44 protein-coding genes (1 of these 44 cut by a window edge) are annotated in these 48,912 nt (G+C 71.8%); 20 read left to right on the top strand and 24 right to left on the bottom strand.

Annotated elements, in window-relative coordinates:
* Both ppdK and ACFT4A_RS08325 read left to right on the top strand, forming a co-directional pair.
* Positions 1-1,649: the 3' portion of a pyruvate, phosphate dikinase gene (ppdK, locus tag ACFT4A_RS08320; protein ID WP_382827067.1), read on the top strand. The gene continues 1,099 nt to the left of window position 1, outside the view; the window shows 1,649 of its 2,748 coding nt (coding positions 1,100-2,748); its start codon lies off the left edge, out of view; its stop codon occupies positions 1,647-1,649.
* 494 nt (positions 1,650-2,143) lie between these two features.
* Positions 2,144-3,475 (top strand): erythromycin esterase family protein, encoded by a 1,332-nt coding sequence (locus ACFT4A_RS08325; protein WP_382827069.1) that lies wholly within the window; start codon positions 2,144-2,146, stop codon positions 3,473-3,475.
* Positions 3,476-3,482: 7 nt separating this feature from the next.
* On the opposite strand, the gene ACFT4A_RS08330 is transcribed toward ACFT4A_RS08325, so the two are convergent.
* From ACFT4A_RS08330 to ACFT4A_RS08365, 8 genes are all read right to left on the bottom strand, one after another.
* Complete coding sequence (locus ACFT4A_RS08330; RefSeq protein WP_382827071.1) at positions 3,483-4,673, bottom strand: serine hydrolase domain-containing protein; 1,191 nt, start codon at positions 4,671-4,673, stop codon at positions 3,483-3,485.
* Positions 4,670-5,188 (bottom strand): NUDIX hydrolase, encoded by a 519-nt coding sequence (locus ACFT4A_RS08335; RefSeq protein WP_382827073.1) that lies wholly within the window; start codon positions 5,186-5,188, stop codon positions 4,670-4,672. The genes ACFT4A_RS08330 and ACFT4A_RS08335 overlap by 4 nt, the downstream gene beginning before the upstream one ends.
* A 91-nt stretch (positions 5,189-5,279) precedes the next feature.
* Positions 5,280-5,789, bottom strand: coding sequence for an excalibur calcium-binding domain-containing protein (locus ACFT4A_RS08340; RefSeq protein ID WP_382827075.1), 510 nt, complete (start codon positions 5,787-5,789; stop codon positions 5,280-5,282).
* Positions 5,790-6,416: 627 nt separating this feature from the next.
* Positions 6,417-7,160: an SDR family oxidoreductase gene (locus ACFT4A_RS08345; protein ID WP_382827077.1), complete on the bottom strand. Its 744-nt coding sequence runs from the start codon at positions 7,158-7,160 to the stop codon at positions 6,417-6,419.
* Positions 7,161-7,238: 78 nt separating this feature from the next.
* Positions 7,239-8,348 (bottom strand): NADH:flavin oxidoreductase/NADH oxidase, encoded by a 1,110-nt coding sequence (locus ACFT4A_RS08350; RefSeq protein ID WP_382827079.1) that lies wholly within the window; start codon positions 8,346-8,348, stop codon positions 7,239-7,241.
* 172 nt (positions 8,349-8,520) lie between these two features.
* Positions 8,521-8,922, bottom strand: coding sequence for a RidA family protein (locus ACFT4A_RS08355; RefSeq protein WP_382827081.1), 402 nt, complete (start codon positions 8,920-8,922; stop codon positions 8,521-8,523).
* A gap of 46 nt (positions 8,923-8,968) precedes the next feature.
* Positions 8,969-9,622, bottom strand: a complete 654-nt coding sequence (locus ACFT4A_RS08360; RefSeq protein ID WP_382827083.1) for an NAD(P)H-binding protein — start codon at positions 9,620-9,622, stop codon at positions 8,969-8,971.
* A 52-nt stretch (positions 9,623-9,674) separates the two neighbouring features.
* The gene (locus tag ACFT4A_RS08365) at positions 9,675-10,106 is read right to left on the bottom strand and encodes a VOC family protein (protein WP_382827085.1); all 432 of its coding nucleotides are present in this window, start codon (positions 10,104-10,106) and stop codon (positions 9,675-9,677) included.
* Between the two features lie 116 nt (positions 10,107-10,222).
* Between ACFT4A_RS08365 and ACFT4A_RS08370 the strand changes: the two genes are divergently transcribed.
* On the top strand, positions 10,223-10,891 hold the full coding sequence (locus ACFT4A_RS08370) for a GntR family transcriptional regulator (RefSeq protein WP_382827087.1): 669 nt from the start codon (positions 10,223-10,225) through the stop codon (positions 10,889-10,891).
* 154 nt (positions 10,892-11,045) lie between these two features.
* Here ACFT4A_RS08370 and ACFT4A_RS08375 read toward each other — a convergent pair whose 3' ends face one another.
* Positions 11,046-12,533 carry a sensor histidine kinase gene (locus ACFT4A_RS08375; protein ID WP_382827089.1) on the bottom strand — a complete coding sequence of 496 codons (1,488 nt, stop codon included), beginning with the start codon at positions 12,531-12,533 and terminating at the stop codon, positions 11,046-11,048.
* Positions 12,530-13,405: a response regulator transcription factor gene (locus ACFT4A_RS08380; RefSeq protein WP_382827091.1), complete on the bottom strand. Its 876-nt coding sequence runs from the start codon at positions 13,403-13,405 to the stop codon at positions 12,530-12,532. The genes ACFT4A_RS08375 and ACFT4A_RS08380 overlap by 4 nt, the downstream gene beginning before the upstream one ends.
* Before the next feature lie 217 nt (positions 13,406-13,622).
* On the opposite strand from ACFT4A_RS08380, the gene ACFT4A_RS08385 reads away from it, so the two are divergent.
* Both ACFT4A_RS08385 and ACFT4A_RS08390 read left to right on the top strand, forming a co-directional pair.
* A complete protein-coding gene (locus ACFT4A_RS08385) occupies positions 13,623-14,228 on the top strand; it encodes a carbonic anhydrase (RefSeq protein WP_382827093.1) in 606 nt (201 codons plus the stop codon).
* 893 nt (positions 14,229-15,121) lie between these two features.
* Positions 15,122-16,819, top strand: a complete 1,698-nt coding sequence (locus ACFT4A_RS08390; protein ID WP_382827095.1) for a SulP family inorganic anion transporter — start codon at positions 15,122-15,124, stop codon at positions 16,817-16,819.
* A 180-nt stretch (positions 16,820-16,999) separates the two neighbouring features.
* Here the strand turns inward: ACFT4A_RS08390 and ACFT4A_RS08395 are convergent, their stop codons facing one another.
* The 4 genes from ACFT4A_RS08395 to ACFT4A_RS08410 all read right to left on the bottom strand — a co-directional run bounded on the left by ACFT4A_RS08395 (position 17,000) and on the right by ACFT4A_RS08410 (position 22,237).
* Positions 17,000-17,956, bottom strand: a complete 957-nt coding sequence (locus ACFT4A_RS08395) for an SMP-30/gluconolactonase/LRE family protein (RefSeq protein WP_382827097.1) — start codon at positions 17,954-17,956, stop codon at positions 17,000-17,002.
* A 113-nt stretch (positions 17,957-18,069) separates the two neighbouring features.
* The gene (nirD, locus tag ACFT4A_RS08400) at positions 18,070-18,420 is read right to left on the bottom strand and encodes a nitrite reductase small subunit NirD (RefSeq protein WP_382827099.1); all 351 of its coding nucleotides are present in this window, start codon (positions 18,418-18,420) and stop codon (positions 18,070-18,072) included.
* The gene (gene nirB / locus ACFT4A_RS08405; RefSeq protein ID WP_382827101.1) at positions 18,417-21,020 is read right to left on the bottom strand and encodes a nitrite reductase large subunit NirB; all 2,604 of its coding nucleotides are present in this window, start codon (positions 21,018-21,020) and stop codon (positions 18,417-18,419) included. Before nirB ends, nirD begins: the two co-directional genes overlap by 4 nt.
* Positions 21,020-22,237, bottom strand: a complete 1,218-nt coding sequence (locus ACFT4A_RS08410; RefSeq protein ID WP_382827103.1) for an NAD(P)/FAD-dependent oxidoreductase — start codon at positions 22,235-22,237, stop codon at positions 21,020-21,022. Before ACFT4A_RS08410 ends, nirB begins: the two co-directional genes overlap by 1 nt.
* Before the next feature lie 160 nt (positions 22,238-22,397).
* On the opposite strand from ACFT4A_RS08410, the gene ACFT4A_RS08415 reads away from it, so the two are divergent.
* Positions 22,398-23,180: a sulfite exporter TauE/SafE family protein gene (locus tag ACFT4A_RS08415; protein WP_382827105.1), complete on the top strand. Its 783-nt coding sequence runs from the start codon at positions 22,398-22,400 to the stop codon at positions 23,178-23,180.
* A gap of 171 nt (positions 23,181-23,351) precedes the next feature.
* On the opposite strand, the gene ACFT4A_RS08420 is transcribed toward ACFT4A_RS08415, so the two are convergent.
* Positions 23,352-24,047, bottom strand: coding sequence for a TetR/AcrR family transcriptional regulator (locus ACFT4A_RS08420; protein ID WP_382827107.1), 696 nt, complete (start codon positions 24,045-24,047; stop codon positions 23,352-23,354).
* A 114-nt stretch (positions 24,048-24,161) separates the two neighbouring features.
* On the opposite strand from ACFT4A_RS08420, the gene ACFT4A_RS08425 reads away from it, so the two are divergent.
* Positions 24,162-25,538: a serine hydrolase domain-containing protein gene (locus tag ACFT4A_RS08425; protein ID WP_382827109.1), complete on the top strand. Its 1,377-nt coding sequence runs from the start codon at positions 24,162-24,164 to the stop codon at positions 25,536-25,538.
* A gap of 367 nt (positions 25,539-25,905) precedes the next feature.
* Here ACFT4A_RS08425 and ACFT4A_RS08430 read toward each other — a convergent pair whose 3' ends face one another.
* Positions 25,906-26,808 (bottom strand): NAD(P)-dependent oxidoreductase, encoded by a 903-nt coding sequence (locus ACFT4A_RS08430; RefSeq protein WP_382827111.1) that lies wholly within the window; start codon positions 26,806-26,808, stop codon positions 25,906-25,908.
* Positions 26,809-26,915: 107 nt separating this feature from the next.
* Here ACFT4A_RS08430 and ACFT4A_RS08435 point away from each other — a divergent pair, with 107 nt between their 5' ends.
* Entirely contained in the window at positions 26,916-27,308 is a 393-nt protein-coding gene (locus ACFT4A_RS08435) for a winged helix-turn-helix transcriptional regulator (protein WP_382827113.1), read from the top strand.
* Here the strand turns inward: ACFT4A_RS08435 and ACFT4A_RS08440 are convergent.
* A complete protein-coding gene (locus ACFT4A_RS08440; protein ID WP_382827115.1) occupies positions 27,246-27,968 on the bottom strand; it encodes a class F sortase in 723 nt (240 codons plus the stop codon). The genes ACFT4A_RS08435 and ACFT4A_RS08440 overlap by 63 nt on opposite strands.
* A 135-nt stretch (positions 27,969-28,103) precedes the next feature.
* Positions 28,104-28,622, bottom strand: coding sequence for a hypothetical protein (locus tag ACFT4A_RS08445; protein ID WP_382827117.1), 519 nt, complete (start codon positions 28,620-28,622; stop codon positions 28,104-28,106).
* Positions 28,623-28,895: 273 nt separating this feature from the next.
* Between ACFT4A_RS08445 and ACFT4A_RS08450 the strand changes: the two genes are divergently transcribed.
* Positions 28,896-29,513 carry an NADPH-dependent FMN reductase gene (locus ACFT4A_RS08450; RefSeq protein ID WP_382827119.1) on the top strand — a complete coding sequence of 206 codons (618 nt, stop codon included), beginning with the start codon at positions 28,896-28,898 and terminating at the stop codon, positions 29,511-29,513.
* Between the two features lie 82 nt (positions 29,514-29,595).
* Here the strand turns inward: ACFT4A_RS08450 and ACFT4A_RS08455 are convergent, their stop codons facing one another.
* Positions 29,596-30,015: a gamma-glutamylcyclotransferase family protein gene (locus ACFT4A_RS08455; RefSeq protein WP_382827121.1), complete on the bottom strand. Its 420-nt coding sequence runs from the start codon at positions 30,013-30,015 to the stop codon at positions 29,596-29,598.
* Between the two features lie 139 nt (positions 30,016-30,154).
* Here ACFT4A_RS08455 and ACFT4A_RS08460 point away from each other — a divergent pair, with 139 nt between their 5' ends.
* Both ACFT4A_RS08460 and ACFT4A_RS08465 read left to right on the top strand, forming a co-directional pair.
* On the top strand, positions 30,155-31,801 hold the full coding sequence (locus ACFT4A_RS08460; RefSeq protein ID WP_382827123.1) for a M4 family metallopeptidase: 1,647 nt from the start codon (positions 30,155-30,157) through the stop codon (positions 31,799-31,801).
* A 262-nt stretch (positions 31,802-32,063) separates the two neighbouring features.
* Positions 32,064-32,312, top strand: a complete 249-nt coding sequence (locus tag ACFT4A_RS08465) for a PfkB family carbohydrate kinase (protein WP_382827125.1) — start codon at positions 32,064-32,066, stop codon at positions 32,310-32,312.
* Positions 32,313-32,322: 10 nt separating this feature from the next.
* Here ACFT4A_RS08465 and ACFT4A_RS08470 read toward each other — a convergent pair whose 3' ends face one another.
* Positions 32,323-34,440, bottom strand: a complete 2,118-nt coding sequence (locus ACFT4A_RS08470) for a molybdopterin oxidoreductase family protein (RefSeq protein ID WP_382827127.1) — start codon at positions 34,438-34,440, stop codon at positions 32,323-32,325.
* A gap of 394 nt (positions 34,441-34,834) precedes the next feature.
* On the opposite strand from ACFT4A_RS08470, the gene ACFT4A_RS08475 reads away from it, so the two are divergent.
* Genes ACFT4A_RS08475 through ACFT4A_RS08485 form a run of 3 tightly spaced genes read left to right on the top strand, consistent with a single transcriptional unit; the run spans position 34,835 to position 38,407 of the window.
* A complete protein-coding gene (locus ACFT4A_RS08475; protein ID WP_382827129.1) occupies positions 34,835-36,352 on the top strand; it encodes an amino acid adenylation domain-containing protein in 1,518 nt (505 codons plus the stop codon).
* Positions 36,349-37,605 (top strand): hypothetical protein, encoded by a 1,257-nt coding sequence (locus ACFT4A_RS08480; protein WP_382827130.1) that lies wholly within the window; start codon positions 36,349-36,351, stop codon positions 37,603-37,605. Before ACFT4A_RS08475 ends, ACFT4A_RS08480 begins: the two co-directional genes overlap by 4 nt.
* 34 nt (positions 37,606-37,639) lie before the next feature.
* On the top strand, positions 37,640-38,407 hold the full coding sequence (locus tag ACFT4A_RS08485) for an enoyl-CoA hydratase-related protein (protein ID WP_382827132.1): 768 nt from the start codon (positions 37,640-37,642) through the stop codon (positions 38,405-38,407).
* A 94-nt stretch (positions 38,408-38,501) separates the two neighbouring features.
* Here the strand turns inward: ACFT4A_RS08485 and ACFT4A_RS08490 are convergent, their stop codons facing one another.
* The gene (locus ACFT4A_RS08490) at positions 38,502-38,810 is read right to left on the bottom strand and encodes a hypothetical protein (protein ID WP_382827134.1); all 309 of its coding nucleotides are present in this window, start codon (positions 38,808-38,810) and stop codon (positions 38,502-38,504) included.
* A 170-nt stretch (positions 38,811-38,980) separates the two neighbouring features.
* Positions 38,981-39,667 carry a vancomycin high temperature exclusion protein gene (locus tag ACFT4A_RS08495; RefSeq protein ID WP_382827136.1) on the bottom strand — a complete coding sequence of 229 codons (687 nt, stop codon included), beginning with the start codon at positions 39,665-39,667 and terminating at the stop codon, positions 38,981-38,983.
* A gap of 152 nt (positions 39,668-39,819) precedes the next feature.
* On the opposite strand from ACFT4A_RS08495, the gene ACFT4A_RS08500 reads away from it, so the two are divergent.
* The 5 genes from ACFT4A_RS08500 (at position 39,820) to dnaG (ending at position 45,798) form a co-directional block, all read left to right on the top strand.
* Positions 39,820-40,590 carry a sirohydrochlorin chelatase gene (locus tag ACFT4A_RS08500; protein ID WP_382827137.1) on the top strand — a complete coding sequence of 257 codons (771 nt, stop codon included), beginning with the start codon at positions 39,820-39,822 and terminating at the stop codon, positions 40,588-40,590.
* A 181-nt stretch (positions 40,591-40,771) separates the two neighbouring features.
* Positions 40,772-41,122: a hypothetical protein gene (locus ACFT4A_RS08505; protein WP_382827139.1), complete on the top strand. Its 351-nt coding sequence runs from the start codon at positions 40,772-40,774 to the stop codon at positions 41,120-41,122.
* Between the two features lie 46 nt (positions 41,123-41,168).
* Positions 41,169-42,446, top strand: coding sequence for a deoxyguanosinetriphosphate triphosphohydrolase (locus ACFT4A_RS08510; RefSeq protein WP_382827141.1), 1,278 nt, complete (start codon positions 41,169-41,171; stop codon positions 42,444-42,446).
* 134 nt (positions 42,447-42,580) lie between these two features.
* Positions 42,581-43,846, top strand: coding sequence for an NAD(P)/FAD-dependent oxidoreductase (locus ACFT4A_RS08515; RefSeq protein ID WP_382827143.1), 1,266 nt, complete (start codon positions 42,581-42,583; stop codon positions 43,844-43,846).
* Positions 43,847-43,875: 29 nt separating this feature from the next.
* Positions 43,876-45,798 carry a DNA primase gene (gene dnaG / locus ACFT4A_RS08520; RefSeq protein WP_382827145.1) on the top strand — a complete coding sequence of 641 codons (1,923 nt, stop codon included), beginning with the start codon at positions 43,876-43,878 and terminating at the stop codon, positions 45,796-45,798.
* A gap of 6 nt (positions 45,799-45,804) precedes the next feature.
* On the opposite strand, the gene ACFT4A_RS08525 is transcribed toward dnaG, so the two are convergent.
* Both ACFT4A_RS08525 and ACFT4A_RS08530 read right to left on the bottom strand, forming a co-directional pair.
* Positions 45,805-46,800, bottom strand: a complete 996-nt coding sequence (locus tag ACFT4A_RS08525) for a nucleotidyl transferase AbiEii/AbiGii toxin family protein (RefSeq protein WP_382827147.1) — start codon at positions 46,798-46,800, stop codon at positions 45,805-45,807.
* On the bottom strand, positions 46,797-47,417 hold the full coding sequence (locus ACFT4A_RS08530; protein ID WP_382827148.1) for a hypothetical protein: 621 nt from the start codon (positions 47,415-47,417) through the stop codon (positions 46,797-46,799). Before ACFT4A_RS08530 ends, ACFT4A_RS08525 begins: the two co-directional genes overlap by 4 nt.
* 138 nt (positions 47,418-47,555) lie before the next feature.
* On the opposite strand from ACFT4A_RS08530, the gene ACFT4A_RS08535 reads away from it, so the two are divergent.
* A complete protein-coding gene (locus ACFT4A_RS08535; protein WP_382827149.1) occupies positions 47,556-48,833 on the top strand; it encodes an RNA polymerase sigma factor in 1,278 nt (425 codons plus the stop codon).
* Positions 48,834-48,912: the final 79 nt, after the last annotated feature.

Genomic DNA, 48,912 nt, shown 5'->3' on the forward strand with positions numbered 1-48,912 from the left:
AGCTGGTGGACCAGGGCCTGATCGACGAGGCCGAGGCGCTCACCCGCGTCAACGGCGCCCAGCTCGCGCAGCTGATGTTCCCGCGCTTCGACGAGGACGCGAAGGTCTCGCAGGTCGGCCGGGGCATCGCGGCCTCGCCGGGCGCGGCGGTCGGCAAGGCGGTCTTCGACTCGTACACGGCTGTGAAGTGGTCGCGTTCCGGCGAGAAGGTCATCCTGATCCGCCGTGAGACCAACCCCGACGACCTGGACGGCATGATCGCCGCCGAGGGCATCCTGACCTCGCGCGGCGGCAAGACCTCCCACGCGGCCGTCGTCGCGCGCGGCATGGGCAAGACCTGTGTCTGCGGCGCCGAGGAGCTGGAGGTCGACACCAAGCGCCGCCGGATGACCGTCCCGGGCGGGCACGTCGTCGAGGAAGGCGACGTCGTCTCCATCGACGGCTCCTCCGGCAAGGTCTACCTCGGTGAGGTGCCGGTCGTGCCCTCGCCGGTCGTGGAGTACTTCGAGGGCCGGATGCACCCGGGTGCCGACGACGCCGACGAGCTGGTCGAGGCCGTCCACCGCATGATGGCCTTCGCCGACCGCAAGCGTCGGCTGCGCGTGCGCGCCAACGCGGACAACGCCGAGGACGCGCTGCGCGCCCGCCGCTTCGGCGCCCAGGGCATCGGCCTGTGCCGCACCGAGCACATGTTCCTCGGCGACCGGCGCGAGCTGGTGGAGCGGCTGATCCTGGCCGACACCCAGGCCGAGCGCGAGGAGTCCCTCAAGGAGCTGCTCCCGCTCCAGAAGCAGGACTTCGTCCAGCTCTTCGAGTCGATGGACGGCCTCCCGGTCACCGTCCGCCTCCTGGACCCGCCGCTGCACGAGTTCCTGCCCGACATCACGGAACTCTCCGTCCGCGTGGCCCTCGCCGAGTCCCGCCAGGAGCCGCACGAGAACGAACTCCGCCTGCTCCAGGCGGTCCACCGCCTGCACGAGCAGAACCCGATGCTGGGTCTGCGCGGAGTCCGTCTCGGCCTGGTCATCCCCGGCCTGTTCACCATGCAGGTCCGGGCGATCGCCGAGGCCGCGGCCGAGCGCAAGGCCGCCAAGGGCGACCCGCGCGCCGAGATCATGATCCCGCTCGTCGGCACGGTGCAGGAGCTGGAGATCGTGCGCGAGGAGGCCGACAAGGTCATCGCCGAGGTGGAGGCGGCCTCGGGCGCGCAGCTCAAGCTGTCCATCGGCACGATGATCGAGCTGCCGCGCGCCGCCCTGACCGCCGGTCAGATCGCCGAGGCCGCGCAGTTCTTCTCCTTCGGCACGAACGACCTGACCCAGACGGTGTGGGGCTTCAGCCGGGACGACGTGGAGGCCTCGTTCTTCACGGCGTACCTGGAGAAGGGCATCTTCGGCGTCTCCCCGTTCGAGACGATCGACAAGGACGGCGTCGGCTCCCTGGTCAAGCTCGCCGCCAAGGCCGGCCGCGAGACCCGCCCCGACCTCAAGCTCGGCGTCTGCGGCGAGCACGGCGGTGACCCGGAGTCGGTCCACTTCTTCCACGAGGTCGGACTCGACTACGTCTCCTGCTCCCCGTTCCGCATCCCGGTGGCCCGCCTGGAGGCCGGCCGCGCGGCGGTCCAGTCCCAGGGCAGCGACCACCGCTAGCCCGGCGGCCCTCGCGGGCCCTCAGAACCCGGAGCCGTCGTCGGTCCCCGACCCTCACCGATCGCGGCGGCTCCGGACTACGGAGGAGAGGGGGCGGCACCTTGTGCGGGGTGCCGCCCCCCTCCTGAGCTGTCGGCGCTTCCGACCGGCCTTTGCGAGACACTCGGGCATGGACAGGAAACCGGCACCGGGCGCCCTCAGCACAGGCCGACGCTCGTACCTGGACGAGGCACTCGAGATCTTCGAAGCCGATCTCAACCCGGGCGACCCCGTGCACCGCAGAGCGGGACAGCTCGCGAATCTGGCCGTGCAGGTACTGGGCGAGTACGCGGACCTTCTTGGCGAGGCCGACGAGCATCTGCCACCGGCTGAGCGCGCACGCGTCGTGCCCGCGCACAAGGAGCGCGCCCTCACGTGCGTGTGCGCGGGCCCCGTTCGGGTGAATGACCGGGCCTGCTGCGGCATGGCTGATCCGGGTAGGGCACGTATGCGGTATGTCGTGTCTGCGTCCATGGACCTTCGTCGTTCTCGCGGTGTCGCTCCTCGCGCCGACTCCCGCGGCCACCGCTGCCGAGGACCCCGTCGTGCCGGCTCTGGAGCGGACCGCGAGCCCCCTGCGCACCGCCGAACCCGGCGGGGACGTCGGCGACCTCCGTGCGATCGGCAGGGCGGTCGGCGGTGCGGTCGTGGTGGGGATGGGGGAGGCGACGCACGGGTCGCACGAGTTCCTCGCCGTCAAGGACCGGGTCTTCCGGTACCTGGTGGAGCGGCGGGGCTTTCGCACCTTCGCGCTGGAGACGGCCTGGAGCACCGGAGCGCGCCTCGACGACTACGTCGTGCACGGCGAGGGCGACCCGCGGCGCATCATGCGGGAGGACTTCCAGTACACCTACGTGCTGAACAACACCGCCGAGAACCTGGCACTGGTCGAGTGGATGAGGGCGTACAACCGCCGTCATCCGAAGGACCCGGTGCGGTTCATGGGTGACGACTGGGGTTACACGGGGCCTGAGCTGTACGACCGGGTGACGGCCTACGCGGGACGGGTCCGGCCGGATCTCGCACCGCGGTTCGAGGAGCTCTACCGGGGGCTGCGCCCGACCGTCCCCTCCGGCGAGTACCAGAAGGCGTATCTGGCCCGGCCCCTCGCCGAACGGCAGGACATGGCCTCCCGGACCGGACGTGCCCTGAAGCTGGTGGAGTCACTCGGGCCACGCGCCGAGGCCGGACGGGAGGAGTTCGCCGAAGTGCTGCGGCACGCCACGGTCATCGACCAGACGGCGACCGGCTACGGCTTCGACTTCGCGGATCCGCGGCAGGTCGCCGAGGCCATGCGGTGGCGGGACGGCGTCATGGCGGACAACGTCGTCTGGTGGCACGAGCACACCGGGCACCGGATCCTGCTGGCGGGCCACAACAACCACATCGGCTACGAACCGGAGGACCCGAAGATCCTGCCCAGGACACAGGGCGCGTTCCTCCGGGACCGGCTCGGCAGCCGCTATGTGAGTGTCGGACTCACCTTCGGCCAGGGCTCGTTCAAGGCCACCGACCCGGAGGAGGTACACATGCTCACCCACACGGTCGGCCCCCCGCGGAACGGCAGCAACGAGCACACACTGGACCAGGTGCGGTACGACCGCTACGTCCTGGACCTGCGGACCGCCCCGGGAGCGGCCCGCTCCTGGCTCGCCGTGGCCCGGCCCACGCGCAGTGTCGGCACCGCCTACCCGGAGGAGCGGAACTGGTTCGACCTCGCGCTGGGCCGCTGCTTCGACGTGCTGATCCATCAGGACCGGGTGCGGGACGTGGACCTGCTGTCCTGAGGGGTGGTCACCGTCGGCACAACATCCGGTCGATGAGCCCCTGCAGGGCCTTCTCGGTGGTGAGGAGCCGGGTGTCGTCGGTGGTGCGGCCGTTGACCGTGACGATCACGGACCGGCTGCCGTCGGCGGTGAAGCCCGTTCTGACGAAGGTGCCTTCGAGGTCGCCGTGGTGGCCCCAGCGGCTGCCGCCGCACGGCAGTGGCTGCTCCATCAGGCCGAGGCCGTAGCGCAGTCCGGGCGTGAACCGCTGGTGCTCCTCGTTGCCGGGGACGGTGGTGCGCATCGCGGCGAGTTCCCGGGGCGGCAGCAGTTCGCCGGTGAGCAGGGCCGTGAAGAACCGGTCCAGGTCGCGGGAGGTGGAGACCAGCGCACCGGCGGTACCGGCCCACGCCATGTTCCGGACGGTGGTGTCGGTGTAGCCGCCGGATCCGGCGAACCGGTGGTAGGTGTGGGCGTACGGCTTCGGCAGGGAGGGGTCGTCTCCCGGGACGCGGGTGCCGCGCAGCCCCAGCCGGCGGACGATCCGGTCCTCCACCTCCTCGGCCCAGGGATGTCCCGTGACCTTCTCGACGACGGCGCCCAGGAGGTGGTAGCCGGTGTTGGAGTAGTTCCAGCGGGGCTCGGGGTCGGCGGGGTCGGCAGGGGGAAAGTCCGGGGCGTGCCGCAGCGCGGCGGCGACGAGGTGTTCGGGGGCGATGTGGTCGAAGCGCCTGCGCTCGAACTCCTGGGCCGTACGGCCGGTCAGCTCGGTGGAGTCGTAGTCGTGCAGGCCGCTGGTGTGCTGGAGCAGGTGTCTGATGGTGATGCGGCTGCCGTCGTTGCCGTGTCCCTGGACGAGGCCGGGCAGCCAGTGCTCCACCGTGTCGTCCAGGGACAGCCGCCGCTCGGCGGCCAGTTGCAGCACGGCCACGGCCACGAAGGACTTCGTGACGCTGGCGGCCCGGAAGTGCGCACCCTTCGGCACGGGCCGGCCGGTGCCGAGGGCGGCCGTGCCTGCGCTTGCCTCGACGGTGTGCCGGCCGTCCCGGACGCGGATCTGGACGCTGACCGCCCCGGTGGATTCCAGGGCTCCGGTCGCCTCCTGCCGCAGCCGGTCCGGCGGGAGAGGCGTGTCGGCCGGGGACGAGGGCGTGCCGAGGCTCAGGGCGAGCGCGAGAGCGGCCAGGACGACGGCCGCCAGGCGGTGCGGCGCGCTCACTGGGGCAGGCCTTCGCGCAGGCATACGGCGGTGCCGGTCAGGGCGGCGGTGTGCAGGGCGGTCAAGGTCGGGAGTTGGTTCGTCAGCGGGGTGGACTCCAGGTCGCTCAGGGCGAACAGGCCGTCGTCGTCGTGCTCCGCGCTGCGCCTGACGGACGGTTCGGCCGGCAGACGGCCGCCGTGGAAGTAGAAGTCGATCACCGGGCCGGTGCCCTTCACATCGGCCCGGTGGTCGTAGCCGATGAGCCGGGGATCATGGTCGAGGAGGATGCCGGTCTCCTCGAACAGCTCCCGGCGCGCGGCACCGACGGGGTCCTCTCCGTGGTCGAGCATGCCGCCCGGCAGCCCCCAGAGCCCGGCACCGGGCTGCCACCCGGCGTAGCGCAGCAGCAGGATCCGGTCCTCGGCGTCGAGGAGCAGGACGCAGGACGCGACGATGGTCTGCGGCAGCGTCTTGATCCACTCGGCGCGCGGCAGCACGGGCTGTGCGTCGGGGGAGGGCACGGTCGTGTCCACGGTGATGTTCCTTCCGTCGGCCGGGCAGCCCGTACGAGCTGCCCCACCGGAGGAACGGCCGGACGCACCGATGGTCACCGGCTCACCCGGGTCACGTGTCGCAGCCGACCCCGTCGTTGTCACGGTCCAGGTGGGAGGCGTACCCGGGTTCACCACGGCTGATGGGCGCGGCACCGGCGGCGCGGACGGCGCTGCAGTTGGCGTAGTAGACGTCGGTGTCGCCGGAGCCGCTGCCGCTGCCGCCTGAGCCGCTGTCGTCGGAGCCGCCGCCCGTCGCCGGCCTGGCGGTGACCGTGGTGGTGGTGGCCCTGACGGTCTTGGTGGCGGTGACCGTGGGAGCCGGTTCCGGCTTCTTCGCGAGCGGTGTCGCGGTGGCCGTCGCCGTCGCGGTGACCGTCACGGTCGGCTGCGGCTTCGCGGCCGCGGGCTTCGCGTCGGTGGTGGTGTCCCCGCCGCCGATTCCCATGCCGATGAAGAGGGCCAGGCCTAGGGCGGGCAGCACGTAGCGCTTCCGGGCCCAGCGGGGTGCCTGTCTGCCGGGCTGCGGCATGGGCGGTGCGGGGTACGGGTTGTTGTGCGGGCCGGTGTACGGATTGGTCATGGTCATCCCCCCAGAGGTGGTACGTGAGGGGATGACCGTAGGACCGGGCGGCCCGACGTGAGGGAGAGGTGGCCATTTTGTGATGTTCACGTGAAGGTGGAGGGTGGGGCTACGAGCGGAACGGGCCCTTCACCTCGTACGTGATGCCTCCCGACGAGCTGCCGGTCGTGCCGCGTTGGCTGGAGAAGTACAGGGTGTCGTTGCTCCTGCGGCACAGGTTCTCTGGGGCTGTGGCTCTGCGGGGATCGTTGTGATCGGTTCGTCGCGTGAGGTTGCGGTACTGAGCCGGAGAGCGAGATCGACCGCATGAGCGACGTCTGCGTCTGCGTCTGCGTCTGCGTCTGCGTCTGCGGCTGGGGCAGGTGGCCGGCCTGCGCCGGGCCGACTGCCACTTGATGCGGTATCCGCGGACGGGCAGGGGTGCCTCGACGATCTCGTCGTCGAGGGCGACGAGCCGCTCTCAGAAGACGCTGCCGTCCGTGCCGGTGAGCACGCGGACCGCGCCCGGCAGTGAAGGCAGAGCTCCAGTACGCCTCGGCCGTAACTCTCCTTGAGGTTCGGCGAAAGCGGGCGGGCCCGATGCGGGTCGTCCCGCCGTGGCAGGGGCCCTCGTCCGGGCCTGGCGTGTTACCAGTTCTGGCGGGTGGGCGAGATGACCAGGTCGTTGACGGTGACGTCGGCGGGCTGGTCGAGTGAGTAGACGACGGCGTCGGCGATGGCCTCGGGGCTGATGGCGATGGTATTGAGCTCTTGGGCGGCCTTGCGTCCGGCGGGGTCGGTGACCTTGTCGGCCCAGCCGGTGTCGATGACGCCGGGGCTGATCGTGGACGCCTTGATGCCTTCGTGGACGCCGAGTTCCTTGCGCATGGATTCGGTCATGGCCTGAACGAAGAACTTCGTCGCGCTGTAGACACCGGCGCCGTCGCCGACCTGGTGTCCGGCCACGGAGTCCATGTTCAGGATGTGGCCGGACTTCTGGCGGAGCATCACTGGCAGGACGGCGTGGACGCCGTTGAGGTAGCCGCGGATGTTGACGTCGAGCATCCGGTTCCAGTCGTGGAGCGCGAGGTCCTTCCAGTAGGAGAAGAGCATCAGGCCGGCGTTGTTGACGAGGACGTCGATGCGCCCGTAGGCGGCGACGGTGAAGTCGGCGAGAGCCTGCATGTCCGCGGCGTCGGCGACGTCGGTGAGCCTGGCGGCGGCGGTGCCGCCGGCCTTCTCGATGTCGGCGACCAGCTGGTCGAGGTCTTCCTGGCCGCGGGCGGCGGCGACGATCTTGGCGCCGCGGGCGGCGAGGGCCTTGGCGCTGACGGCGCCGATGCCGGAGGAGGCGCCGGTGATGACGACGACCTTGTCCTGCAGGTGGTTCATGGGGATCTCCCAATGCGGTGGTCCAGCACGCCTTCCCTGGTGGGGCAGCGCGGCGGAGGCTGTACGTGGGTGGGGAGGTCAGCGCTTGCGGCGCTTGACGACGTAGGCGTACTGGTCCGGCCAGGTCGGCTCGGCGTCGAGTGCGAGCGCGGCGTGCTGGGCCCAGTAGGGGTTGCGGAGCAGTTCGCGGCCGAGGAATACGGCGTCGGCCTGCCCGCTGGTGATGATGTCCTCGGCCTGCTGCGGCTCGGTGATGATGCCGACGGCTGCGGTGGGGATGCCGGTTGCCTGGCGGGCCTGGTCAGCGAAGGGCACCTGGTAGTTCGGCCCGGCGACGATCTTGGCGTCGCGGACCATGCCGCCGGTGGATACGTCGAGCAGGTCGACGCCGTGGGCTTGGAGTTCCTTGGCGAGGCGGACGGTGTCGTCCCCGGTCCAGCCCTCGCGGGTGTCCTCGGAGTTCTCGGTCAGCCAGTCGGTGGCGGAGGTGCGGAAGAAGACCGGCAGGTCCTCGGGCCACACGGCGCGGACGGCGTCGACGACCTCCAGGGCGAAGCGGATCCGGTTTTCGAAGCTGCCGCCGTAGGCGTCGATGCGGTGGTTGGAGGCCGGGGAGAGGAAAGAGTTGATCAGGTAGCCGTGGGCGCCGTGTACCTCGGCCACCTGGAACCCGGCGGCCAGTGCGCGCCGCGCGGAGTCGGCGAAGTCGCCTACGAGCTGCTGGATCTCTTCCACGGTCAGCTCGTGCGGGTCAGCGAGTCCGTCGTAGGCGATCGCGCCGGGGGCGACGGGCTGCCAGCCGCCCTCGGACTCGGTCAGGTAGCGGTCGGACAGCCAGGGCTTGTCCACCGATGCCTTGCGGCCGGCGTGGGCGAGCTGGATGGCCGGGACGGCACCGTGCGCCTTGATGGCCTCGGTGATGCGGGTGAACGCTTCCTGCTGGCGGTCGTTCCACAGGCCCAGGTCCCAGGGGCTGATGCGCCCGTCGGGCCGGACACCGGTGGCCTCGGCCATGACCAGACCCGCGCCGCCTGCGGCACGGGAGGCCAGGTGGGCGAGGTGGAAGTCGGTCGGCGCGCCGGTCTCCTCGCCCTCGGGGGCGGCGGAGTACATGCACATCGGGGACATCCAGACCCGGTTGGGTATCTGCAGGGATCGCAGGGTGAGGGGGGTGAACAGCGTGCTCACGGTATTTCTCTTTCGGGTGGGGGAGGGCAGGCCGCAGGAAGGCCGGCGTCGAGGGGGAGAGGGGCGGGAGTCGCTCAGCGGACGGTGAGGGAAGCCGCGGCGTCCGCGCGTGGGACGGGGACGGCGGCGGTCCGCTCGGCCGGCTCCACCCGGCCCGTGCCGGGGCTCATCGTCAGGCGGGCAGGCGGGTGTCGAGGACGAAATTGACCTCGATGAGCTGACCCGGGAAGAACAGCGAAGCGACGCCGATGGTGGAGCTGGTGGGGCGGTGGTCACCGAAATAGGCCAGGTTTGCCGCGGCCATCGCCATGCTGTACTTCGGCAGGTCCACGATGAACTGAGTCTCGGAGACGACCTGGTTGCGCGTGGCGCCGTAGTGGGAGAGCACCTTCTCGAAGTTGGCGTAGGACTGCTTCAGCTGAGCGTCGAAGTCGCCCGGGTGGAGGAAGGTGCCCGCCGCGTCGTGCGAGAGCTGCCCGGAGACGTAGATGGTCTCGCCGACCTTGATGGCCTGGGCGAAACCGAACTCCTTCTCACCGGAAACGTCGTGGCTGTAGGAATCTATGGCGGTCATGGTGCTACTCCTTGCTGGTGGTGCGTTGGTCGACGGGGGGAGGAGGTCAGGCGGACGCGAGCTGCGCTGCGGCGTCGGCGACGGGGGTGTCGCCTGAGGTGAGCTCGACGATCACGCGGTTCAGGCGCGGCTCGTGGAGGGCGGCGTCGATGAACGCGGCGACGTCGTCGCGGTGCACGTCGCCGTACTCGACGGCGGGGCCCGCCGTGACCCGGCCGCTGCCGGGGCTGTCCAGGAGGGTTCCGGGACGGACGATCAGCCAGTCGAGATCGGTGCGCGTCAGGTACACGTCGGCGCTCTTCTTGACCTTGATGTAGTGCTCGAAGCCCTCACCGGCCTCGCCGCCGCGCAGCGCATCGGGGAACACCGAGACCAGGACGAACCGCGTCACCTCGGCGAGCGCGGCCGCGTCGGCGGCCCTCTGAAGGCCCTTGCCGTCGATGAGGGTCGTCTTGTCCATGCCGGTGCCGTGCGCGCCGGCCGAGAAGACCACCGCGTCATGGCCCCGCAACTTCTGCGCGAGGTCGTCGACCGCGTCGGTGATGAGATCACCGATCAACGGTGTCCCGCCGGCCTCTCGCACGGTCTCGCCCTGAGCGGGCCCGCGATGCATGCCGGTCACCGATTCCCCGCGCGCGATGAGGAGCTGAGTGAGGCGGCGGCCGACTCCACCGGCAGCGCCGATCTGGAACACCTTCATGAGTTCGTCCCGTCTTTCGTGGGGGGGGAAAAAGTGGTGCGGTGGCCGCCGGTCAGACGGCGAACACCTGGGAGTCGTCGGAGAACGCCTTGAACTCCAGGGCGTTGCCGGCCGGGTCGAGGAGGAACATCGTGTGCTGCTCGCCCTTCTGGCCGGCGAAGCGGACATAGGGCTCGATGACGAACTCGACGCCTGCCGTGCGCAGCCGCTCGGCGAGCCCCTGGAAGGCGGGGATCGTCAGGATCAGCCCGAAGTGCGGCACCGGGACGTCGTGACCGTCGACCGGGTTGTGTATCCGCTGCGCGCGCTCAGGTGCCAGATGCGTGACGAACTGGTGGCCGTGCAGATTCCAGTCCACCCAGGTGTCCGCGCTGCGGCCCTGCTCCAGACCCAGCACGTCGCCGTAGAAGCGACGCGCGGCAGCCAGGTCGTCGACCGGCACGGCCAGGTGGAACCGGGGGATCGGGGAGTCGAGGACAGTCATGGCACTGCCTTTCCGAGAGTGGGTCCCAAAGGGATCTCCCATTGTCCTAATGTTAACAATGAGACAATGACGTGATGTTAACATTAGGACGTAGTGCGAGGAGGTGCAAGTCAGGCATGAGTGATCAGCGCAAGGTGTCTCCGGCCCGCCGCCGTGGCCTGTCGGACGAGGTCGCAGACCGGATCCGGGAGGCCATCTTCAGTGGGGTCTACGCCCCCGGCGCTCAGCTTCGCGAGGTGGAACTGTCCGCCATGATGGATGTCAGCCGCGGCCCGGTACGTGAAGCACTGCGCGTACTGGAGCGCGAGGGGCTGGTCCACTGCGCGTGGCACCGCGGGACGACAGTGACGACGGTGTCTCCTGAGGATGTCGCGGAGCTGGACAGCCTGCGTGGCGCACTGGAAGACCTGGCGGTCCGCCAAGTGATCACGCGCGCCTCGGACGAGGACCTCGCGTCCCTCGCCAAGGCGGCCGAGGTCATGAAGCACGTATCGGACGCCCACGAGATGGTGCGACTGGACATCGCCTTCCATGACGCCGTCTTCGCCGCCGCCGGCCACCAGCGCCTCGCCGACGCCTGGGACGGAATTCGGTGCCAGGTCCACCTGTTCCTGCTGACCCGGATCAACCTCAGTACTGACGGGTACCTCGGCTGCATCCCGCGCGAACACCACGGGCTCGTGACCGCGCTGCGCTCCCGCGACACCGAAACCGCGCTCGGCCTCTTCGCCACACACCGCCGCCACGCCGTCGACGTGGTGACCGGAAACGACGCCCCGAACTGAGTGCCGCGGGCGGCTGCCCGCAGTCAGCCGGCCTGGCCGGCGAGCGTGATCGTGACCTGGCTTCACCGGGCTGTACCGACGTGTCCAGGGGACCGATCTCCGGTCTATGCCTCGTGATGCCGCCTGTGTGTCCGGCGAGGCCGCCTGCGCGTTCTCACGCCGGCAGCGCCGGTACCTCCCGTCTCGGCTTCCTCGACCGGTCGCCGCCCGGTCCCGGCCCCTCGACCGGCGGGCGTACGGAGGGGAGGCGGATCACCACGTCCAGACCGCCCGTCGCCGCCGCGTGCAGGGACGCCTCGCCGCCGCTGGCGTGGGCGAGCCGCTGCACCAGGGCGAGGCCGAGCCCCGTGCCGCCCTTGGGGGCGCCCGGGGCGCGCCAGAAGCGGTCGAAGGCCCGGGCGCGTTGCTCCTCCGTCATGCCCGGGCCCTCGTCGGTGATGTGCAGGTCGACCCAGCGGGGGCGGGTGTCGCGCAGGGCCCGGCGGGACGGGGCCTGCAGGCGCAGCTCGATGGTGACGGTACTGCCGGCCGGAGACGCCCGCAGCGCGTTGGAGAGCAGGTTGTCCATGATCTGCTCGACGGCTCCCGGTACCGCGAGCACCGGGCCCACGCTCCCCGCGAAGAGCACGAGGGAGACGTCCTCCCGCGCGAACAGGGGCTGCCAGGTGCGATGCCGTTCCGTGCAGAGCGCGCCCAGGTCGACGGTGGCGGGGATGGCCGCGTGCTCCTCCAGCCGGGCCATCGCCAGCAGGTGCTCGACCATCCGGGCGAGCCGGTCCGTCTCCGTGACGGCGGCGGTGAGGCTGCCCCGGGCCCGGGCCGCGATGTCCGGCTCCAGGTTCTCCAGGCGCAGCCGCAGCGCCGCCAGCGGCGTCTTCAGCTGGTGCGAGGCCTCGCCCGCGAACGCCCGCTGGGAGGCGAGCAGATGGGCGAGCCGGGCCGCGGTGTGGTTGAACGCGGCGGCCAGACTGCGGACCTCCGGCGGGCCCTTCGTGATCGTCACCGGGGTGAACCGGCCGCCGCCCTCGGCCAACTCGTGCGTCGCGTGCTCCAGTTCGCGGATGGGGCGGCCCATCCAGCGGGCGAAGGCGAAGCCGACCGCGGTGACCGCCGTCAGCACGGCGAAGCCGCCCAGGGCGAGCAGCAGCCACACATGGTGGACGCGCTCGTGCACCATGCGCGTGGGCACCGTCAGCCACACCGCGCCCACCGGCCGCGCCTCCTGGCCGACCGGCGCCGCCACCGACAGGTACTCGACGCCGCCGATGGTGGAGGTGCGGACGTCCACCGTCGAGGTGCCCCGCAGTGCGGCCGCGATGCCCGGCCGAGCGGCCAGATTGCCGGACATCGCGGGGTCCGTCGGGTGGGAGGTGGCGAGGGACGCGCCCGAGGCGTCGACGATCACCACCTTCCCGCCGATGCGCTGCGCGCAGTGCGCCACCCGCGTGGGCAGGTCCCGCTCGGCCCGCCCCGCCGCGAGGGACAGCGCGGCGTACGCGGAGACCGACTCGGCCTCGTCCTTCGCCGCGTTGACCACCCGCTCCCGCTCCCCGCGCGAGTAGACGAAGCCCAGCGGGATCTCCAGGCAGAGCAGCACCAGCGCGGCGAGACTGAGGTAGCTGAGCAGCAGCCGGCGGGTCACGGAGAGGCCACCTGCGCGGCGCCCGGCCCGGTGTGCACGGACAGCCGGAAACCGACGCCCCGCAGGGTCCGGATCCACGCCGGGTGGCCCAGCTTGCGGCGCAGCGCGGCCACATGGACGTCCAGGGTCTTGGTCGGGCCGTCGTAGTGCGGGTCCCAGACGCGGTCCAGGATCTGCTGGCGCGAGTAGACCGCCCCCGGGTCCTCGCTGAGGAGCGCCAGCAGGTCGAACTCCTTGGGGGTGAGCAGGACGGGGGCCTCGCCGACCCAGACCTGACGGGTACGGCGGTCCACCACGAGCGGGCCCGGGTCGTGCGGGGGGTCGGGGGCGGGGTCGTACGAGGCCGCCGCGGGGGCTTCGTAGGACATGGCCGGGGCCGGTTCGTACGGGGGTGGGGGTGGGGGTGTGGGGGTGGGGTCGTACGCGGGCTGGCGCTGTTGGTGCGGCTGGTGCTGTGTATCGAGGGTGCCCGGTGTGCCTGGTGCACCCGGTGTCTCGGGGAACGCCTGGTGGGTGCGTTGTGTGCGCCGGGTCACCGCGCGGACCCGGGCGACCAGCTCTCGTACGCTGAAAGGTTTCGCCAGGTAGTCGTCGGCGCCCAGTTCCAGGCCCAGTACGCGGTCGGCCTCCTCGCCGCGTGCGCTGAGGATGACGATGGGGACGTCCGAGACCTGCCGGATGCCCCGGCAGACGTCGATGCCGTCCATGTCGGGCAGTCCCAGGTCGAGCAGGACGACGTCGTTGTACGGGCCTCTCAGCCCGTCCGTGCCCGTGGCGACATGATCGACCGTCAGCCCGAAGTGGCCGAGGCCTTCGGTGAGCGGCTCGGCGATCGTCTCGTCGTCCTCGATGAGCAGCACTCGTATGCCCATACGTCCTGTCTCTCCGTGAGCCGGCATGAATCCGGGCAGCGCGAATTCGCATTCTCTGCCCTGGAGTTCACACGCTACAAGACTACCGTTCGTCTGTATATGCGGGACAAAGAATGTTCAATTCCTGTCCGGGCTCTGGAGTTTACTTAACCTTCCTCTGTAGGTCGACCGTCTACGGTGGGGTGCAGACGAAGAAACCCCAGCTCAGGAGGCGGAGTTGAAGGCACTGCTCGATCGGGCCCGCACGTTCAGGACGCGCATCGATTTCGACAGCGGCGAATACCGGAAACTGGCTGAAGGGCAATATCCGGAGGTGCTGTTCATCACCTGCTCGGATTCGCGGGTCATTCCAGCGCTGATCACGGGAGCGCGGCCCGGCGAGATATTCGAGCTGCGCAACGCGGGCAATATCGTGCCGCCCTACGGACGGCCCGGGGCCTCCGGCGAGGCGGCCACCATCGAGTACGCACTGGAGGTGCTCGGGGTTCAGGACATCGTGGTGTGCGGTCACTCACACTGCGGTGCGATGGGCGCGCTGAAGTCCGGCGACGACCTGTCCGGACTGCCCGGCGTCGACGCCTGGCTCCGCATCGCCCGCCCGGAGCTGACCTCCGTACTGGAGACCGCGCCGGACGACCCGTCCCTCCCGGAGGTCTCCCAGGGCAACGTCGTCAACCAGCTGGCCGCGCTGCGGAGTTACCCCGTCGTACGACAGCGGCTCGACTCGGGCCGGCTGCGGCTGCACGGCTGGTACTACGAGGTCGACACGGGCTTCGTGTACGAACGCGGCGACGACGGCACGTTCCTGGTGCATGCCGCATGAGCGGGGCACATGCGCGGGGACGGGGTGCTGCCGCACGGGGTGGCCGGGGGGCCGGCCCGGGGGGAGGTACGGCGGACCCGGGAGCGGCCGGGGCCGAGGGGGGTGTCTCGGACTGGGGGTCGAGTGGTCCGGGGCAGGACACGGGGGGTTGGCGGTCGGCCGGGGCGGCGGAGAGCGGGGCTGACTGGGGGGCGGGGGGTTCTACGGGGGGTTCTGCGGGCTGGGGGTCGAGTGGTCCGGGGCAGGACACGGGGAGTTGGCGGTCGGCCGGGTCTGCGGAGGCCGTTGCGGAATGGGGAGCTGCTGGTCGTTCGGAGGGCGGGACCGGCCGGGGGGCGAGTGGTCCGGCGGTGGGGGCCGTTGCGGACTGGGGGACGAGTAGTCCCGGGGAGGGCACGGGGGGTTGGCGGTCGGCCGAGGCCGAGTCTGGCTGGGGGGCGGACGGTTCGCTTGGGGATCCTCCGGGATGGGGGCCGGGCAGTGCCGGGGAGGGCACGGGGGCTTGGCGGTCGGCTGGGTCTGCGGAGGCCGTTGCTGGCTGGGGGTCGGGCGGTCCGGGTGGGGACTCTCCGGGTTGGGGGCCGGGTAGTGCTGGGGAGGGCACCGGGGGCTGGCGGTCGGCCGGGGCTTCGGATGTCGTCGCTGACTGGGGGGCGGGCGGTCGTTCCGAGGGTGGGGGTGACTGGCGGTCGGGTGGCTCCTCAGGGGGTGACGCGGACTGGCGGGCCGGTGTGTCGGGCGGGCCGTCGGGGGGCGCGGCGGGGGAGTCCGGCCGGCGTCCGGGGGGTGGCTCTGTCGGAGGCCCGGCGGCGGGTGGGCCTCCTGGAGGTCCGGCAAAGGGCGGTCCTGCCGTAGGTCTGTCAGGGGGTGGGCTGGGCGGGCTCGTCCGCAAGGTGACAGGGGGCGCGGGGGGCAAGGCCGGGGCCAAGGCCGACCTCGTCACCGACATCACCGCCTCGCTCGTCGTCTTCCTCGTCGCGCTGCCGCTGTGCATCGGCGTGGCCGTCGCCTCGGGGGTTCCGGCCGAGCTCGGGATCATCTCCGGGGTGATCGGCGGGCTGGTCGTGGGCGCGGTCAAGGGCAGTACGCTCCAGGTCAGCGGGCCGGCCGCCGGGCTCGCCGCGCTCGTGGCGGACACCGTCGCGGACGTCGGCGTGGCCATGCTCGGCGTGATCGTGCTGTTCGCCGGCATCCTGCAGATCGTCCTCGGACTGGTGAAACTGGGCCGGATGTTCCAGGCCACCTCGGTCGCCGTCGTCCAGGGCATGCTGGCCGGCATCGGCGTGCCGCTGATGTTCAGCCAGGCCTATCCGATGGCCGACGCCAAGGCCCCCGGCACCGCGATCGAGAACATGGCCGGCATCCCCGGGCTGCTGGCCGGCGTCCTGACGAACCCGCAGGCGATGATCGCCACCCTGCTCGGCATCGTCACGATCGTGCTCAGCTTCGTGTGGAAGAAGATGCCGGGCCCGGCCGGGAAGATCCCGGCCGCACTGGTCGCCGTCGGTATCGGCGTGGTCGTCGCCGCGCTGCCCGGCGTGGACGTGAAGACGCTCCAGGTGGGCAACCTGCTCGCGTCCGTGAACCTCCCGGGCGCGGAGCAGTTCGGCGCGCTCACCGACGGGGCGATCATCACCGCCATCCTCACCTTCACGGTCATCGCGTCCGCCGAGAGCCTGTTCACGGCCGCCGCCGTGGACCGGATGCACAGCGGCCCGCGCACCCGCTACAACACCGAGCTGGTCGCCCAGGGCGTCGGCAACACCGTCGCGGGCGTCCTCGGCGCACTCCCGATCACCGCGGTCGTGGCCCGCAGTTCGGCGAACGTCCAGGCCGGGGCCAAGACCCGGCTCTCCCGCACGCTGCACGGCCTGTGGCTGCTCGCGTTCGCGCTGCTGCTGCCGCAGGTGCTCGCGCTGATCCCGATCTCGGTGCTCGCCGGTGTCCTCGTGCACAGCGGCTGGAAGCTGTTCGCGCCCGCCGAGTTCCCGAAGATGTGGCGGCAGGACCGGGGCGAGTTCGCGGTGATGACGCTGACCACACTGGTCATCGTCGCGACCGCGCTGCTGGAGGGCGTGCTGTTCGGCGTCGCCGCGGGCATCGTGCTGGCCGCGCTGCGCATGTCGCAGACCGTGATCCGCCAGCACATGGAGGAGGACACGGCCAAGGTCGTGATGGCCGGCAACGCCACGTTCCTGCGCCTGCCGAAGGTGATCGAGGCGCTGGAGGCGGCCGCCGCGTCCGGGAAGCCGCGGATCCGGCTGGACCTGACCGGTGTGACCCACCTGGACCACGCCTGCCGCAACCAGGTCGAGGAGTTCACCGCCCAGCAGCGCGGACTGGGGCTCCGGGTGGAACTGCTGATGCCCGGGGAGGCGAAGCAGGCCGAACCGGCCGGGTCCCGTACCGCCGCGTCCGCGGGGGAAGCCCCGGCCACGGCGCCGCTGCCCAGGCGCCCGGTCACCGGCATGGGGGAGGAGCCGGCCGAAGCGGGGGAGCCGTCGCCCTGGCCCACCGCCGACGCCGAGTGGTTCTACCTCGACACCCGGCCCCTCCCCGAGGAGCAGTCCCGCTCATCCCTCCTGGGATGACCCCCACGCGGGACAAGCCGCGGTGGCGTGCACGCAGAAGCGGGCGTGCACGCCACCGCGTGTGAATCCCCGGGCCCGTCAGCCGCAGCTGCCGCTGATCCACCGGTGGGAGCGGACCTTGTACGTGCCGGCGTTCCACACCGACGCCGCACTGCGCCCGAGCAGTCGGAGCCACTCCGCTCACAGGGACACGGCCACCGCGTTGAACGTCGTCTCCGGCGTCTGCGGGCTGGTGAAGCGGGCGTTGACGAGGTAGAGGCGGTCGCCGAAGCGGGCGGCGGTGGTGGGCACGTCGAAACGGGCGTCGGCGATCGTCCGGCGCAGGGTGGCCGTGGTGGCGTCCCGGTCGAGGTCCCAGACGGTGATCTTGTTCTGGCGGTTCTGTACGACGTACAGGACGCGCCCGAGACGCACCAGACCGTCGCCGCCCGTCACGTCGGTCGCGCCGCCCAGCGCGACCTTGGTGGCGTGACCGGTCTGTATGTCCACCCGGTACAGCTGGCCCGCGTTGACGACGATCAGGCCGCGTCCGTCGGGGGTGGCGACCAGGCCGTTGGCGCTGTTGGTCCCGGCCGGTGCCTGCACCCACTCGCCGCTGAGCGGGAGGGCCCGGACCGCGCCCTCGCGACCGCGCGGGACGCCGTAGAGGACGGCGTCCCGGGAGTCGGTGAACCAGGCACGGTCCCGGTGCAGGACGATGTCGTTGATGAAGGGCGCCGCGTTCCGCGTGAGCTGGTAGGTGGTCAGCAGCGCACCGCTGCGCGCGTCGACGACCTTCGCGGTCCCTCCGGCGCCGCCCGCGACGTACAGCAGGCCGTCGCCATCCAGCTTCAGACCGATCGACGCGAGCCCGGCGGCGCCCTGGTGCAGGACCCCGCCCTCGCCGGTGCGCAGGTCGGTGCGGTAGATCGAGCCGTCGGCACGTGAACCCATGTACGCGTACGGCCTGCTGCCGATGGTGATCCCCTCGGGGAGCCACCCGTCGGGCAGCGGGAACTCGCTCGGCCAGGCCGAGGCCCGCGCCGAGGCCCCGGACGAGGCCTGCGCCGAGACCGTGCCCGTACCGGCGACCGCGAGCGCGGCGACGGCCCCGCCGAGCACGGTCCGCCGGGACGGCTGGAAGTGGTTCCGAGTCATGATCGCGCCTCCGTGGGAGGGAAGGTGGGGGTGCGTCTCGATGAAACGCGACGTACCCCGGCACCGCTCCCCGGTTGGCGAACTCGACAGGAACCCGACAGAAGCGCCCGCTCCTACGCCGTGCGCACCCGGTACGCCGTCACACGTACCTCCTCGTCGTCCAGGCACTGCCCGGACGCCAGGTCGAAACGCTGCTTCAGCAGCGGGGAGGCCACGAACGGGCGGCCCTGGTGGGTGCCGGTCAGGCCGCGGGAGAGGACGGCGGCGCCGGTGAAGGGGTCGCGGTTGTCGATGGCGAACAGCTCGCCGGAGCGGTCGCGGAAGATCGCGGCCTGGTGGCCGTCCGGCAGCAGTGCCGCCACCCCGCGGCCCGGGAGCAGGGTGCTCAGGTCGCAGACCGCGAACCAGTCGCCGTCCAGGGAGAGTTCGATCTTCAGCTCGGTGGTCTCGGGTGCCAGGGTCATCGCTGGGCGCTTCCTTCCAGAACGTCGGCGGGTCGCATACCGATGGACAGCAGCGGCAGGTCGGGCTTCATCTGGTCGCGCTCGGGCACGAAGGCGACGACCGGGTCGGGGGTGTCCGGCGCGTTCACGAAGGACACGAACCGGGCGAGCTTCTCGGGGTCGTTGATGGTCTCGGCCCACTCGTCGCGGTAGTGCGCGACGTGCGCCCGCATCAGCTTCTCCAGCTCGTCGCAGATGCCGAGGGAGTCGTGGACGACGACGTCCCGTACGTGGTCGAGGCCGCCCGGGATCCGCTCCAGCCAGGTCGAGGTGCGCTCCAGACGGTCGGCCGTACGGATGTAGAACATCAGGAACCGGTCGATCAGGCGGACCAGTTCGGCGTCCGACAGGTCCTGGGCCAGGAGGTCCGCGTGGCGCGGGGTTGCGCCGCCGTTGCCGCCGACGTAGAGGTTCCAGCCGTTGGCCGTGGCGATCACGCCGAAGTCCTTCGACTGGGCCTCCGCGCACTCGCGCTGGCAGCCGGAGACCGCCGACTTGAGCTTGTGCGGCGACCTGAGTCCCCGGTAGCGCAGCTCCAGGTCGATCGCCATGCGGACGGAGTCCTGGACGCCGTAGCGGCACCAGGTCTGGCCGACGCAGGACTTCACCGTGCGCAGCGACTTGCCGTAGGCGTGGCCTGACTCGAAGCCGGCGTCGACCAGCCGGGCCCAGATCAGCGGGAGCTGCTCGACGCGGGCGCCGAACATGTCGATGCGCTGGCCGCCGGTGATCTTCGTGTAGAGGCCGAAGTCGCGGGCGATCTCGCCGATGACGATCAGCTTCTCCGGGGCGATCTCGCCGCCGGGGATACGCGGGACGACCGAGTAGGAGCCGTTCTTCTGCAGGTTGGCCAGGAAGTGGTCGTTGGTGTCCTGCAACGAGGCCTGCTCGCCGTCCAGGACATAGCCGCTCGCGCCGATCGTCGGGGCGAGGGAGGCGATGATCGAGCCGACGGCGGGCTTGCAGACCTCGCAGCCGTCACCGCCCCGGGCCTCCTCACGGCCGTGCCGGTCCAGCAGGTCCTGGAACGTGGTGACGCGCAGGGCGTGGACGATCTCGTAGAGCTCCTCGCGGGTCTGCCCGAAGCAGCCGCACAGGCCCTTGTCGACCTCGATGCCGCCGGCCTCGAGCTCGGCGTTGACGAGCTGGCCGAGGACCTTGACGCAGGAGCCGCAGCCGGTGCCGGCCTTGGTGCACTTCTTCACCTCGGGCACGGTCACGCACTGGTGGTCGGTGACCGCGCCGCGGATCGTGCCCTTGGAGACGTTGTGGCAGGAGCAGACGATCGCGTCGTCCGGCAGCGCGGACGGGCCGAGCTGGACGGACTCCCCGGCGCCGGCGGGCAGCACCAGCGACTCGGGGGAGACCGGCGGTACCGAGCCCGTGAAGGCCTTCAGCGTGCCGTACGCCTCCGCGTCGCCGACCAGGATGCCGCCGAGCAGCGTGCCGTCGCGGCCGATGACCAGCTTCTTGTACAGGCCGGAGCGGGAGTCGGAGTAGACGACGTCCAGGCAGTCCTCGGCGGTGCCGTGCGCGTCGCCGAAGGACGCCACGTCCACGCCGAGCAGCTTCAGCTTGGTGGACAGGTCGGCGCCCGTGAAGGACGCCTCGTCGGCGGCGATCGTCGCGGCGGCCGTCTCGGCCTGCTCGTAGCCGGGGGCGACCAGGCCGTACACCCGGCCGTCGGAGGCCAGCGCGCACTCGCCGATCGCGAACACATGCGGGTCGTTCACCGTGCGGCACTGCTCGTCGACCGTGATGCCGCCCCGCTCGCCGACCGTCAGACCGCAGTCGCGGGCCAGCTGGTCGCGGGGCCGGACACCGGCGGAGAACACCACCAGGTCGGTGGCGAGTTCGGAACCGTCGGACAGCTTCATGCCGGTCACGGCGCCGTCCTCGCCGACCACGACCTCCTGCGTGCCCACGCCCGTGTGGACGCTCAGGCCCATCTCCTCGATGGTGCGCAGCAGGGCCGCGCCGCCGCCGTCGTCGACCTGCACCGGCATCAGGCGCGGCGCGAACTCCACGATGTGGGAGGTCAGTCCGAGGCCCTTGAGCGCACCGGCCGCCTCCAGCCCGAGCAGACCGCCGCCGACCACGGCACCCACCTGGGCGTTCTTCGCGTACTCCTCGATCGCGAGCAGGTCCTCGATCGTGCGGTAGACGAAACAGCCCTCGGCGTCCTTGCCCGGGACCGGCGGCACGAACGGGTAGGAGCCGGTGGCCAGGACCAGCACGTCGTAGTCGACGACGAGACCGGAGCGGGCGGTGACCCTGCGGGCCTCCCGGTCGACGGTCTCGGCCGGGTCACCGATGTGCAGCTCGATGCCGTGGTCCTTGATGAACTCCATGTCCGTCATGGACAGGTCCTCGGGCGTCCGGCCCGCGAAGTACGACGTGAGCTGGACGCGGTCGTACGCCGGACGCGGCTCCTCGCAGAGCACGACCACGCGGTGCGTGGCGGTCAGGCCGCGCTCGGCGAGCGCTTCGAGGAAGCGCTGGCCGACCATGCCGTGGCCGACGAGCACGATCGTGGGGGTGGCCTCCGGGGTGGCGGTCATCAGGAGCCTCCATCGTTGGTGAGCAGGTGGAGCAGCGGGCCGCCGTCGGAGGGGAGCGGCTCTGCTCCCTCCCAGGCGCGGGCGAGCGCGCCGACGGTGCCGAGTTCGCCGACGAGGACCCCGCCGACCAGGCGGTCGTCGCGGACGACGACCTTGCGGTAGGTGCCGCGGGTGGCGTCGGCGAGCTGGACGACGTCGTCGCCCGGCAGGGCCTCGGTCTCGCCGAACGCGGCGAGGTCGAAGGGGCTGTCGTGCCCGGTCAGCGTGAGCCGGGTCAGGGAACGGGTGCCGGTGTAGCGGGCGCCCGCGTCACCGGCGAGCAACTCGGCGAGCGCGTCGGCCTGTTCGAGCGCCGGGGTGGCGAGGCCGTAGAGCACGCCGTCGTGCTGGGCGCAGTCGCCGATCGCGTGGATGTACGGGTCGGAGGTGCGCAGCTCGTCGTCGACGACGACCCCCTTGCGGACATCGAGCCCGGCGGCCTGCGCGAGACCCACCCGGGGGCGGACACCGCAGGCGACGACCACGAGGTCCGCGTCGAGCGCGTACCCGTCGGCCATCTCCACCGAGCGGACGGCACCGCCGACGCAGCGCACGTCCCGTACGCGGCACTCGGTGTGCACCTCCACGCCCAGCTCGGTCAGATGCCGCTTGACGAGCTTGGACGCGGCCGGGTCGAGCTGGCGCTCCATGAGCCGCTCGGACTGCTGGGCGAGCACGACCTGGGCGCCGCGCAGGGCGAGCGCCCGGGCCGCGGAGACCCCGAGGAGCCCGCCGCCGATGACGACGGCCTTCGCTCCCGGCCGGACCGCCTTGGACAGTCCCAGGCAGTCGTCCATGGTCCGGAAGGCGTGCACGCCCTCGGGCAGCCGGTGGTCCTCGGTGAACAGCCCGCGCAGCGGCGGCAGTACGGGGTTGGAACCGGTGGCCAGCACCAGCCGGTCGTATGCGATCACCGAACCGTCCGCGCACGCGACGGTCCGCCGCTCGCGGTCGATTCCGGTGACCCGGCCGCGGGTCAGCTCCGCGGGCGCGGGCAGGGCGATCACCTCGGGGCTGTACCGTCCGGCCAGCACCTCGGCGAGCAGCACCCGGTTGTAGGGCCGGTGCTCCTCCTCGCCGATCAGCAGCGCGGGCGTGCCGAGCTCACCGAGCCGCCGGGCGAGTCGTACGCCCGCGAGGCCGGTGCCGATCACCACCACACGCTCATTCGAGGTCATGTCCTTGAGCGTGCGGTGCCGGTGTTACCCGGCAGCATCACATCTGTTTCCCACGGGGAACGCTGCCCTCAGCGGGGGCGAGGGGCGGATGTGAGGGTTCCTGACGTGCGGCGGAGGCGGGCTGTGAGGGGCGCGCGGGGCCTCGCATAGGGTCTCGATCATGCCCGACATATCGCTGACCGTGATCGTCCTGCTCTGCCTCGCGGCACTCGCCGCCGGATGGATCGACGCCGTGGTCGGCGGCGGCGGGCTCCTGCTCCTGCCGATGCTCCTGCTCGGGCTGCCGTCGCACACACCCGCCGCGCACGCGCTCGGCACCAACAAGGCGGTCGCCATCGTCGGCACGACGGGAGCGGCGGTGACGTACGTCCGCAAGGCCCCGGTGGATGTGAGGACGGCCGTGCGCATCGGGCTCGCCGCCCTCGCCGGATCCTCCGCGGGGGCCTTCTTCGCGGCCGGGATGAGCACCGAGGTCCTCAAGCCGGTGATCATGGTGGTGCTGCTCGCCGTCGCGGCCTTCGTGATCCTGCGGCCCGCCTTCGGCACGGCCCCCGCGACCGGCCCGGCCACCCCCCGCCAGATCCTCGCGGCGATCGGCCTCGCGGGCCTCGGCATCGGCTTCTACGACGGTCTGATCGGCCCCGGCACCGGCACCTTCCTGGTCCTCGCCCTCACCGCCATTCTCCACCTCGACCTCGTCTCCGCCTCCGCCACGGCCAAGATCGTCAACTGCTGCACCAACGCGGGCGCCCTCGCCACCTTCGCCTGGCAGGGCGCGGTCCTGTGGCAACTGGCCGCCCTGATGGCCGTCTTCAACCTGGCGGGCGGCACCCTGGGCGCCCACACGGCCCTGAAGAAGGGCAGCGGCTTCGTCCGCGTCGTCCTGCTGACGGTGGTGTTCGCCCTGGTGGCGAACCTGGCGTACGAGCAATGGCTGGCGTAAGCGCCCCGCAGGGGCGCGGGGAACTGCGCGCCCGGCCACGACGGCGCCGCGGCCGAACGACGGCTCAGGGGCGCGGGGAACTGCGCGACCGGCCACAACGGCGCCGCGGCCGAACGACGGCCCTCGCGGCACCTCCAGCGGAGCACTACGCCCAGGACACGGCCCCGCGCATCACTCGCGTCCCCCCGCGCGGCCGCCCGCGAGACGAGCCTCGAACCCGTCGAGCAGCGACCTGAGCCCGAACTCGAAGCTGCTGTCTGGCGCCGCGGCGTACTCCACGGCGGCCTTCGTACCGAGGCGTTCACGCAGCCGCGGGAACTCCATGGCGGTCTCGGCGGCACGCGCCACGGCGTCGCCCAACAACTGCTCGGCGTCCGCGCCGTTCCTGCCCAGCCGGCGTTTCAGCGAGACCTCGGCGGCAGGGCCGAGCGTGCTGCCGAGCACGAAGGTGAACACGGCGGCGGCCGCCCGGTCCGCGTCGTCGGCGGCGAAGCCCGCCTTCTCGTAGACGGCCAGGCTGAGGTCGTTGTACCGGGCCTGGGCGGGGCCGTACAGCAGATGGCTGCCGAACGCCTGGACGAGCCAGGGATGCCGGGTGAGCATCGCGTGCATGCTGTCGGCCTGGGCGGTCGCGGCCGTGCGCCAGTCGGTGGCGTCGGGATCGGGCAGCTCGACCTCGTGCCAGACCGTGTCGCCGGCGAGCCGGACCAGGTCGTCCTTGGTCTTGATGTGCCAGTAGACGGCCGTGGCGGCAGAGCCGAGCCGTTTCGCCAGGCTCCGCATGTTGAGGCCGTCCAGCCCCTCTTCGTCGAGCAGCTCGATGGCCGCGTGAACGATCCGGTCCGCGGTGAGTGTGTCTCGCACCATGTCCACCAGCCTACTTGCACTTAGTTCATGAGCCTCTTGAAAGCTCTTGCACTTTGTTCAAGTGTCGCCCTATGCTCCCACTCGTACTTAGTTCAAGTACCCGGAGGGGGAGCCATGTCGCAGGAGAAGCTGTCGGATGTCGTTACCACGCAGGCCATGGAGTTCGGCGTCCCGGGAGTCGCCGTCGGAGTGCTCAAGGACGGCCAGGAGTTCTACGCCTCGCACGGCGTGACCAGCCTGGGCAACCCGGTCCCGGTCGACGAGAGGACGCTGTTCCCGCTGGCGTCGGTGTCCAAGACCTTCACGGCGACCGCCCTGATGCGTCTGGTCGCCGAGGGGAAGGTGGACCTGGACGCCCCGGTCAGGCGCTACGTGCCCGAACTGCAGCTGGCCGACGAGCAGGCCGCTGAGCGGATCACCGTCCTCAACCTGCTCAACCACACCTCGGGCCTCGACTGGAACCTGATCGACGACGGCGAGGGCGACCGCTCACTGGCCGGGCTCGCACGGAAGCTGCCCGCGCTGCCGCTGATCGCACCGCCCGGGGCCCGGGCCTCGTACAGCCAGGCGGGATACAACCTGGCCGGCCGCGTCGTCGAGAAGGTCACGGGCCTGCCCTTCGAACAGGCCATGGCCTCACTGCTGCTGGAGCCGGTCGGCCTGACGGACACCGTGTACGGGCTGTCGGAGGTGATGGTCCGCAAGTACGCCGTGGGCTACAACCGCGGCGACGACGGCGAACTGCGAGCGGCCCGCCCCTGGGGAGCCTTCAGGGAGGGTGCCCGCGCCGACAACCCCGGCGGCGGCCTCGCCTCCTCGGTGAGCGACCTGCTGCGCTGGGCGCGCTTCCAGCTCGGCGACGGTGCGGGTGTGCTGCCCGCCGCGGAACTGCGGCGCATGCGGGAGCAGACGGTCGCGCTGCGCGGCAGCACCCTCGGTGACGGTTTCGGCGTCTGCTGGTTCCTGCACGACTTCGACGGTCTGCACGGCATCGGCCACGGCGGCTCGGGCAACGGCCACTTCGCCGAGCTGCTCATCGTGCCCGAGCGCGACTTCGCGGTGGTCTCCCTGTCCAACGTCGGCCCCGACGGCTACCCCTTCAACCAGTCCATCGTGCGCTGGGCGCTCGAGCACTACCTCGGCGTCGTCGAGAAGCCGGTGGAGCCCCTCCCGTACGACGAGGGACGGTCCCGGCAGGTCGCCGGCCGCTACGAGATCGACGCCATGAACCTCGACCTCGCCATCGACGGCACCCGCCTCACCCTGGCGGTCGGCATCAAGCCGGATATCCGCGAGGCGTCGGACGAGGAGATGCCCCCGGACTACCCGGCCGCGAACATCGGCTTCCTCCCCGGCGACGGCGACGAGTACATCGTCACCGAGGGCGGCCTCAAGGGGCAGCGCGGCTACTTCTCCCGCGACGAGGACGGCGCGATCACGGGCATCGACCTGGCGGGGCGGCTCTTCAAGCGGGTGCCGGGGGCGTCCTGAGCGAGTGACGGCAGGGGCGGACGGGGAGCGCCCGCCCTTGCCCGCCCCTCCGGGGCCCTTCGTGTCTGTGTGTCGGTGGCGGGTTCCTGGGGCGGGGCGTGGGTCGGCCGGGGTGGGCGTCGGGGTGGTGTGAGCGTCGCGCGGCCTCGGTCGGTTCCGTGACGGCGGGGTCCGGCAGGGGCGGATCGGATGGCCGCCCCCCCCCGCGACCGCGAACCCTTCCTGTCCGTGTGCCGGCGACAGGCTCCTGAGGCGTGTGTCGTCGGTCGGCCGACGAGGATGCCCGGGGCGGGTGAGTCGGGCGGCCTCCGTGCCGCTGCCGTGGCCGTACGCCACCGCCTGAAGAAGGACGAGGCATCGTCACCCGCTACGAGGAGGCCGCGCCCCCCTGGGCCAGCAGCTCGACGATCCCCGTGCCGTCCTCGTCGCCGTGTCCCTGGGCGAGGCGTCGCTCCATCAGGGCCATGTACGGGGTCAGCAGCTCGGGGCTGACCCGCTGTTCCTCGGCCGTGTGCAGGAGCGTGGTGTTGCCCGCGACCTGCATCGCGAGGTTGGAGACGACGTTGCTGGTGTAGTCGCCGCTCTCCAGCTGGTCGGCGGTCTGGTGCACGGCCGGTGCCATCGCGGTCAGCCAGTCCGCGAGCAGCGGGGCGAAGTCCTTCGGTGCGATGTCCTCCGGGCGGATCAGCGCGAAGGCGTGGGTGATACCGGCGAACATGCCGCTCATCGCGCTCAGCAGTGCCACGTCGTGCAGCGAGGCGAAGCCCGGGTCGGACCCGACCCAGCGGGTGCCGACCGGGACGGCGAGGGTGTCGCGGTGCTCTTCGAACAGCTCCGGGGAGCCGCTGTAGAAGACATAGCCTCCTGATTCCGGCTGCCCCACCATCGGCGGTACGGCCATGATCCCGCCGTCCAGGAAACGGGCGCCGCGGGCCTCGGCCCAGGCGGCGCGGGTACGGCCCTGGGCCGGGGTGCCCGTGGTGAGGTTCACCAGGTCCCGCCCCGCCAGGTCGGCCCCTTCCAGGGCGTCGCCCACGGACGCGTCGTCGAGCAGGCAGGCGACCACGAGGCGGTTCGCGGCCACCGCCTCGGCGGCACTCGTGGCCACGGTCGCGCCCTCGGCGGCCAGGGCTTCGGCGCGGGCGGGGGTGCGGTTCCAGACGGTCACCGGGTGACCGGCGGCGAGCCAGGCGCGGGCGAGGGCGGTGCCCATGGCGCCGGCGCCGAGGAGGGTGAGGGGCGTACGGGAAACAACGGCGTTGTCAGTCATGGCGTTTAGGCTCGTCTCAAGGGAACGGCCTGCTCAAGTACGCACTTGGAAGTGGGTGGTTACCCCGGGGGAAGCATGCAGGCGGCAGCGGGGGAAGGGACTCGGGCATGGGGACGACGGTGCGGCGGCCGGGTGCGTACATCTGCGGGATCGACGCGGCGATGGACGTGATCGGCGGCAAGTGGAAGGTGCTCATCCTCTGGGCGCTGAACGAGCGGCCCCGCCGCTTCGGCGAACTGCGCCGGGAGCTGCCGGGCGTCACCGAGAAGGTGCTCGCCGCGCAGCTGCGGGAGATGGAGGCCGACGGCCTGGTGCACCGCGAGGCGTACGACGAGGTGCCGCCCCGCGTGGAGTACTCGCTGACGCCGCGGGGCGTGTCACTGAACGAGGCCCTGGAACCTCTGGGTGCCTGGGGGCGAACCAACATCCTGGGCGGCTCACCGGCTCCCGGTCAGGTGCGCGAAGACGACCACGTTGCCCTGATAGCCGGTGGCCCGTGAGTAGCCGCCGCCGCAGGTGATGACCCGCAGCTCGGGGCGGCGGGCGGGGCCGTAGACCTTCCGGTCGGGGAAGTCCTTCGCGGCGTACGCCTCGACGGCGTCCACGGTGAACACGGCGACCCTGCCGTCGCGCCGGTCCACCTCGATCGTGCTGCCCTTGGTCAGGGCGCCCAGGCCGTGGAAGACGGCGGGGCCGTCGGCGTTGTCGACATGGCCGGCGACGATCGCGGTGCCCCGCTCACCGGGGGTGGTGCCGGCCTCGTACCAGCCGGCGAGGTTCGCGCGCGCGGCGGGCGGTGCGTCCAGGCTGCCGGTCCTCGTCAGGCCGAGCCCGGTCAGGGGCGCGTCCACGCGGATCGCCGGGATGCGGATGCGGTCGGGCGGCGAGGGCGGCAGCGCGGGCGCGGCATGCCCCTCACCCGCCCGGCCGTCCTGCCCGGCGCGGCCCTCCTGCCCGTCTCGCCGCTCCTGCCCGTCCTGCTCCTCCTGCCCGTCCTGACCCGCGCGGGCCTGGGCGAGGGACGGCTGGGGCGGGGCGTGCGTCTCGGCTCCGTTGCGCAGCAGCCATGCCCCGGAGCACAGGGCGAACACCGTGACGGCCGCCATGGCGGCGTTGGCCGGGTTGCCGAACGTGCTGCCGTACCTGGGGAATCTGCGCATGGCCCACCCTTTCTCCTGATCACCCCTCTGCGTGGAGCCCTGCGGGCCCCGTACCCCCCTCCGGGCCGCGAGGGGCGTCGGACCCGGAGGGGGAGGGGACATGCGGTACCGGCGACGGACAGCGGAGGGTGTCCGTCAGATCCCGTCGCCTCTCGCCCGGCGATGCAGGAGCCAGGTACCGCCCGCGGCGGCGACGGCGAGAGCCGCCACACCGGCCGCGGTCTGCACGGGATCGGCGCCCAGGGCGCCGCCGACCCCCGTCTTCACACTCCCCCTGGGATGGACCTGCCGGCGCACGGACGTCAGCGTGACCACCAGGTCACCCGTGACCAGCCGGCCGCTCCCGGTGCACGTCGCGGTGATCTCGTACGTCCCCGGCTGCGCGCTCGGCGGCACCCTGAACCGCCCGGTCGCGTCCTGGTCGTCCGCGCCCGGGGCCAGGCTGAGGGAACCGGCCCCGACCGCGCTGGCGTCACCCGTCGCCGTGCCGCCGTCGCCGCAGGCCGCTGTGCGCACGGTGACCTGGCCGCCCGGGACCACCGAGGAGGGGGACACCTCCAGGCCGCCGGCCGCGCCGTACGCGGGGGCCGCGGCGAGGGCCGCGACGGCGACGGCGAGCGCGGTGCCGGTCAGCGGCCGGGCGGTACGTCGCATCGGTGCTCCTTCGAGCGGTTCGTTCGTGCACCTGCCCTTCCGAGGTAACGGGCAGCGCGGCGACCGCGCTTTCTGAGGGAGCGTCAGAATTGGGGTGAATGGGTGTCAGGGGGTGCGTCGCCCGACGGCTCCCCGGGGGCATTTAGGCAGGTCAGGGACGTTCTGCGGGCAGGCCCCGGAAAAGCCCGCCGAGCACGTGTGAACGGGTGACCCGGGCATGGGGGTGCATCCGGACTTGACCTCAACCAAAGTTGAGGTACGACGCTGTGCGGCATGAACGCATCCGCTACCCCCGCACCCACCGCCGCCCGCTCCGCGACCCGGCCCCTCCACGTCACCCTCGTCGTCGGCAGCAACCGCCACGGCCGCTTCGGTCCCGTCGTCGCCGACTGGCTCCTCGACCGGCTCCGAAACCGGGACGACCTGGTCACCGAGGTCGTCGACGTCGCCGAAACCGACCTGCCGATGTCCTTCGAGCGAACCCCCGACGCGACCGCCACCCTCTCCGGCATCACCCCGAAACTGGCCCGCGCGGACGCCTTCGTCGTCCTCACCCCCGAGTACAACCACTCCTACCCGGCGGGCCTCAAGAACCTCGTCGACTGGCACTTCACCGAGTGGCGGGCCAAGCCGGTCGCCCTCGTCTCCTACGGCGGCCTCTCCGGCGGCCTCCGCGCGGTGGAGCACCTCCGCCAGGTCTTCGCCGAACTCCACGCCGTGACGCTCCGCGACACCGTCTCCTTCCACAACGCCGGCACGTCCTTCGACGACACCGGCGCCCTACGAGACCCCACCGGCCCGAACGCCGCGGCGAAGACCATGCTGGACCAACTGGTGTGGTGGGGCGAGGCATTGCGAGACGCGAGGGCGGCCCGACCGTACGCGGACTGACGGGCTGGGCGTCACCGTCCCCGGGCGTCGCGGGCGCGACTCGCCCCGGCGCCCCCACGCATCCGCCGCGCCCGCACGCCCCTCACTCCCGCCCCTGCCAATCCCCACCCAAGATCCGCGTCCCCCCACCCCGAAGCCGCGACGCCACAGCCGGCCCCGCCACATACACCCAAGCCCGCACCGCCGCCCCGTCCGCCACCCTCACCACCTTCCGCTCGACCCGCACATACAGACTGCGCGGATCCCCCGGCACGTAGTCCTCCAGCCGGTCCAGCTCCGCGAGCAGCGCCCCGTACGACTCCGGCAGGGCGGTGATCAACTCCCCGTTCACGGTGTCGCCGCTGCCCGGTTCCTCGACCGCGTAGGGGTAGCCCGGGCCGGCGTACAGCACTGTGTCGTCGAGTCGTGCCGGGGTCTCGGAGCGGACGCGGCCCCGCAGGAAGAGGTCGTGGTTGACCTCGCCCGGACGGAGCGTGCCGTAGACGAAGAAGGGGAGGGTCACAGGAACGATTCTGCACCCTCACACACCTGCACAACGGGCCTATGGACATGCCAGGTCCGGGCCGAATTAACTCGCGGTCAACATCAACGCCGCCCCCGGTCGACCCCACGCGACCGGGTGCGCCCGTATGAGGAGACCGATGAGTCGGATACGTCCCGTCCGAGGTTCCCGTCTCGCCACCGCAGGCGTGGCCGCCACCGGCATCGGCGCCCTGGTGGCCGCCGTGCTTTCCCCCACCGCGCAGGCGGACGAACGGCCGACCCGGTCCGACGCGATCGAGAGTGCGGAGACGGTCCTCGCCGACCGGGCCGCGGAACTGGGCCTGGGAGCGGCCCAGGAGACGAAGGTCCGGGACGTGGTCGTCGACGAGGACGGTACCCAGCACGTCCGCTACGACCGCACGTACCACCGACTCCCGGTCCTCGGCGGCGACTTCGTACTCCACCTGAACCCGGACGGCACGTACCGCAGCGCCAACCGCGCCACGAAGTCCGCGCTGTCCATAGCCGACGTCACCCCGAAGGTGACCGCCCCGAAGGCCGCCGACCTGGCCGCGAGCCTGCTGCGCGCCGCACACCTCGGCGAGACCCTGAAGAAGCTGACCGCCAAGCCGCGCCTGGTCGTCGACGCCCTGCACGGCGCCCCGAAGCTGGCCTGGCAGACCGACGCGGTCGCGCACGACGGACTCGGCAACCCCGTCGGGCAGACCGTGCTGACCGACGCGACCACCGGCGACCGAATAGACGCCTGGGACACCATGGAGACGGTGTCGGGCGACGGCAAGTCCCTCTACGGCGGCACGGTCGCGCTGAACACGACGAAGTCCGGGTCCTCGTACCGGCTCAAGGACGCGACGCGCGGCGGCACGTACACGGGCGACGCGGAGAACAAGACGGACCGGTGCCTGCTGACGGTCTGCGTGTCCCGCGCCCCCGCGACGCTCTTCTCGGACGCGGACAACCACTGGGCCACGGGCAAGACCTCCGACCGCGCCACGGTAGCCGTGGACGCGCAGTACGGCACGGACGTCACCTGGGACTACTACAAGAACGTCCACAACCGGAAGGGCATCGCCGGCGACGGCAAGGGCTCCTTCAACCGCGTCCACTACGGCAAGAACTACAACAACGCCTTCTGGGACGACAACTGCTTCTGCATGACGTACGGCGACGGCGACGGCAAGCAGCTCGGGCCGCTGGTCTCCCTGGACGTCGCCGGGCACGAGATGTCCCACGGCGTCACCTCGAAGACGGCGGCGCTGACGTACTCGGGCGAGTCCGGCGGACTGAACGAGGCCACCTCGGACATCTTCGGCACGCTGGTGGAGTTCCACGCGAACAACGCCAAGGACCGCGGTGACTGGCTCATCGGCGAGAAGGTCGTCCGCTCCGGGCTCGGCCGGGAGTCCCTGCGCCGCATGGACAAGCCGTCGAAGGACGGCAAGTCCGCCGACTGCTGGAGCGACAAGGTCGCCGACCTCGACGTGCACTACTCCTCGGGCGTCGGCAACCACTTCGCGTACCTGCTCGCGGAGGGCAGCGGCGCCAAGACCATCAACGGCGTCAGCCACTCCTCCCCGACCTGCAATGGCTCCACGGTCAAGGGCATCGGCAAGGCCAAGCTGGGCAAGATCTGGTACCGCGCCCTGACGGTCTACATGACCTCCTCGACCGACTACGCGGCCGCCCGTAAGGCGACCCTGAACGCGGCGAAGGACCTCTACGGCAGCGGCAGCACGGAGCAGAAGGCCGTGGCCGCGGCCTGGAGCGCCGTCAAGGTGGGCTGAACCGCCCCCTCACGACACTCGGTGGTGTCCGCAGTTCGGGTGCGGACACCACCGAGGCCTGTGTCAGAGGGCCTTGCCCGTCAGAACTGATGCCTGCCAGTCGCGCCACTGCGAGAGGTTGCCCGCCTCGCGAAGAGCTGGGGCCTCGGGCCGGCAGCGCACACCAGCAGGGGGCATCGAATGAGTCAAGGTGTCTTGGGCAAGTGTCAGTTCGGGCATCGTGCCCGGCTTGTGCTGTCGCCTGCCGAGGTGTCGGCCGTCGATGGACGCCGAGCACGGGGCCACGTCGTACGCGGCGGGTGAGGTCACCCTCGCGCCCGCCCTCGCCGTCGAGGTCGTCGAACCGGTCGGTGCGGGCGACGCCTTCGCCGCCGGGTATCTGTCCGGTGTCCTGGCGGATCTCGACGAGCCGTCCAGACGGCGCCTCGGCCACCTGACGGCGGCGACAGCGCTGCGCAGCCGGGACGACATCCCCGACCTGAGCGAGGCCCTGGCCCCGGCTCCTCGGTAACCCCGGGCACTCAGCCCCGCACCGCCTCCAACCGCACCGCGCACGCCTTGAACTCCGGCATCCGGGAGGTCGGGTCGAGTGCGGGATTGGTGAGGGAGTTGGCGCGGCCCTCGCCCGGCCAGTGGAAGGGCATGAACACGGTGTCGGGGCGGATGGCGTTGGTGATCCTCGCGGGCGCCACGGCCCGGCCCCGCCGCGACACGACGGCGACCGGATCCCCCTCTGCCGCCCCGAGCCGCGCCGCCAGCCGCGGATGCAACTCCACGAACGGGCCGGGCGCGGCAGCGTTCAGCTCCGCCACGCGCCGCGTCTGCGCCCCGGACTGGTACTGCGCCACGACCCGTCCCGTGGTCAGCAGCACGGGGTACTCGTCGTCGGGTTCCTCGGCGATCGCACGGTGGGAGACGGCGACGAACCGGGCCCGTCCGTCGGGGGTGGCGAACCGGTCGAGGAAGAGGCGGGGGGTGCCGGGGTGCGCCATGGCCGTTGTGTCACCCGCGGCGGGCTGCTCCACCGCCTCCCCACCCCTCGGACAAGGCCAGAACACCCCGTCCTCCTCCACCAGCCTGCGGTACGTGATCCCCGAGTAGTCCGCCGGGCCGCCCGCGCTCGCGCGGCGGAGTTCCTCGAAGATCTCCTCGGGGTCGGTCGGGAAGCCCTTCTCCACGCCCAGGCGGGCGGCGAGTTCGTGGAGGACCTCCAGGTCGCTGCGGATGCCCTGGGGCGGGGTGATCGCCCGGCGGCGGAGCAGGACCCGGCCCTCCAGGTTGGTCGTCGTGCCCGTCTCCTCCGCCCACTGCGTGACCGGCAGGACCACGTCCGCGAGCGCCGCCGTCTCCGACAGCACCACGTCGCACACGGCCAGGAAGTCCAGCGACCTGATGCGCTCCTCGATGTGCGCGGCACGCGGCGCCGAGACCACCGGGTTGGAGGCCATCAGCAGCAGGGACCTGATGTCCGTGCCCAGCGCGTCCAGCAGCTCGTACGCACTGCGCCCCGGGCCCGGCAGCGACTCCGGGTCGACACCCCACACCTCGGCGACATGCCGCCGCGCCGCCGGATCGTCGAGCTTGCGATAGCCGGGCAACTGGTCGGCCTTCTGCCCGTGTTCGCGTCCGCCCTGCCCGTTGCCCTGCCCGGTCAGACAGCCGTACCCGGACAGCGGACGGCCCGCCCGGCCGGTCGCCAGGCACAGGTTGATCCACGCGCCCACCGTGTCCGTGCCCTTGGACTGCTGTTCGGGCCCGCGCGCGGTGAGTACCATCGCCGACTCCGGCTCGCAGAACAGCCGTACGGTCTCCCGCAGTTGAGGAACGGACACCCCCGTGATCCGCTCCACGTACTCCGGCCAGTGCGCCATCGCCGCGGCCCGCGCGTCCTCCCAGCCCACCGTGCGCTCCTGGACGTACTCCGCGTCCACCCGCCCCTCGGCGATCACCAGATGCAGCAGGCCCAGGGCGAGGGCCAGGTCCGTGCCCGGCCGGGGCGCCAGGTGCAGGTCCGCCTGCTCGGCGGTCTTCGTGCGGCGCGGGTCGATCACGATCAGCGTGCCGCCGTTCTCCCGCAGCTCGTTGAAGAAGCGCAGCGACGGCGGCATGGTCTCCGCGAGATTCGACCCGACGAGGATCACACAGCCCGTCTTCGGGATGTCCTCCAGCGGGAACGGCAGCCCCCGGTCGAGCCCGAACGCCTTGATGCCGGCGGCAGCCGCCGACGACATGCAGAAACGGCCGTTGTAGTCGATCTGGGACGTGCCGAGCACGACCCGCGCGAACTTGCCGAGCGTGTACGCCTTCTCGTTCGTCAGCCCGCCCCCGCCGAACACCCCGACCGCGTCCGGCCCGTGCTCCGCGCGCGTCCGGCGCAGCCCCGCGGCGATCCGGTCCAGCGCCTCGTCCCAGGAGGCGGGCACCAGCTCACCCCCGGAACGCACCAGTGGCGAGGTCAGACGGACGTTCGAGGCCAGCACCGCGGGTGCCGTACGGCCCTTGCCGCACAGCGCGCCCCGGTTCACCGGGAAGTCCGCGCGCTCGCTCACCTCGACGGTCCCGTCCGGCGTGGGCGTCAGGTTCATCCCGCACTGCAGGGCGCAGTACGGGCAGTGCGTGGGCGTGGCGGTGTTCTGCATACCGTTCAGCGTGCTTCGGCCGTGTTACGCGCGGCACGGCTCCCTGTTACGCGGCCGGGACGGGGACCTCCCCGCCGCCGCCCGGTCCGCGTGAGGCACCCGGGCCCGCCCGTGTGAGGCACAGGCCTGCCCGCCTTCAGGTCGTCGCCGACCGGTACGGACGTTGCCTGTGGGACGAGAAACGCCACATGTGGCTCATTGCGTTCCTTTCTTGTCCGATCCGGCCTCGTTGAGAGTTGAAGCAGCCGCACTACGCTCTCGCTACGCGCAGCGCTCGCACGACTCCGCACGGCGTTCGACACCCGGGCATGCCCGCCATTCACGGCTGCATCCACCTGCGGCTCCGCCGCCGGTGGCAATCCGACACTCGAAACAGCCAGGAGGCCACCCGATCATGCCTCTGCGCCACTTGAACCCCCACGACAAGCGCCTCTTCCACCAGTTCGGCCGGGGCCCGACCGTCCCCGTCCCCGACCCGCTCCTGCACCACGCCGTCGCCCGGCACGCCGCCGCCACCCCGCACGCCGTGGCCGCCGAACACCAGGGCGCACGCCTCACCTACGGCGAGCTCGACCGCTACGCCGATGCCCTCGCCGCCCGCCTGATCCGCGAGGGCGTACGCCCCGGCGACCACGTCGGCCTCTTCGTCCGCCGCTCCCTCCCGATGCTCGTCGGCCTGCTCGGCATCCTGAAGGCCGGCGCCGCCTACGTCCCCCAGGACATCGGCCTCGCGCCCCCGGCCCAGCTCACCCACGTCATCCGCACCGCCCGCACCCGGGTCGTCCTCACCGTCGCCGAACACGCCCACCGCGTGCCGCTGCCGGCCGGCCATCTGCTGCTCCCGCTCGACAAGCCGCTGCCGTACGCGCCACGGCCGGTCACCGCCGTAGGGCCCGACGACGGCTGCTACGTCCTGTTCACCTCCGGCACCACCGGCCGCCCCAACGGCGTGAAGGTCACCCACCGCAACGTGGCCAACCTCCTGCTCACCGAACCGGGCGGCCTCGGCATCCGCCCAGGCGACCGGGTCGCCCAGCTCCTCAGCATCGCCTTCGACATGGCCGCCTGGGAGATCCTCGGCTGCCTCACCCACGGCGGCACCCTCGTCATCCGCGGCAAGGACATCGCCGCGGCGGCCCGCACGGCGGACGTGCTCATCGCGACGCCGACCGTGCTGTCCGGCCTCGACCCCGCCGCCTGCCCCCGCGTGCGCACGGTCGCCGTGGCGGGGGAGCCCTGCCCGCGCACGCTGGCCGACCGGTGGGCCCGGCAGGCCGCCTTCCACAACTGCTGCGGCCCGACCGAGACCACGATCGTCAACACGATGAGCCGCCACGACCCGCACGCCCCGCTGCTCACCATCGGCCGCCCCACCCCCAACAACACGGTCTACGTCCTCGACGCCGACCGCCGCCCCCTGCCCGTGGGCGAGACCGGCGAGATGTGGGCGGGCGGCGACTGCGTCTCCGCGGGCTACCTCGGCAACGACGCGCTCAACGCCGAGCGCTACGCCCCCGACCCGTTCCTCGGCGGCGGCCGCCGTATGTTCCGCACCCGCGACCTCGGTCGCTGGACCCTCGACGGCCGGCTCGAACACCTCGGCCGTACCGACGACCAGGTCAAGGTGCGCGGCTTCCGCGTCGAGCTGGACTCCGTCTCCTCCGTGCTGGAGGCCGCCGGCTGCACCCGCGCCGTCACCCTGAGACGCGACGCCCGCACCCTGGTGTCCTTCGTCTGCCCGGCGGACGTCGACCCGGACGCGGCCCGCCGCGCGGTCGCGGACGCCCTGCCCTACTACTGCGTCCCCGAGCAGGTCCTGCCGCTCGCCCACCTCCCCGGGACCGACCGCGGCAAGGTCGACAAACAGGCGCTGCTGCGCATGATCGAGGAGCGCCTGGCGGTGGCCCGATGACCACGTCCCCGCCCCGCGCACACCGGGACTCGGGCGAGCTCCCGCCGCTCCTCCCCGCACCCCGCCGTCTGCTCAAGCACCCCCGCCTGACGCACTACAACCGCCTGGCGGCCCTGGTGCTGCTGGCCAACGCGGCGTTCCTGTGGGTCGCCTGGCCCCTGGCCACCCCCACCCTCGGGCACGCCGCCCTCGCCAACCTCGCCCTGGCCGTCGTCGTACGCCAGCAGTACGTCGTCAACCTCTTCTTCAGGCTGGCGACTTCGGCCCCGACGCACTGGCCGCTGAAGGTCCGCTGGACGCTCGGCAAGGTGTACCACTTCGGCGGACTGCACGTGGGCGGGGCGCTGGCGGGCACGGCCTGGTTCCTGGCGCTGACGGTCACGACACCGAACGGCCCTCTCATGGCCGTCGGCTGGGCCCTCCTGGCGCTCCTCGCGTTCATCATCGCCACCGCCCTGCCGCCCTTCCGCTCCCGCCACCACGACCACTTCGAGAAGATCCACCGCTTCGGCGGCTGGGGCGCCCTCGCGCTCTTCTGGACCCACACCCTGCTCTCCGGCCAGGGCCCGTTACCGCTCGCGGTCCTCGCCGTCGTCACGTTCAGCGTGGCCCTGCCCTGGCTGCGGCTGCGCAAGGTGGACGTCCGCACCGAACGCCCCTCGCCGCATGTGGCACTGGCCCGCTTCGACTACGGCGAGACGCCCTTCGCCGGCTCCTCGACGGCGATCAGCCGCAGCCCGCTCAGGGAGTGGCACTCCTTCGCCAACGTCCCCGCCCCCGGCCGCTCCGGCTTCCGGCTGACCATCTCCCGCGCCGGTGACTGGACCGGCTCGTTCATCGACGACCTGCCCGAGCGGGTGTGGGTCAAGGGCATCACCACGGCCGGAGTCGCCAACATCGAGGTCCTGTTCAAGAAGGTGGTGTACGTGGCGACCGGCAGCGGCATCGGCCCCTGCCTGCCCCATCTGCTCGCCGCCGAGGTGCCCTCCCGCCTCGTCTGGGCGACCCGCGATCCCCGGGCCACCTACGGCGACGCCCTCGTCGACGAGATCCTCGCCGTCCAGCCGCACGCCCTGGTCTGGGACACCTCCCGGCACGGCAAGCCGGACATGGTGCACCTCGCCCACGCCGCGTACCGCGACTTCGGGGCGGAGGCCGTCATCTGCATCTCCAACAAGCGGCTGACCTGGCAGGTGGTGCACGGCCTGGAGCGGCGCGGCATTCCGGCGTACGGCGCGATCTGGGACTCGTGACCCCGCCTCGTAACCCTGCTGAAGGAGACGGAAGATGAACAACCTGAAGGTCGAGCGAGACGGCCGTGTGGTGACCGTCCGCCTGCACCGGCCGCACGCCCTCAACGCGCTCAGCTCGGAACTGCTGGCCGAACTCCTGGGCGTCCTCGGGCCGTTGGATCACGACCCGGACGTGGGCTGCGTCGTCGTCAGCGGCTCGGAGAAGGTCTTCGCGGCCGGCGCGGACATCAAGGAGATGGCGGCGAAGTCTGCCGTCGACATGCTGTCCGAGGACTACTTCGCGGCCTGGGAGGACTTCGCGGACCTGCGCACCCCGAAGATCGCCGCCGTCAACGGCTACGCGCTCGGCGGCGGTTGTGAGCTGGCCATGATGTGCGATCTCGTCGTCGCGGGGGAGTCGGCCCTCTTCGGCCAGCCGGAGATCAAGCTGGGCGTGATCCCCGGCATCGGCGGCACCCAGCGGCTGACCCGCCTGGCAGGCCGGGCCAAGGCCATGGACCTGGTGCTCACCGGCCGCACGATGGACGCCCGGGAGGCCGAGCGCTGCGGCTTGGTCTCCCGCGTGGTCCCCGACGACCGGGTCCTCGACGAGGCTCTGGGAGCGGCCGCGGCGGTCGCCTCTTACGGCCGTACGGCGGTCAGGGCGGCCCGCGAGTGTGTCGACCGGGCCCTGGAGACGGGCCTCAGGGACGGCATCCGCTTCGAACGGCGGGTGTTCCACGCCCTGTTCGCGACCGACGACCAGAAGGAGGGGATGGCGGCGTTCCTGGAGAAGCGCACACCGCGCTTCCACGGAAGCTGACCGCTGCGGAAAAGGCCGGGGACGGGACACGCGGAGCGCGCCGGCCGTCCCCGGCCACGTTCAAGGGCTGTGCCTGGTCAGGGCACGGCCCCGGTCAGCACTCGTACGCGTAGTACGGCTCGTCGCCCACGTCCAGACCGATCCTCCCGACCCCGCCGGGGCCGATCTGGATACACGAGGGGTCGAAGCCGTCGACTTCCACGCTGGCGGAGATGGTGTGCCCGCACACGTTGTGGATGTCGGCCCACCACTGGCCGGAGGCGCCGAGCTTCGCGCAGCCCGGCTCCGGGGCCTTGACCGCCGGGACGGCCACGGGTGCCGCCGAGGCGGTCCCCATGGCGGCCGGAGCGGCCAGCAGCGCGCCCGCGGCGGCCATTACCAGCGCGGAGCGAAGTCGAGTCATCAGATGTCCTTTCCCCCAGTTCGCGGCGGCGGCCCGATCCGCCGCCGCACGGCGAAGACACTAAGCGTGAGCACGTGAACACGGAGAGCATCCAAGCCGTATTTCATACCCTGGGGTGAAATGTGCGCATCAAACCCACTCCGGCAGAACGTCCTGATTCATCCGACAAGCTATTCGGCCTTGGCCAACGCCCGCTCCACGCCCGGCTCTTGAGGCCCGAGGAACCGGGGATCCGGCCGGAACACCGCGTCCAGCGCCGCCTTCCCGGCGGCGAAGATCTCCCGGGCACCGCCGTAGTACCAGGTCGCGTCGTGCACCGCGTCCACCCCGACCCCGTACGACTCGACCCCCGCCGCCCGGCACAGCGCCACCGCCCGCCGGATGTGGAAGCCCTGGCTGATCAGCACGGCCTCGTCCACACCGAAGATCTTCTTCGCGCGCACGCAGGAGTCCCACGTGTCGAATCCGGCGTAGTCGCTGACGATCCGCCCGTCGGGCACCCCGTGCCGCGTCAGATACACGCGCATCGCGTCCGGCTCGTCGTAGTCCTCGCGGCTGTTGTCCCCGGTGACGAGCACCACCTCGACCCGCCCCTTCCGGTACAGCTCCGCCGCCGCGTCCAGCCGGTGCGCGAGGTACGGCGAGGGCTCCCCCTCCCACAGCCCCGCCCCGAACACCACCGCCACATCGGTACGCGGCACGTCCGCCGCCGTCCGCAGCCGGTCGCCCGCCACCGCGTACATCCAGGTCGCCGGAAGCAGCCCGAGCACGCACCCGGCCATCACGGCCTGCACCAGCCGCCGCTGCCCCCGGCGGGTACGCGGCAGTCTCGGTCTGCGGAACTTCGGATCACGCATCGGACAGGTCCCTCCCCAGGTCGGTCTGACCTTCGAGGACGTCCGATCGGCCCGTCCGGTTCACTGCCCGGTGCCGCCGATGGTGAACCGCCGGAAAACACCTGTGACCCCCACGCAACGGGGAGGCAACGTGGCGCCGCGACCATCGGTACATGCCCAGCCAGCTCAGCCTCGTCCCGCCGACCGCGGCCCGCCGCCCGGTCCCGCCCGCCCTCGTCGTCGTGGCGCACGGCAGCCGCGACCCGCGCGCGCTGAGCACGGTCCGCGCCCTCCTCGACCGGGTTCGCGCGCTGCGCCCCGGCCTGCCGGTGCACCTCGGGCACATCGAACTGAACGCCCCTCTGCTCCCCGACACGCTCGCCGCCCTCGGGGACACGGAAGCGGTCCTCGTCCCGCTCCTCCTCAGCCGCGGCTACCACGTCAAGCGGGACATCCCCGAGATGGCCGCGGCGGCCCGGGCCCGCACCCGCGTGGCGGCCCCCCTGGGCCCGCACCCCCTCCTGGTGGACGCCCTCCAGTCCCGCCTCACGGAAGCCGGCTGGGGCCGCACCCCCCGCAGCTCCAGCGCGGTCGTCCTCGCCGCGGCGGGCTCCCGCGACCCGGACGCGAAGCGGGACACCGCCCGCACGGCCCACCTCCTGGCCTCCCGCCTGGGCGTCCCCGTCCTCCCCGCCTACGCCTCGGCCTCGACCCCCACGGTCCCCTCGGCCGTCCGCACCCTCGCCGCCCGTGGCCGCCCCCACATCGCCCTCGCCTCCTACTTCACCGCCCCCGGCCGCTTCGCCACGGAGTGCACCCGATCGGCCCCCTGGATCGCGGCGTCCCCCCTCGGCACCCACCCCGCGATGGCCCAGCTCCTCCTCCACCGCTACGACGAGGCCCTGGCGACGTCGCCCGCCGTCCCGCACCTGGCCTCGGCCTGAGACGTCGCCTCGCCCGGCACGGACGGCGTAACCGGCGCGAGTGGACGCATCGCCAAGTAAATGTGAACTGAGTGCTGATGAAACCCATGCTGCCGCCGCATAGCGTGCATCGCATACGCCAGTGAGCGATGCATCGCGAAAGGAAATCGGATTCAGCATGGTAAGTCGCAATCGAACGGTCATGGGCGTCCTCGCATCGAGCGCCCTGCTGATTCTGACGTTCGCCACTCCGGCACAGGCGGACGGCGCGGTAAGGACCCTTGCGTGGGGTGATCTGAAAGCGGGTGCCGGGCGAGCGCTCTTCAAGAGCAAGGGTGACCGTCTCACCGTCATCGACTATGCCGACGACGGCCGCAGTGTCTCGGTGTCCATCGGTGGCAAGGATTTCGCGTACTACGATCCGGATGGGCTCTCGGGTCGAGAATTCAACCTCGACTTTCCCGAAGGGAAAAAGCTGGTGCTCGGTATCTGCCTGAAACACGGCGACCATTACGAGGACGGCACCTGCACCCGCACCACGGTCAGGGCGTAGGCCCGACGGCGGAACCCGGTGTCGCACGGGCGCATACTGTCGACACATGGACGGCACCGCACAACACCCCCCGGCCTACGACCCGACGTCAGTCGACCGCTGGGCCCAAGAGCCAGACAAACGCCCCGGCCGCACCGCCTTCCAGCGCGACCGCGCCCGAGTCCTCCACTCCGCCGCCCTGCGACGCCTCGCCGGCAAAACCCAAGTGGTGACGCCCGGCACCATGGGCCCGGCCTGGGACGCCAGCCCTCGCACGCGTCTCACCCACTCCCTGGAATGCGCCCAGGTCGGCCGGGAACTCGGCGCGGCCCTCGGCTGTGACCCGGACCTCGTGGAAGCCGCCTGCCTCTCCCACGACCTGGGCCACCCGCCCTTCGGGCACAACGGCGAACAGGCCCTCAACGAGTTCGCGGCGGACTGCGGCGGCTTCGAGGGCAACGCCCAGTCCCTCAGGCTCCTCACCCGCATCGAGCCCAAGCGGTTCACCCCCGAGGGCTCCGTCGGCCTCAACCTCACCCGTGCGGCCCTCGACGCCGCCACCAAGTACCCCTGGCCCCGAGGCGCCCACCCCACCGACCCGGCCTCACCCAAATTCGGCGTCTACGAGGACGACCGCCCCGTCTTCGACTGGCTCCGCAAGGACGCCCCCGGCACCCGCACCTGCTTCGAGGCGCAGGTCATGGACTGGGCCGACGACGTGGCCTACTCGGTGCACGACGTGGAGGACGGCCTGCACGCCGGCCACATCGACCCGAACTGCCTGCACGCCGACCCCGAACGCCAGGACGTCTTCGAGGTCGCCCGCGGCCGCTACGTACCCTCCGACACCGACCCCGCGGAACTCGCCGAGGCCCTGGACGGGCTCCTCGCCCAGGAGTGGTGGCCGCACGGCTACGACGGCACCGCCGTGGCCCAGGCCCGGCTGAAGGACGCCACCAGTCAGCTCATCGGCCGTTTCTGCCTGGCCGCCGAGTCCGCGACCCGCGCCGGGTACGGCACCGGACGGCTCACCCGGTACGCCGCCGAACTGGTCGTGCCCCGGCGGGCCCGGATGGAGTGCGCCGTCCTCAAGGCCGTCGCCGACCTCTACGTCATGCAGCGCGCCGAGCAGGAACGCCTGCGCGCCGACCAGCGCGTCGTCGTGGCCGAACTGGCCGAGGCGCTCACCGCCCGCGCCCCCGACGGCCTGGACCCGCAGTTCCGCGCCCTGTTCGACCAGGCGCCGGACGACCGTGCGCGCAAGCGGGTGATCGTCGACCACATCGCCTCCCTCACCGACACGTCGGCCCGTTCGCTTCACGCCCGTCTGACGGGGCAGGCATGAGACTGACGCGACGCTCGGGACGTGAGCACCCCCGAATGTGACCCTCCGTGGCCTGATCGGGTCACTCCCTCTTCCCGCATCACGCTCCGTGCGGGACGCTCGCAAGTGGCGACACCGTTACGAGGAGGCATCAAGTGGTCGACGCGGATCAGACATTCGTCATCGTCGGAGGCGGACTGGCAGGCGCCAAGGCAGCCGAGACGCTCCGCACGGAGGGCTTCACCGGCCGCGTGATACTGATCTGCGACGAACGTGACCACCCCTACGAGCGCCCGCCCCTGTCCAAGGGCTACCTCCTCGGCAAGGAGGAACGCGACAGCGTCTTCGTGCACGAGCCCGCCTGGTACGCGGCCAACGACATCGAGCTGCACCTGGGCCAGACCGTCGACGCGATCGACCGCACCGCCAAGACGGTCCGCTTCGGCGAGGACGGCACCGTCGTCCGCTACGACAAGCTGCTCCTGGCGACCGGCGCCGAGCCCCGCCGCCTCGACATCCCGGGCACGGACCTGGCGGGCGTGCACCACCTGCGCCGCCTCGCCCACGCCGAACGGCTCAAACACGTCCTGACCAACCTCGGCCGCGACAACGGCCACCTCGTGATCGCGGGCGCCGGCTGGATCGGCCTGGAGGTCGCGGCGGCGGCCCGCGAGTACGGCGCGGAGGTCACGGTCATCGAGCCCGAGCCGACCCCGCTGCACGGCGTTCTCGGCCCGGAGCTCGGCGGGCTCTTCGCCGAGCTGCACCGCGAGCGCGGCGTCCGCTTCCACTTCGGCGGCCGGCTCACCGAGATCGTCGGCCAGGACGGCATGGTCCTCGCCGCCCGCACCGACGACGGCGAGGAGCACCCGGCGCACGACGTCCTGGCCGCGATCGGCGCGGCCCCCCGCACCCACCTCGCGGAGGCGGCCGGCCTGGAGATCGCCGACCGCGCCCACGGCGGCGGCGTCAAAGTCGACGAGCGGCTGCGCACCTCCGACCCGGACATCTACGCGGCCGGCGACGTGGCCTCCTTCCACCACGCCCTCTTCGAGACCAGCCTGCGGGTGGAGCACTGGGCCAACGCGCTGCACGGCGGACCGGCGGCCGCCCGCTGCATGCTCGACCGCGCGGTGACGTACGACCGCGTGCCCTACTTCTTCTCCGACCAGTACGACCTGGGCATGGAGTACTCCGGCTGGGCGCCCCCGGGCACCTACGACCAGGTGGTGATCCGCGGGGACGCGGGCAAGCGCGAGTTCATCGCCTTCTGGGTGAAGGAGGGCCGCGTCCTGGCCGGGATGAACGTCAACGTGTGGGACGTCACAGACAAGATCCAGCACTTGATCCGCACCAAGGCCCAGGTGAACACCGAGTCTCTGGCGGACCCGCACGTTCCGCTGGAAAACCTGGCGCCTTAGGCCCCCTCCGGCCCCCGTAGAATTCACGCGTGGCTGGACGGATCAACGACGAGGACGTGAAGGCGGTACGGGACGCGGTCCCGATCGACGCCGTGGTGTCCGAGTACCTCCAGCTGCGCAACGCGGGCGGCGGGAACCTGAAGGGTCTCTGCCCGTTCCACGACGAGAAGTCACCGTCCTTCCAGGTCAGCCCCAGTAAGGGGCTGTTCCACTGCTTCGGCTGCCAGGAGGGCGGCGACACCATCACATTCGTGATGAAGATCGACCACCTCTCCTTCTCGGAGGCGGTCGAGCGCCTGGCCGGCCAGGCGGGCATCACCCTGCGCTACGAGGAGGGCGGGTACAACCCCTCCCACCAGCGCGGCGAACGGATCCGCCTGGTCGAGGCCCACAAGATCGCCGCGGAGTGGTACGCGGAACAGCTCGCGACGTCCCCCGAGGCCGACACCGGCCGGGTCTTCCTCGCCGAGCGCGGCTTCGACCAGGCCGCCGCCGTCCACTTCGGCGTCGGCTACAGCCCCCAGGGCTGGGACCACCTCACGCGCTTCCTGCGCGGCAAGGGCTTCACCGACAAGGAGCTCCTCCTCTCCGGGCTCTCCCAGGAGGGCCGCCGCGGCCCCATCGACCGCTTCCGCGGCCGTCTGATGTGGCCCATCCGCGATATCGGCGGCGAGGTCGTCGGCTTCGGCGCCCGCAAGCTCTACGAGGCGGACAACGGCCCCAAGTACCTCAACACGCCCGACACGGCGATCTACAAGAAGTCCCAGGTCCTCTACGGCATCGACCTGGCGAAGAAGGACATCGCGAAGTCCAGCCGCGCGGTCGTGGTCGAGGGCTACACGGACGTCATGGCCTGCCACCTCGCCGGCGTCACCACGGCCATCGCCACCTGCGGCACGGCCTTCGGCGGCGACCACATCAAGATCCTCCGCCGGCTCCTCATGGACAACGGCTCGGCCCGTGTCATCTTCACCTTCGACGGCGACGCCGCCGGCCAGAAGGCGGCCCTGCGCGCCTTCGAGGACGACCAGAAGTTCGCCGCCGAGACGTACATCGCCATCGCCCCCGACGGCATGGACCCCTGCGACCTGCGCCTCGCCAAGGGCGACGAGGCCGTGGCCGACCTGGTCGAACCCCGCACCCCGCTCTTCGAGTTCGCGCTGCGCCAGATCGTCGCCCGCTACGACCTCGACACCCCGGCGGGCCGCGCCGCCGCCCTGGACGAGGCGGCCCCCGTCGTCGCCCGCATCAAGAACAGCGGCGCCCAGCACGAGGTCGCCGTCCAGCTCGCCGGCATGCTCGGCATCCTCGACACCCAGTTCGTGGTCAAGCGCGTGGCCCAACTGGCCCGCTGGGCCCGCGACCGCGGCGGCAAGGGCCCGGCCCCCGACCGGCACCAGCAGGCGTCACGGCAGTACGCCTCCACCCAGCCGTCCGCCGCCCCCCGCGGCCCGGCCCTCAACCTCCGCAACCCCGTCTTCGCCACCGAACGCGAACTCCTCAAACTGGCCCTCCAGCGCCCGGAACTGGTCTCCCCGGCCTTCGACGCCTACGGAGCCGACGAGTTCACCGCCCCGCCCTACGCCGCCGTACGCATGGCCATCCTGGACGCGGGCGGCGCCGAACTGGGCGTCGCGGACCCCCAGGACTACCTGGTCAAGGTCCGCGAGGCCGCCCCCGACGACGCGGTCCGCGCGATGGTCACCGAACTGGCCGTCGAGGCGATCATGCTCCACAAGGGCGTGAAGGGCGTCGACGAGCCCTACGCCGGCGCCCAACTGGTCACCGTCCGCCGCCGCGCCGTGGAGCGCCGCATCCGCGACATCACCGGCCAGCTCACCCGCGTCGCCACCCAGGGCGACCCGGCCCAGCTGGCCGCCGTCCAGAACGAACTCTGGGTCCTCCAGCAGTACGACCAGACCCTGCGCGAACACGGCGCCGCCGCGCTGTAGACCGGGTCAGGCCCCGGTCCCCTCGAACGTCGGGGTCACGGCCCGCACCAACCGTTCGGCGAACGCCCTCTCGTCGTTCCTGAACCGCGGATACTCCTTGACGAAGTGGTTCCACTCCACGTACCCGACCGCCTCCACCACGTCCTCCAGAAGGATCTCCTCGCGGTACGGGTACGGCCACTCGCCCGACAGCCGGAACACCTCGTGCAGCAGCTCGCGGCGCAGCGGATGCCGCTCGGCCAGGAGCACGGCGTCGTACAGGTCCTTGCCCTGCGCGTACATGTCGTTGATCACCCACATCAGCTTCCACGCCAGCGACAGCTCGGGCGTCGCCGCCTGCACGATCGCGCCGCCCGGCAGCTCGACCGGCTCGGGCTCCGCGGGCAGCCGCTCGTTGAAGACGAAGTCGAGCTGGACGTGCCCGCCGGGCAGCCCGGGCGCACTCCACGGCAGCAGCACCCGACGGCCCGGCACCCGCTCGTAGGTCCAGATGTCCTCGACCACCGCGCCCCGGGCCGAGATGCCGACCTCGCGCCCGCGGGCGTCGGCCAGTGCCTGCGCGGCCTCGGCGATCCCGCTCAGCATCCGGTCCGTACGCCCGTCGTCGATCCGCCAGGTGTGCGGTACGACGACGAAGTCCAGGTCCCCGGGCTCGCGGGCGGCGTCCCCGAACCACACCGACATCAGCACGCTGCCCCGCAGCACCAGCGAGTCCACCCACTCCGAGTCGGCGATCGCGGCCGGCACCAGGTGCAGGGCCCGGCGGCGGGCCGCCCGCCATGCCTCGCCCCGGGCCGGGTCGGCGAAGCGCGGGTCGGTGGCGCGGTAGGCGTTCTGGTAGTGCTTCAGGGCCGGGTCGAAGACCGGGAGCTGCACGACGTCGTCCCCCGGCACCGGCCGGAGCGACTTCGGCAGCTGCTCGGCCCTGCGGGTGGCGTCGTCCAGGGGCTCACGGGGAATCTCCGTGTTCGTCCAGCCGAAGTCCTGCCACGTCTGTTTCATTCCGACACCCCCACCGGCTCCCCGAGCCATCCGTCGTCCACCGACACATCACTGTCGTGCAGCACGAACTCACGCTCCACCCGCAGCACTTCGAGGCCGGCGAGCGCCGACAGCAGCCCCTCCAACGCCAGCCCGGCGCCCTCCGCGTCCACCCCGTGGCACCGCTGGGTCACGAACCGCTCGTGCCGGGCCGCGTCCCGCACCCGCCGGGCGTTCCACGACAGATGGGCGCCGTGCGGCAGCACCCGGGCGGCGAGATCCGCGAGGTCCGTGTCCGGGGCGAGCAGCAGCTTCACATGGTGTTCGAAGTACCGTCCGTCCGCGCACGGCCCAAGCGGCACCTCCGGCGCCCACGGCGACGACTCGATCTTCACGCGCACGGGCTCGAAGCCGTCCGCCCGCAGGCGCGCCGTCACCTCCCGCGCCCGCCGGGACTCCTCGGCGTACGACGCGGAACCGGCCAGGGTGAGCATCGGCTGGTCGCGCATCCGGCCCCGGGCCAGCACGATGTGCGTCAGCTTGAGACCGGCCTCGGCCGCCCACCGGCCCAGCCGTTCCGCCGCGCCGGTACCGGAGCAGCGCACCGTCACATGTGTTTCGTACAGGGAAGCGGACACCCGCGGATCGTGCCAGATCAGTGGTGGCAGAGGCACCCGGGTTTCCGGGGAGGGTCACCGCGCGGTCACGTCCCGGACGCAAAAAGTCATCGCACGCCCCTCGTGGCGACGATGTGTCTTCCCCCACACTGGGTTGCGGTGCCTGAGTCCTCGGAGCGCGGCCGATCCGTCACCCACGGGTCCCAGACCCCCGCGGTTCCGCTCATCGCGTACGGGACGGAAAGCGGCGAGGCCGTCGACTCCGCCCCCGAAGTACCGCTGCCGCCCACCTTGGCAGCGATCATCCTGGAGGTCGCCCCCGTGCAGACCCAGACCCTCACCCAGACCGACGCCGGTGCCGCGCCGGACGCGGAGGCCGACACCCTCCCAGCGGTGCCGGCGCAGAGCCTCGTCGTGCACCACCCCGAGGCGGAACCGGAGCCGGAGGAGCCGCCCGCCGAGGCCATCGAGACGGCCGAGGCTCCCGAGGCCGTCGTGAGGCCGCCTGCCCGCACCGAGAGCGGCAGTCCCTCCTCGGACCTGTTCCGCCAGTACCTGCGGGAGATCGGCCGCATCCCCCTGCTGACCGCGGCCGAGGAGGTCGAACTCGCCCGCCGTGTCGAGGCCGGTCTGTTCGCCGAGGAGAAGCTGAGCAACACCCCTGATCTGGACAGCCAGTTGGCGCTGGATCTCGACCGGATCGTCGTCATGGGCAGGATGGCCAAGCGCCGGCTCATCGAGGCGAACCTGCGGCTCGTCGTGTCCGTGGCGAAGCGGTACGTCGGGCGCGGGCTGACCATGCTCGACCTCGTCCAGGAGGGCAACCTCGGCCTCATCCGGGCCGTCGAGAAGTTCGACTACGCCCGCGGCTACAAGTTCTCCACCTACGCCACCTGGTGGATCCGCCAGGCCATGTCCCGCGCCCTGGCCGACCAGGCCCGCACCATCCGGGTCCCCGTCCACGTCGTGGAACTCATCAACCGGGTCGTACGGGTGCAGCGCCGGATGCTCCAGGAACGCGGGTACGAGCCCACGCCCGAGGAGGTCGCCGCGCACCTGGACCTGGCGCCGGAGCGGGTCAGCGAGGTCCTGCGGCTCGCCCAGGAGCCGGTGTCGTTGCACGCGCCGGTGGGCGAGGAGGACGACGTCGCCCTCGGCGATCTCATAGAGGACGGCGACGCGACCAGCCCCGTGGAGTCGGCCGCGTTCCTGCTCCTCAGGGAGCACCTGGAAGCGGTCCTGTCGACCCTGGGGGAGCGGGAACGCAAAGTCGTCCAGCTCCGTTACGGGCTGGCGGACGGCCGCCCCCGCACGTTGGAGGAGATCGGCCGCATCTTCGGCGTGACGCGGGAGCGGATACGGCAGATCGAGTCCAAGACCCTCAACAAGCTGAGGGACCACGCCTTCGCGGACCAGCTGAGGGGTTATCTGGACTGATGCCGTCCGCGGGCCCGGTGGGGGCCGATCGCGCAGTTCCCCGCGCCCCTGGAGGGGCGCGAGCCGCACGTCCTCAAGG

The organism is Streptomyces sp. NPDC057099 (assembly GCF_042671245.1).
Taxonomy (GTDB): Bacteria; Actinomycetota; Actinomycetes; order Streptomycetales; family Streptomycetaceae; genus Streptomyces; species Streptomyces purpurascens.

Bases quoted from the DNA above. Each gene is read 5' to 3' on its own strand.
- ACFT4A_RS08325 (WP_382827069.1), top strand. From the start codon at position 2,144: ATGTCGTGTCTGCGTCCATGGACCTTCGTCGTTCTCGCGGTGTCGCTC.
- ACFT4A_RS08340 (WP_382827075.1), bottom strand. From the start codon at position 5,789: ATGACCAATCCGTACACCGGCCCGCACAACAACCCGTACCCCGCACCG.
- ACFT4A_RS08345 (WP_382827077.1), bottom strand. From the start codon at position 7,160: ATGAACCACCTGCAGGACAAGGTCGTCGTCATCACCGGCGCCTCCTCC.
- ACFT4A_RS08355 (WP_382827081.1), bottom strand. From the start codon at position 8,922: ATGACCGCCATAGATTCCTACAGCCACGACGTTTCCGGTGAGAAGGAG.
- ACFT4A_RS08360 (WP_382827083.1), bottom strand. From the start codon at position 9,622: ATGAAGGTGTTCCAGATCGGCGCTGCCGGTGGAGTCGGCCGCCGCCTC.
- ACFT4A_RS08365 (WP_382827085.1), bottom strand. From the start codon at position 10,106: ATGACTGTCCTCGACTCCCCGATCCCCCGGTTCCACCTGGCCGTGCCG.
- ACFT4A_RS08370 (WP_382827087.1), top strand. From the start codon at position 10,223: ATGAGTGATCAGCGCAAGGTGTCTCCGGCCCGCCGCCGTGGCCTGTCG.
- ACFT4A_RS08380 (WP_382827091.1), bottom strand. From the start codon at position 13,405: ATGGGCATACGAGTGCTGCTCATCGAGGACGACGAGACGATCGCCGAG.
- ACFT4A_RS08395 (WP_382827097.1), bottom strand. From the start codon at position 17,956: ATGACTCGGAACCACTTCCAGCCGTCCCGGCGGACCGTGCTCGGCGGG.
- nirD (WP_382827099.1), bottom strand. From the start codon at position 18,420: ATGACCCTGGCACCCGAGACCACCGAGCTGAAGATCGAACTCTCCCTG.
- nirB (WP_382827101.1), bottom strand. From the start codon at position 21,020: ATGACCGCCACCCCGGAGGCCACCCCCACGATCGTGCTCGTCGGCCAC.
- ACFT4A_RS08410 (WP_382827103.1), bottom strand. From the start codon at position 22,237: ATGACCTCGAATGAGCGTGTGGTGGTGATCGGCACCGGCCTCGCGGGC.
- ACFT4A_RS08415 (WP_382827105.1), top strand. From the start codon at position 22,398: ATGCCCGACATATCGCTGACCGTGATCGTCCTGCTCTGCCTCGCGGCA.
- ACFT4A_RS08420 (WP_382827107.1), bottom strand. From the start codon at position 24,047: ATGGTGCGAGACACACTCACCGCGGACCGGATCGTTCACGCGGCCATC.
- ACFT4A_RS08425 (WP_382827109.1), top strand. From the start codon at position 24,162: ATGTCGCAGGAGAAGCTGTCGGATGTCGTTACCACGCAGGCCATGGAG.
- ACFT4A_RS08430 (WP_382827111.1), bottom strand. From the start codon at position 26,808: ATGACTGACAACGCCGTTGTTTCCCGTACGCCCCTCACCCTCCTCGGC.
- ACFT4A_RS08435 (WP_382827113.1), top strand. From the start codon at position 26,916: ATGGGGACGACGGTGCGGCGGCCGGGTGCGTACATCTGCGGGATCGAC.
- ACFT4A_RS08440 (WP_382827115.1), bottom strand. From the start codon at position 27,968: ATGCGCAGATTCCCCAGGTACGGCAGCACGTTCGGCAACCCGGCCAAC.
- ACFT4A_RS08445 (WP_382827117.1), bottom strand. From the start codon at position 28,622: ATGCGACGTACCGCCCGGCCGCTGACCGGCACCGCGCTCGCCGTCGCC.
- ACFT4A_RS08450 (WP_382827119.1), top strand. From the start codon at position 28,896: ATGAACGCATCCGCTACCCCCGCACCCACCGCCGCCCGCTCCGCGACC.
- ACFT4A_RS08460 (WP_382827123.1), top strand. From the start codon at position 30,155: ATGAGTCGGATACGTCCCGTCCGAGGTTCCCGTCTCGCCACCGCAGGC.
- ACFT4A_RS08465 (WP_382827125.1), top strand. From the start codon at position 32,064: ATGGACGCCGAGCACGGGGCCACGTCGTACGCGGCGGGTGAGGTCACC.
- ACFT4A_RS08470 (WP_382827127.1), bottom strand. From the start codon at position 34,440: ATGCAGAACACCGCCACGCCCACGCACTGCCCGTACTGCGCCCTGCAG.
- ACFT4A_RS08475 (WP_382827129.1), top strand. From the start codon at position 34,835: ATGCCTCTGCGCCACTTGAACCCCCACGACAAGCGCCTCTTCCACCAG.
- ACFT4A_RS08480 (WP_382827130.1), top strand. From the start codon at position 36,349: ATGACCACGTCCCCGCCCCGCGCACACCGGGACTCGGGCGAGCTCCCG.
- ACFT4A_RS08485 (WP_382827132.1), top strand. From the start codon at position 37,640: ATGAACAACCTGAAGGTCGAGCGAGACGGCCGTGTGGTGACCGTCCGC.
- ACFT4A_RS08490 (WP_382827134.1), bottom strand. From the start codon at position 38,810: ATGACTCGACTTCGCTCCGCGCTGGTAATGGCCGCCGCGGGCGCGCTG.
- ACFT4A_RS08495 (WP_382827136.1), bottom strand. From the start codon at position 39,667: ATGCGTGATCCGAAGTTCCGCAGACCGAGACTGCCGCGTACCCGCCGG.
- ACFT4A_RS08500 (WP_382827137.1), top strand. From the start codon at position 39,820: ATGCCCAGCCAGCTCAGCCTCGTCCCGCCGACCGCGGCCCGCCGCCCG.
- ACFT4A_RS08505 (WP_382827139.1), top strand. From the start codon at position 40,772: ATGGGCGTCCTCGCATCGAGCGCCCTGCTGATTCTGACGTTCGCCACT.
- ACFT4A_RS08510 (WP_382827141.1), top strand. From the start codon at position 41,169: ATGGACGGCACCGCACAACACCCCCCGGCCTACGACCCGACGTCAGTC.
- ACFT4A_RS08525 (WP_382827147.1), bottom strand. From the start codon at position 46,800: ATGAAACAGACGTGGCAGGACTTCGGCTGGACGAACACGGAGATTCCC.